Raw genomic sequence first — 56,363 nt, 5'->3', positions numbered from 1 at the left:
CGGCCCAGAGCTTGTCGAACGCGGCCTCCGGGTAGGTTTCCAGCGGTGCGCCCCAGGTCGCGCCAGCGTTGTTGACGAGCACGTCGAGACGGCCGAAGCGCTCACGTACGGCGGCGGCCAGCGCCTCGGCACCGGCGTCGTCGCCGAGATCGGCGGGGATGGCGTCGCACCGGCCCTCGGCGGAGAGTTCCTTGGCGACCGCCTCGCAGACGTCGGCCTTCCGGGACGAGATGATCACGTGTGCGCCGGCCCGCACGAAGCCCTGGGCGATCATCAGACCGATCCCCCGCGACCCGCCGGTGACCAGGACCGTCTTACCTTCGACCGAGAACAGCTGCGTCATGCCCATCCCATCGCGAGTCGGCGGGTCCGCCGACCGGTCTGGCGGCCGGCGGAGCGCCGGGCGGACCGCGGACCGGACGGCACTACCGCCGGGTAACGTAGCCCGGCCGCCGGGACGGCGACAAGCCCCGCGGGCGGCGCCGATTCTCCGACCCACGTCGATTGGGATGCGGTGACCTGCGGTTCGGACTACCGTCGCAGGCGATGGTCTTCACCGGTCCCTCCCCCGCGCCACCGATCGGTTCGGCTCCACCCGTACCCGACGAGATCGCCACGTTCGCGCTGGCCGCCCTTGCCGGTGACCCGGGCTGGCGTCGGCCGGTGATCGTCAAGCAGGAGTTGCTGATCCTCACCACGCGTGGGCACGGCGACGCGGAACTCGACTTCCACCTCCTGCCGTGCCGGCCCGGCACACTGCTGCGGGTCCGCGCCGGCCAGGCGCTGCGCTGCGCCGGCCCGCAGTTCGACGCCACGGTGGTCTCCTGGGACCCCGAGGCGCTGCGCGGCTTCGACGTCGACCCGGACGCGCCGGTCACCTGGCGGCAGCTGGCCGGCGAGGACGAGGACGCGGTGATCACCGAGGTGAGCCAGTTGGCGGTGGACTGCCAGCGGCACCCCGACGACCGCACCGCCCGCGCGCTGCTCCGCCACCAACTGGCCGTGCTGCTGCTGCGACTCACCCTGGCCGGTGCCGACCGCCCGACCCCCCGGCCCGAGGATGAGACGTTCCACCGGTTCCGCCAGGAGGTGGAGCACCGCTACCCGCACACCCGACGGGTGGAGGACTATGCCGCCGATCTCCGCTGCTCGGTGCGTACCCTGACCCGGGCGTGCCTGGCCGTCACCGGCCGCAGCGCCAAGCAGGTCATCGACGAGCGGGTCGCCTTGCAGGCCGGGCGGCTGCTCGCCGCGACCGACCAGCCGATCGCCCAGATCGGCCGGCAGCTCGGCTTCTCCGAGCCGACGAACTTCGGCCGCTTCTTCACCCGGGAGGTCGGGGTCAGCCCCGGCGCGTTCCGGGCCGCCCGCGACCACCGGGCGACCGGCCGGGTGGTCCGGCCTCGACCGCCCGTCGAGCCGACGGGCGCCAACGTTGGTGGCAGATTCCGCGCCGGCGCGCTCGGCGAAGCGGCCAACGGCGGCCACGCCGGGCCGTCCGGGTCGCCCACCGGACCGGCCCGCGGCACCGGCCGGGCATGATGACAGGGTGCAGATCTCCGCGCGCGGCGACTACGCGGTACGGGCGGCACTGAGCCTCGCCACCGCGTACCCCTCGCTGCTGTCCACCCAGGCCATCGCCGGGGAGCAGGACATGCCCCGCAAGTTCCTGGAGGCGGTCCTGGCGGATCTGCGCCGGGCCGGCATCGTCCGCGCCCAGCGCGGTGCCGAGGGCGGCTACACACTGGCCCGTCCGCCGCGCGAGGTGACCGTCGGCGCGGTGCTGCGGGCGGTGGACGGCCCGCTGGCCGGGGTGCGCGGCCTGCGCCCCGAGGAGACCCGGTACGAGGGCGCGGCGGAGAACCTGCCCGGCCTGTGGGTGGCGGTGCGGGCGGCAGTCCGGCGCGTGGTCGACGAGGTGAGCCTCGCCGAGATCGTCAGTGGTCGACTGCCCGCCCACGTGCGCAAGCTCACCGCACTGCCCGACGCGTGGGAGCCACGCTGATCAACCCGCGCCTGGGAGCCACGCTGATCCACTGGCGTGTCAGAGCGTCTGGACCACGTCCTCGGTGGGCAGCCGGGGCAGCCGATCCTGCCAGGAGCCCGAGCCGGGACGGCCCACGTTCATGACCAGCAGCGCCTCGTGCCGCCCGTCGGGAAAGAACTCGCGGGTCACGCCCGCCGCGTCGAACCCGGCCATCGGACCGGCGGCGAGCCCCGCCGCGCGTACGCCCACCAGCAGGTAGCCGATCTGCAGGGTCGCACTGAACCGGGCCTGCTCGACCCGCGTCGCCCGATCGGCGAGCCAGTCGCGGGCCTGTGGGCGGTGCGGGTACAGCTCGGGCAGCCGCTCGTGGAAGTCCACGTCGGCGGCGAGCACCGCCACCAGCGGAGCGCTGGCGGTCTTCGCCCGGTTGCTCGACGACAGGTGGGGCAGCAGTCGCGCCCGGGCCGCCGCGCTGCGCAGTAACAGCACCCGCAGCGGTTGACCGTTGTACGCGGTCGGCCCGTACCGGATCAGGTCGTGGATCGCCGCGACCTGGGCGTCGGTGACCGGCTCGTCGGTGAACGTGTTGGCGGTGCGGGCCGCCCGGAACAGCAGGTCCTGGGCGGCCCGGTCCAACGCGAGCAGGTCCGGTGAGGTCGTTGCCCTCACCGGGGCACCGGCGCGGTGTAGCCGCCGCGGTGGTGCACCAGTGGCGTGCCGTCGCCGCCGTCGCCCAGCGCCAGGGGCTCGGCGATGACGAGCGTGTGGTCGCCGGCGGGCACCCGGTGCACCACCCGGCAGAACAGTCGGGCCAGCACGCCGGTCAGCAGCGGCACCCCGAATGGTCCAGGCGTCCAGTCCGGGTACGCGGCGAACCGGTCGATGCCACTGGTGGCGAAGATCGTCGCGGCGTCCCGCTGCCCCGCGGTCAGCAGGTGTACCGCGACGTGCTCGGCGCGGGCCAGCACCGGCCAGCTCGACGACGCCGTCCCGAGGCAGAACGAGACGAGCGGAGGGTCCAGCGACACCGACGTGAACGAGGTGGCGGTGAAACCGGCCCGGATCGCCGCGCCGATCCCACCCCGGCGGGCGGGGTCGGTGGCGCGGGCGACAGCGGTGACCACTGTGACACTGGTGGCCTGTCGACGCAGCAGGGCACGGAACAGGTCCGAACTCACCGGTCGCAGCTCGGCCGCGTCCACCTGTGGACGCTCCACGGTGGTCATGCCGACACCTGGGCCGGCGCCGGGTTCGCGAGGGTCTGTCGGGGAGCGCCGGAGCAGCGGCGCGCGGCGGTGATCGGGGCGTCGGCGAAACGAGGTGGGGACATGCGCAGTCTCCTGATCTGTCCACGGTGGGAGGCGGGGACGCTCGGAGGGGGTGGGGAGGCACGCTGCTCCGCGTTGAGCGGGCCGGCGGTGTGAGTGTGACGCTGGAGCCGAGCCGGGTGGACCGGTCAGCTCAACAGAGCGCGCTCGCGTGCCGGACCAGGTCGACGTGCACACGAGCGGTGAGGTGAAGCTCATCCCGCTGCGACATGACCTCATGTTGCCGGGACGGGATCGGCCGGTCAACGGTCTTCCAGAAGGTGAGAATTGCACCGTAGCCGATGCAACAAAGCGCCCCTAGCAGTGCCTACCGTGGCAGAACACCTATCTGTTGAATAGAGATTGGCGGTGCACGACCGGCACTGTCCAGGACGGACGGCGAGAGGGTTTCAAAAGTTGTCGGTTCGGGCATGTTCGATCTCGACACGGCAGGGAACGGTGACGAGGGGAGACCTCCGATGGGCCTCATGTTTCGCAAGCGCAAGAAGTACGGTCCGATCATCCTGAACTTCACCGAGAACGGCTTCTCCTCGTGGAGCATCAAGATCGGGCGCTGGTCCTGGAACTCCAAGGCCCGTGCGCACCGGGTCGACCTGCCGGGTCCGCTGTCCTGGAAGCAGGACAAGTCCCGGTCGTAGCCTCCCGGGAGTCGAGCGGGGTGCCGGTGATTCACCGGCACCCCGCTCGGCGTCTGCGGGCTCCCAACTCCCGGCCCGGGGGCGGGGACGGGCCTGGTCAGCTCGGCGTTATCAGCTCGTCACCGGCGAGCTTGCCGGCCTCGCGGTCGCGTCGCACGTCGCCCGCGTCGAGCAGGTCGGCCAGCGCCCGGTTGGCGTCGGCGGCACGGTAGACGGTCGCGGTGAGGGTGTGCCGACGCAGCTCGGTGACCGACCGTGGTCCGCCCCGCCGCAGCTCCGCCAGCAGCTCGCGGGCCAGCGGTTCGAGGTCGGGATCGCCGGCCACGTCGACCGTCGCGCCGGCCGGGTCGCGGTAGCGCACGCCGAGGTCCGCGCCGACCGCCCAGAGCGCGTCGCGGACCGCCTCCAGACTCCGGTCCGAGCGACTGCCGAACGCGATCACGCCGGCGGCCTCGCCATCCGGCAGCACCGGCGCCAACTCGGCGACCAGGGGAAAGCCGACCGCGACGAGCGCGTGACGGGCACTGCTGCCCGCGTGCAGCAGCACCTCCCCGGTACGGCCGTTCGCGGCGGCGGTGAGCAGGTCCCGGCTCACCTCGCCGGGCACGTCCACGAAGGAGAACAGCGGCGAGCCGGCCGCGCCGGCCGCCTTCAGGGCGACCGGCAGCCGGTCCGGGGCGCCGGGCAGCAGGTGCACGGTGACCTCGGCGGGCAACTCCGCCTCGACCGGGCCGAGGCGGGCCGGCAGGTCGGGTGCGCCGTCGGCCAGCACCAGCACCGTCACCTGCCGCCCGCGCAGCTGGTCGGCGTGCGCGGCGACCAGCTGCAGCGCGGCCACCGCGCCGCCCGCGTCGGTGCCGGCGAGCGCCACGGTGGCCCGCCGGGAGCGGTGCAGGGCGGTGGGCAGCCAGGTGGTCAGCTGGCGGACCAGCAGCGCGCGGAGGAAATCGGTGGTCCGGTCGGTCGACATCGGTCCGTTCTACCGTACGGCCTGGTCAGGCCGGCACGGAGATCCCCACCCCGCCCCGGGTCTGCCCGCCGTAGCGCTGCCGCTCGGCGTCCAGGTCGAGCCGACCGATCTGCTTGCGGGCGGTCAGCGCGGCGTCGTCGAGCAGGTTGGCGGGGACCAGCCAGACGATCTCGAACTCCAGGCCGTCCGGGTCCTGCCCGTAGAGGCTCTTGGTCGTGCCGTGGTCGGAGGTGCCGACCAGCGCACCCGCGGCGGCGAGCCGCTCGGCGGTGACGGCCAACTCGTCGAGGGTGTCCACCTCCCAGGCGAGGTGGTAGAGGCCGACGGTGGCCCGGCCTGCGGTCGACCGTCCAGCTCCGGCACCGATCTCGAACAGGCCGAGGTCGTGGTCGTTCGTGGAGTCGGGGGCCTGGAGGAAGGTGGCGCCCCGGAAGCCGTCCGGGGTCATCGCCACCGCACGGAAGCCCAGCACGTCCCGGTAGAACGCGACGCTGCGGGCGAGGTCACTGACGTAGAGGACCGCGTGGTTGAGCCGGTGGATACCCATGCCCCCAGGCTAGCGCGGTTTGGTTGAACGTTCAACCACCTGAGCTATGATGGCCGTCATGACCCGCTGGCTGGACCCCGACGAACAGCGCACGTGGCGCGCGTACCTCGCCGCGTCCCGGATGCTGATGGACACCCTCGACCGCGAGCTGCAGCGCGAGGCGGGCATGCCGCACGCGTACTACGAGATCCTGGTCCGGCTCTCCGAGGCCCCCGGCCGCCAACTACGGATGAGCGACCTGGCCGAGGCCGCGGGGTCGTCGCGCAGCCGGCTCTCGCACGCGGTGGCCCGGCTGGAGGCGGCCGGATGGGTGCGTCGCGAGGACTGCCCCACCGACCGGCGTGGGCAGGTCGCGCTGCTCACCGACGTGGGTTTCGCGACCCTCGCGGCCGCCGCGCCCGGCCACGTCGAGGGGGTACGCCGACACCTGTTCGACGCGTTGAGCCCCGCCCAGGTCGACCAGTTGCGCCGAATCAGCGAAACCCTGGCCGACCACCTGAGGAGATCCTGACCAATCGACACCGGCGCGGGTCTTGTACTTACCGTCGTCGAATGAGCACGATGGGGCGTGTCTTCCGGCTTCGGCGAACTGACTGACCAGGCGCACCACCTCGTGTCGGCCGGCGATCTGGCCGGCGCGCAGCAACTGCTCGCCGACGCGCTCACCGACGCCGACCCCCGCCCGGCCAACGCCACCGGAGAGTTGGCCGAGGCGGCCAGCCTCCAGGCGAGGGTGTTGGTCGCACTCGGTGAGCCGCACTCGGCCCGAGGATGGGCCGCCTTCGCGTACGCGGCCACCACCCGGCTGCACGGCCGTTCCGACCCGCGCACGGTGGCCGCCGCGGCGACCCTGGCCGCGGTGTTGCACCGGGTCGGCAGCCACTCCCGGGCCGCGCGGCTCTACCAGGAAGTGATCATCGAGCTGACCGCGCAGGACGGCCCCGAGTCGCTGCGGGTGCTCGCCGCACACGCCGACCTGGCCACCGTCGAGTACGCCCGGGGTCAGTGCACGCTCGCCCGGGACCGGCTCCAGGACGCCTGGGAGCTGCACCGGGAGATCTACGGCGACGGGCACCCCAGCGGCATCAAGATGCTGGCGCGGCTCGGGGCGATGCAGCGCGACTGCGGGCAGTTCACCGAGGCGCACGACAACCTGGCGCTGGCCCGCGAGCTGTGCCGGCAGCACCTGCCCGCCGACGATCCGCTGGCCGCACAGGTGGCGGCCCTGGCCCGAGCGGCGGCCAATCCCGACCACGCCTGCGCCGACAACCCGCCCACCGCCCGGGACACGCCTGTGGTGCCGGCCGCCCGCGTCCCACCGCACGACGACGACCCGATCGAGCCCGACCACCAGCCACCGGCCCCCCACCAGGGCGGGTCGACGGCCGGCGGCACGGTTCCGAATCCGCGAACACCCGCCGACGAGCCGGTCGGGTCGACGGGCACCAGGTGGCCACCCGAGACGGCGGACGAACCCTCGTCCCACCACGCCGACCCACCGGTGCCCCCGTCGGTGATCGGGCTGGCCGGCGGCGCCGAGGAGCAGCCCGGGGTGTACCGGCTGCACCGCCCCGCCACGCCGTCCGACCCGTACACGCCGTCCGACCCGTACACGCCGTCCGACCCGTACACGCCGTCCGACCCGTACATGCCGTCCGACCCGAACGCTGCGGCCGACCCGTACACGCCGGCTGACCCGTACGCGCCGGTTGAGCCCTACACGCCGTCGCGTCTGCTGCCGGTCCCCGTACACCGGGCACCGGCGGCACAGCGCAACCGGCTGGTGCCGGTGCTGGTGGCCGGCGTGGTCGTGGTGCTGCTCGGCGCGGCCGCGGTGATCGCCGGGGTGGCCGGGGTCGACGGCGACGACGAGCCGACTCCGCCGCCGGCGAGCAGCTCCCCCACCGCCAGCGCGCCCGCCGCCCCCGCGCCCAGCTCGGGCAGTGCCGCGCCCACGCCGGCTGACGCCGGGGCGCCGCCCGGCAGTCCGCCCGGCGCGGTGAGCCTGCGCGACACCCGGGACAGCATCGCGCTGAACTGGACCTACCCGGCCGGCAGCGAGGGTCCGGTGGTCATCGCGGGTGGCCGTACCGGTCAGGACCGCAACGTCTTCGCGACCCTGCCCGCGGGCACCACCAGCTACGTCATCTACGCGCTCAACCGCACCAACGACTACTGCTTCACCGTCGCCGTGGTCTGGTCCACCGACACCGTCGCCAACTCCGAGCAGGTCTGCACCCGCCGCCGCTGACCTGACAGGCTGACGGACCGTGACCGCTGGCCTGGCGATTCAGATGTGACAGCGCGTCACAAAGGCCACGCCGACGGCATGCCGAAGTGGGTGAGCGGGGGCACCAGCGCCATCACGGTGCGTCAACCATGTGCCCCGGAGACGCCTCGGCCGGTGCTGCCGGCAGCAGCAGGCACACCCGGAGCCCGTGCTGCTCCGGGGCGTCGGTGAGGGTGATGCTGCCGCCGGCACGTCGTACCAACTCCCGGACGATGGCCAGCCCCAGGCCGGCGCCGCCGTCGTCGCGGGCGCGGCCGTCGTCCAGGCGGGTGAACCGGTCGAACACCCGCTCCCGATCGGCCGCCGGGATCCCCGGGCCGTCGTCGGTCACCGTCACCAGGTGGTACGCCCCAACGCCGGGCCCGACCGTCGGCCGCGCCGCCGACGCCTCGGCGGCGAGCACCACCTCGCCGGCCGCGTGCCGTACCGCGTTGTCGACCAGGTTGGCCAGCACGCGCCGTAACTCGTCGGCGTTGCCGATCGTCCACAGCGGGCCCGGCGGCATGGCCACCCGCACCGGCGACGCCGGGTAGCGGGCGGCGACCTCGGTCAGCAGCCCGCCCAACTCCACCGCGCCGGTCCCCCGAGCCGGCGGAGCCTCGTCCAGGCGGGCCAGCAGCAGGAGGTCGTCGACCAGCCGGCTCAGCCGGTCGGTGTCGGCCAGCAGGTTGGCGGTCACCGCCGTCCAGTCCGTGCGATCGGCGAGGCGCTGCGCCACCTCCAGCTCGGTCCGGATGTTTGTCAACGGGCTGCGCAGCTCGTGCGCGGCATCGGAGACGAACGCCCGTTGACGTGCTCGGCCGGACTCCAGCCGGTCCAGCATGCCGTTGAGGGTGACCGCCAGCCGGTGGATCTCGTCGGCCGACGCGGGCACCGGCAACCGACCGGTACCGGCCCGCCCGGTGATCTCCTCGGCGCCCCGACGTAACGCCTCGACCGGCCGCAGCGTCGCGCCCACCACCCGCCACGCCACGCCGGCCAGCACGGCCACCAGTAGCGGGAAGGCCACCAGGAGGATGACCCGGACCACGTGGGTGCTCTGCCGCACGTCGGCCATCGAGCGGGCGACCAGGACGGTGAGCGGATCGTCCGCCGTGCCGGCCGGCACGGTCACCACCCGCACCGGGCCGGCGAGCCCGACCCGCTCCGCCGGCACGTCCAACTGCTGCCGACGGTCCCGGTGCAGCCGCTCCGGGCGGACCATCGGGACGAGCCGGTCGGCGTCGATCGAGGCCGCCCTGATCCGTCCCTGCCCGTCGACGACCTGGACGCGGACCTGCCCACCGGCCACCGGCAGCGGGTCGGGCAGCACGTCCTCGGCGGCGAGCAGGGCGACCGCGTCGGCGGTCCGGAATGCCTCGGTGTCGACGTTTCGCTGGAGCACGAAGCGCAGCGCGCCGAGCAGCACCACCCCACCCAGGGCCAGCCCGATGGTGAGGCCGAACACTCCGATCGCCAGGAGCCGCCCCCGCAGCCCCAGCACCGGCAGCCAGCCGCCCCATGCGCGACGGGCCGGCGCTGGCCCGCCCGTGGTCACGTCGCCAGCCGGTAACCGACGCCCCGGACCGTCTCCAACCGGTCCCGGCCGAGCTTGCGGCGCAGGTAGCCGACGTACACCTCGACGATGTTCGGCGCGGTCTCCAGGCTCGCGTTCCAGACGTGGTCCAGCAGTTCGATCTTGGAGATCACCTGACCGGGCCGGCGCATCAGGTAGTTCAGCAGCGCGAACTCCCGTGCGGTGAGCGTCACCTCGGCGTCGGCGCGGGTCACCCGTCGGCGGGCCGGGTCCAGTCGCAGGTCACCGACGGCCAACACCGCCGGGCGTTCCGGCGCGCCCCGACGCAGCAGCGCCCGCAGCCGGGCCAGCAACACCACGTACGAGAAGGGCTTGGTCAGGTAGTCGTCCGCGCCGCAGTCGAGGCCATCGGCCTGGTCGTACTCGCCGTCCTTGGCGGAGAGCATCAGCACCGGCAACCAGTGCTGCTCCGCTCGCAGTGTGCGGACCAGCTCGTAGCCGGAGAGGCCGGGCAGCATCACGTCCAGGATCATCGCGTCGTACCCGCCGTGCCGGGCCGCGTCCAGGCCGGCCGGGCCGGTCCGCGCCACGTCCACCGCGAACCCCTCGGCCCGCAGGCCGCGTTGTAGGGCATCCGCCAACCGGGCCTCGTCCTCCACCACCAGCAACCGCACGGTTCAAGGGTGCCACCCGGGTCAACAGGTGCCGACTCGGCGTCCTCAGCACGTTCTCAGGCCCGAGGGAGGAGGATGGCAGCAGGAGGTGCCACCATGTCCGTCCTGAGAAGCCGTCCCGTCCTTCGTTGGCTGGTTCCGGCCACCGCAGCCGTCGCCGTCATCGGCGGTGGAGCTGCGATCGGCACGTTCGCCGCCGAGGCTGAGCCGAGCCTGCCGCCGCGTACCGCCGCCCAACTCCTGGTCGACCTGCAGACCTCCCGGCTGGAGGGGGTCTCCGGGACCGTCGTGCAGCGCGCCGACCTCGGCCTGCCGTCACTCGTCGGGCTGATTCCCGGCAACGACCTGACCAGCATGTTGACCGGCACGCACACCCTGCGGGTCTGGTACTCCGGCCCGGAGCGGCAGCGGGTCGCGCTGCTGGACACCCTCGGCGAGCAGGACGTGATCCGCAACGGCCGGGACCTGTGGACCTGGGAGAGCCGGACCAACACCGCCCGGCACCGCACGCTTGGCGACGCCGAGACCGGACGGGCGGCGCCCGAGGCGCGCCCGAGCCTGCCGGCCACTCCGCAGCAGGCCGCCGACCTGGCGTTGGCCGCGATCGACCCGAGCACCCAGGTGAGCGTCGGCCGCTCGGCGACCGTCGCCGGTCAGGACGCGTACGAGCTGGTGCTCCAGCCGCGCGACGAGGGCTCCCTGTTGCACCAGCTGCGGATCGCCATCGACGCCAAGCAGCACGTGCCGCTGCGCTTCGAGGTGCTCGCGAAGGGCAGCGACCAGCCGGCGTTCGAGATGGCCTTCACCCAGATCGACTACCGCCGGCCCGCAGCGGACCAGTTCACCTTCAACCCACCGCCCGGCGTGACCGTCACCGAGGAGAAGGCCGAGCGGCCGGGCGCGGGCAGGCCCGACCACGTCGAGCCGGCGGGCGATCCACAGGTACGCGCGGTGGGCACCGGCTGGACGACCGTGCTGGTCGCCCGCCTCGACGAGGCGATGGGCGGTAAGCCGGCCGTGGGCGGTAAGCCGGCCGTGGGCGGTAAGCCGGCCGACGCGAAGCCGGCCGCGCCACCGGCCGGCGCCGCACCCGACATGGACCTGTCGAAGCTGCTCGGCGGGCTCGCGGCGGTCAAGGGCGACTGGGGTAGCGGTCGTCTACTCACCAGCAAGCTGTTCAGTGTGCTGCTCACCGACGACGGCCGGGTCCTCGCCGGCGCGGTCACTCCCGAGCGGCTCTACGAGGCTGCTCGCGGCTGATCCTCCGATGTCCGCGCCGGGTCGACCCTCGTGGTTGGCCCGGCGTCATCGTGTCCGGCCCTCGCGCGCAGGCGGGCGCTCGATCAGCGGCCGGGCGCGCCGGGTGCTGAGTCAGCCGGTGCCGAGGGCGCTGAGACAGGCGTCGGCGAGGACCGCGTGGCCGGGCAGGTACGGGTGCACGCGGTCGTCGGCCCAGCGCGTCGACGGGCTGACCGCGAGCACCCGGTCGAACGCCGCCTGGTTGGGCACGTGCACCGCGTCGAACTCGGCGGCCAGCCTCGCCACCACCGCCGCGTACCGGTCGGTGTCGGCGCGTTGCGGGACGCCACGGTCGGCCTCGATGAGGAACGGGTCACCGAGGATCAGCCGGCAGCCGGTCGCGGTGACCGCTCGCCCCAGCAGGTCGCGCAGGGTGCGCTCGTACTCCTCGATCCCCACGGCCTCCTCCGGCCGGTCGCCGTAGTGCCGCCAGATGTCGTTGATGCCGATCAGCACCGCGAGCCAGTCGGGGCGCTCGGCGATGGCGTCGTCGTCCCAGCGGGCGGCCAGGTCCCGTACCGTGTCGCCGCCCACACCCCGGTTGACCCAGGTCAGCTCCAGCTCCGGGTGCCGGGCGTCGACGAACGCGCGGACGAGGCTGACGTAACCGGAGCCGTAGGGCGCGGCGACGTCGCGCCGACCACAATCGGTGATGCTGTCGCCGATGAAGACGACGCGTTGCCCGGCCCGCAGGATCATCCGACGCCACCTCGCGATCACCGGCGCCGACCCGCCGGGCTTGGTGCGAACCGGCGGAACGCGCTATCTTCAACAGTTCGAGGACACAAAAAAGAACGGCTATAAGCCGTTCCTGCAAAGGATTCTAATCTTTAGGGAGACGGCTTGTCAAGGCACTCCGGCGGTTCCGGCGAATTGCCGCTCGACGACGAGATCGGTCGCGAGCAGGAGTACGTCTCGATGCTCTACGACCGGCTGGACGGGCTACGTGAGCAGGCCGCCCACCGGCTCACGGCCGAACTGCGCAACACCGGCGGGACCCTCCAGGACCGCTCGCAGCGCGACAGCTCGGTAGCGATGTACGCCGATCAGGTCGAGCAGTTCTCCGCCGTGGAGAACGGGCTCTGCTTTGGCCGTCTCGACGGTGACGACGACTCCCGCCACTACATCGGCCGGATCGGCATCTTCGACACCACAGGTGACTACGATCCGCTGCTGATGGACTGGCGGGCCCCCGCCGCCCGCGCCTTCTACCTCGCCACCGCCGCCAACCCCCAGGGTGTACGCCGCCGCCGGCACCTGCGGACCCGGCAGCGCAAGGTGACCGGGCTCAACGACGAGGTGCTCGACATCGACAGCGCCTCCCCCGGCGGCCACGAGGAGCTGACCGGCGAGGCGTCCCTGCTCGCGGCACTCAACGCGGGCCGGACCGGCCGGATGCGCGACATCGTCGAGACCATCCAGGCCGAACAGGACGAGATCATCCGGGCGGAGCTGCCGGGCGTCATGGTGGTGCAGGGCGGCCCCGGCACCGGCAAGACCGCCGTCGCGCTGCACCGGGCGGCGTACCTGCTCTACACCCACCGCCGCGAACTCTCCAGCCGCGGCGTTCTGCTGGTCGGCCCGAACGCGACCTTCCTGCGCTACATCTCCCAGGTGCTGCCGACGCTGGCCGAGACGGGCGTGCTGCTGCGTACCCAGGGTGATCTTTTCCCCGGCGTGAGCGCGCAACGGACCGAACCGGCCGAGACCGCGGCGCTCAAGGGCCGGGGCGTGTTGGCGGAGGTTTTGGCGCTGGCGGTACGGGACCGGCAGTGGGTGCCGGACGAGCCGCTGGAGATCGAGGTCGAGCGGGAGGCGCTGCGCCTCGACCCGGAAACGGTGCGCACCGCCCGGGACCGGGTCCGGCGCGTCGACCGGCCGCACAACCTGGCCCGCACGCTGTTCGCGACGGAGATCGTGCACGCGCTCGCCGACCAGGTGGCCGAACGGATCGGCGCCGACCCGCTGGGCGGGGACAACCTGCTCGACGAGGCCGACCGGGCCGAGATCCGCCGCGAGCTGCGCGAGGAGTCGGAGGTCCAGGCCGCCCTCGACCGGCTGTGGCCGGTGCTCACCCCGCAACGCCTGCTCGCCGACCTGTACGCCGATCCGGACCGGATCGCCGCCGCCGCGCCGATGCTCACCGACGACGAGCGGGCGCTGCTGCACCGCGAGCCGGGTGGCTGGACGCCGGCCGACGTACCGCTGCTGGACGAGGCCGCCGAGCTGCTCGGCGAGGACGAGCGGGCCGCTGCCGCCCGGCGGGACCGGATCCGGATGATGGAACGGGAGTACGCCGAGGGCGTGCTGGAGATCGCCCGGGGTTCCCGCTCGATCGACGTCGAGGACGAGGCCGAGGGCGGTGAGATCCTCGGCGTGACCGACCTGATCGACGCGGACCGGCTGCTGGAGCGGCAGGAGGAGGCCGACCGGTTGACCACCGCGCAGCGGGCCGCCGCCGACCGGACCTGGGCGTTCGGTCACGTGATCGTGGACGAGGCGCAGGAGCTGTCCCCGATGGCCTGGCGGCTGCTGATGCGCCGCTGCCCGAGCCGGTCGATGACGATCGTCGGGGACGTGGCACAGACCGGCGCGCTCAGCGGCACGCCGTCCTGGGCGGACGCCCTCGCCCCGTACGTGGCGCAGCGGTGGCGGCTGACCGAGTTGACGGTCAGCTACCGCACCCCGGCCGAGATCATGGCGGTCGCCGCCGATGTCCTGGCGGAGATCGACCCGACGCTGCGCCCGCCGCGCTCGGTGCGGGAGGGCGGCGTACCCCCGTGGGACCGGACGGTGCCCGCCGAGCGGTTGGCGGCGGAACTCGTCGCGGAGGCCACCCGGGAGGCGACCGCGCTGACCGAGGGTCGGCTCGGGGTGCTCGTGCCGGCCGGCCGGGTGGGCGAGCTGGGCTCCGCGGTGACCGCCGCGCTGCCGGAGGCCGCCGTCGGCGAGCATCCGGAGTTGGAGAGCCGGGTGGTGGTGCTGACCATCGCGCAGGCCAAGGGGTTGGAGTTCGACTCGGTGCTGGTCGTCGACCCGGACCGGATGGTGGCCGAGTCCCCCCGCGGCCGCAGCGACCTGTACGTGGCCCTCACCCGAGCCACCCAACGCCTGGGAGTCCTCCGCCCCACCCACTGAGTCGATCATGAGGTTGACGTGGACGGTGATCTCTCACCGCCACGTCAACCTCATGATCACGCCGCCAGGGGGGCGGTCAGTCGGTGGTGGAGCGGTCTCGGACCGACTTGGCTGGTTCTGGCGCGGACGTGGACTGGTCGCTGGTGTTGCCGCTCAGCGGCGTGCTCAGGCCGCCGGTGGTGGCGTCGCCGGTCGTCGTCGGGGCGACCTTGCCCCGGTGTCGCTCCGGCTGGCGGGCCACCCGTCGCACGCTCGCCGGACCGGCGGTGCCACCGGTGGTGGTCACCGCGCCCTGCCCGCCGACCGGTCCGCCGTCGCGCAGCACCTGCGGGTCGATCCGTTCCTTCGCCGGATCGAACGGGTCGTCGCGCTGGATCTGACTCTGCACATCGGTACGGGGAAGCGTCACCTCGTCGACCGCACCCTTGCCGTACACGCCTCCGGCGATCCGATCCTCGGCCTGGCGGGCGGCGTCCTGCCGCATGTCGTCCTCACGCACGATCATCACCTCGCAGAAGCTGTGGAACTGACTGCGTGCCCGACCTCCGGCCGACCAAACCCGGGGTGACCGGGAGGTCGTCCACGGTGGTTCACCGCCGCGCCGCCCGCTGGCCGCCTGCCCGCCGCCCGAGATGTCCATGCTGTCCGGCGACCGGCGGGAGATGCCCACCGGCAGAGGGGATGACAGCGTGCGCACAGTACGCCGTACCGCCGTCGCGGCCCTGGTGGCCGCGACGGTGACGACCGGGCTCGCGGTGCCCGCCCAGGCGAAGCCGCGACCGGACCGGACATTCGACGTGCAGGCCCACCGCGGCGGCCTCGGGTTGCGGGTGGAGAACACCCTCGCGTCCTTCGGCAACGCCCTCCAACTGGGGGTGACCACCCTCGAACTGGACGTGCAGATCACCGAGGACGGCCAGGCCGTCGTCACCCACGACCGGAAGGTCAGTGGCGCCAAGTGCGTCGACACCGCCCCGGTGACGCCCGGTGACCCGGAGTTCCCGTACGTCGGGAAGTACGTCAACACGCTCAGCCTGGCCCAGGTGCGCTCGCTCGACTGTGGCTCGAAGACGCTGCCGGACAAGCCCGGTCAGCTCGCCGTCCCGGGCGCCCGGATGCCGATGCTGCGCGAGGTCTTCGCCCTGGTGAACCGCTACCGGGCGAAGGACGTGACGCTCAACGTCGAGACCAAGGTGGAGGCCGGGGCACCGACCGAGACCGCGCCCCGCGACCAGTTCGTCCGGGTCACCGCGGCGGAGATCCGTGCCGCCGGGCTGCTCAAGCAGGTCACCATCCAGAGCTTCGACTGGGGCGCGCTGATGCGCATGCGCCAGGTCGAACCGAAGCTGCCGCTCGTCGCCCTGACCAACTACGACTTCCTGCAGACCGGACAGCCGGGCGCCTCGCCGTGGCTGGGCGGGCTGGACATCGACGACTTCGGCGGCGACCCGATCAGGGCGATCCGCAGCTTCGGCGCCAGCGCCTTCTCACCGGTGCACGGCATGCCGCAGAACGGCACGGTCACCGACCCGGGCTACCAGCCGTACGTCACCAAGGAGATGGTCGCCGAGGCGCACCGCTACGGGATCAAGGTGATCCCGTGGACCGTCGACGACGTGCCGACCATGGCCAAGCTGATCGACGACGGCGTGGACGGCATGATCACCGACTACCCGGACCGGCTGCGGGGCCTGCTGGCGCAGCGCGGTTACCGGCTGCCGAAGGCGTACGCCGCGCCGTTCGACATCCAGGCGCACCGGGGCGGCCGGGCCACCCGGCCGGAGAACACCCTGCCGGCCTTCTCCAACGCGCTGTCCAACCGGGCCATCTCCACGCTGGAGTTGGACACCGGCGTGACCGCCGACGGCAAGCTCGTGGTGCTGCACGACCGCACCGTCAACGGGTCACACTGCGTCGACACCAAGCCGGTGCGCCGCGGTGACCCCTCGTTCCCGTACGTGGGCAAGCCGGTGCACGAGCTGACCCTGGCGCAGCTCAAGACCGTGGACTGCGGCACGAAGACGCTGCCCGAGCTGCCCGCGCAGGTGCCCGCGCCGGGTGCCCGGATCCCGACCCTGGACGAGGTCTTCGCCCTGGTGAAGGCCAGTGGCCGCAGCGACATCGGGATGAACATCGAGACGAAGATCAGCCCGGTGGTGAACGACACCGAGCCGTACCGCAGCTTCACCCGCAAGCTGGTCGACGCCATCCAGCGCGCCGGCTTCACCAACCGGGCCACCATCCAGTCGTTCGACTGGCGCACCATCACGTACGCGCGGCAGCTCGACCGGCGGATCGGCACGGTCGCGCTGGTCTGGCAGTACGGCCCGGCCGAGTGCGCGACCGTCGCCGACGAGTGCTCGTTGCAGGCGGCGTACGGCAACCCGTCGGTGAAGAGCCCGTGGACCGGTGGGCTGGACTGGTGGAAGTACCAGGACCTCGGCAAGCTGACCCGGGCCGCCGGTGCCGGCACGGTGTCGGCCAACTGGCAGGTGCACGACCCGAAGCAGGGCACCGTCGCCTCGGACGACTGGTACCTGCGGGAGAACCCGGCATACTTCCACGGACCGGACGTACGCACGCTTCAGGTGCGCGACGGACTGAAGGTGATCCCGTACACCGTCGATGACGCGACGGTGATGCAGCGGGTCATCGACCTCGGCGTCGACGGCATGATCACCGACGACCCGGACCTTCTGGTGAGCGTGGCCAGGCGCAACGGCCTGCGCTGACCCGGTCGTCCACCCGATCGCCGGCCGGATTTTCCGGCCGGCGATCGGTGTTACCTGCTCCCGGGCCTCGGGTAGTCGGGGGTTGTCCCCGCCACGAATGCGAACCGTGCCGTGGCCGAAACGCGGTAGCGGGGCGAGGGAATGCAGGTACGACTCATCGCATCCTGAGGAGGACCAGATGAGCACGCAGGCTGCTTCCACCCGGCCGATGAACCGGCCCATGAACGACCCGCAGAATCCCGCGTCGATGCGGGACATGCAGACCCAGCAGATGCCGGTCATGCATGACGGGCGTCGCAACGACATGCAGGCACCCGGTACGGAGACCAAGCAGGCGTTCAAGACCACCGAGTTCTGGATCTACCTGATCGCGGTGGCCGCCGTACTGGGCGCGTCGCAGGTCGTCGGTCAGAACTCCGCTGGGGTGGACATCTTCCGGGCCGACAACGCCTGGTTCCTGATCACCCTGCTGACGCTTGGCTACCTCGGTAGCCGTGGCCTCTCGAAGGCCGGCAGCAACTGGCGCAGCGGCGAGGAGCGCAAGGCCCGGCACTGACCGGTTCACAGCGCGGTGGCCTCCGGGAGATCCTCCCGGAGGCCACCGTCGTGTTCGGATCGGCTACTCGTCGCCGCCGAAGTCGCCGCCGAAGTCGCCACCGAAGTCGCCCTCGAACGCGTCCTCGATCATCTCGCCGGCGACCATGCCGCCGGCGACGCCGAGCGCCGCGCCGGCCACCATGCCGCCCATGCCGTGCCCGCGGCTGTGACCGTGACCGCGGCCCGAGCCGTACTGGGACCGCAGGCTGCCGTAGCGGGACGTGGTCTCGCGCAACCACCCGTCGACGACCTGCGCCCAGTCCACCCGGTCGACGTCGGTGTGCGACACCTGGAATCGGCCGAACGCGTCGTGCCCGGCGCTGAGGAAGCCGCCGCGCTTGTCGCACTCCAGGATGACCTCGACGCCGCGCTGGCTGGTCACGAAGGTCAGCTCGACCTCGTTGATCGTGCTCGCGTACTGCGGCGCGGCGAAGAACTCGATCTCCTGGTAGAACGGCAGCGTCTGCTGCACGCCCCGGATGTGGCCGCGCTCCAGGTCGGCGTGCTTGAACCGGAAGCCGAGCCGCTGGAACGCCTCGAGGATCCGCTCGTGCACCGGCAGCGGGTGCACCGCCACCTGGTCCAGGTCGCTCTTGTCGACCGCGCGGGCGATCGCCAACTCGGTACGCAGACCCATCGTCATGCCGTGCAGGCGCTGGCCGTACACGTCGGTGATCGGGGTCTCCCACGGCACGGGGAGCTGGAACGGGATCGAGAGCTGCTGCTTCGGGGCGAGCAGGAACGCGCCGCTGACCGCCATCCGGTGAAACTCGAGGGTGCCGGAGTATTCGGCGTCGTGCCCCTCGACCTCCACCCGGGTCACCAGACCGACCACCACCTGCTCGATGGCCGCCTCAGCGTCGCCGCCGACGAGGTTGACCTGCCCGTCGAGGGTCAGGCCGGGCCGGGTGTTGGGGTTGGTCAGCACAGTGTCCACACTGGGACCGCCCACACCGAACGCGCTCAACATCTTCTTGAAGACCATCGGAACTCCTGTGCGACGCCGACCGCTCCTGGTTGGAGTCGGACGTTGACTCGACCGGCACCCTATCCAGCACCCCTGTGAGGTGGCTGTGAAGCGCCCGCCAGGGTGCCGCCGCTTGATCGACTCGCTTTCCTGAAAGTCGCGGCATCACCACGACCGGGACACCCCGACTTCCGTGAAGCCGAGTCGATCAGCGTTCAGGCGGCGAAATCGCCGTCCTTGACCCCGTTGACGAAGGCCATCCAACCGCCGGCCGGGTAGACCAGGGTCGCCGCCGCGCGATCCTTGCTGTCGCGCACCGCCACCCGGCCGGAACCATCCAGGACCGGCCCCGCCTCGACACAGCTACCACCGTTGCTGTTGCTGCGGGTGCTCACATGCCAGGCCACTACGGGCAAGGCTTCACTCATGCAGTCCCTCCTTGATCTCCGCGATCAGCTCGGCCGCCTCGCGCCGATCCAATGCGACAGCACGAAGCCGATCGTACGCAAGCGCGTAACGTTTCGACGTTGGAGATTCCATGAAACGACGCCCGCCCAGCGTCTCGGCATAGGCGACCTCCGGGTAAGGCTTGGGCATCCCGAAGAGTACGAACGAGCCATCGAGACCGGCATGCAGCCCGACCCTTGCCGGCAGCACGCGGACATCAATGTTCGGCTGCCCGATCAGGTCACCCAGGTGGTTCAGTTGGCCGCGCATCACGGCAGAACCACCGACGGGTCGGCGCAGTACGCTCTCATCGATGATCGCCGCCACGCGGACCGACGGGTCCCGCGCGAGCACACGTTGGCGGTCGATCCTGAGTTGTAGCCACTTGCCGACCGAGAAATCTGTCGCACTCTCCCCCTCAGCATTACGGATCACCGCCTCCGCGTATGCCGGCGTTTGCATGAGGCCCGGCATGAGGAAGGCATCCCACGAGTAGATGCGCTCGGCCCTGCTTTCCAGCCAGGGAAAATCGATGAACGAGGCGTCAACCAACTCGTCATAGTCCGCGTCCCACCGATCCGTTCGCCAGGCGTCCTCGGCGAGCTGGATGAAGCGGTTCCGCTCGCGCCCGTCGTGCTCGCCGTAGAGGTCCAGCAGCGACACGACAACGCCACGTCGGAACGGCCACTCGGCGCGCTCCCAGCGGGCGATGGAGGAAAAATCGCGCTCCAGGAACTCGGCGGCCTGCTTCAGGGTGATGCCGCGTTGCTCCCGTAGCTGCCGCATCTGTTGGCCGAGCCATTGAGCGCGCAATGTCTGAACGAACGATTCACGCCTCGGCATAGTGCCCCTCTCCTCGCGGACCCTCAAGACGAATTTTGTTGGTGTCGTTGCACCAATACCGAGACCACTGGAAACGTGGCCTTCGGGTGAGGGTGATCGCCGGCCCCCGGGGAAGCCCGGTGCAAACACGGCAAACGCGGCTGCGCCAACAGCCGAGAAGGTGACGAGAGACGGCCTCGCGAGTGGCAGTCGCATACCGGATCTCGTCGGGTCTCAACTAGAGCGTCGGGAGGTGCGACTCCCGGCTCCGAACCGACTTGACGACATACCTACCACGTCAAGGGGCGCCGTCGCGACCCTGACTCACCCATTCACCGACGACGAGAGGTGACCGATGACCAGAGGCACGCTGTACGACGGCAGCCGGCTGCATCCGCGGCACGTCCGCGACCGTCAGTTCGCCACGGTCGGCTTCGGCCGACGGGGGCTCAACCCCGCCGAGGTACGGCGGTTCCTGCACCGGGTCGCGCTCGACCTGACCGCCTTGCACCACGACCTGGCACAGCTATGTGCGGAGAACGCCCGGATGAAGCGGGCGCTGCGTGCTCGGCAGAATGCCTGGTCCGAAAGGCGTCGGCCGTGATCCCGCCGTACGAGCCTCCCGGCGGGATCTTCGTGCCGCTGCCTCGGGCGGCCGTGCTGGCGTTCACCGAGTCGACGGAACCGCCACCCCGACACGTGATCCACCTGCCGGTGACGGTCCCCGATCTGGCCGGGGCGCTGGATCTGGCCCGTACGCTCGCCCGGTCGCTGACCTCGACGCCACAGGTCGACGTCGCCGGCATCACGGTCTCGGCGGAGGACGCGCAGCACGTACGACACTGGGTCTTCTGCGACCGGATCATGCCCGATCGCCGCCGCTGCGCGCGGCAGGCCGACCACGTCGGCCCTTGTCTCCCCACCGACAGCCCCTAGTGGGGGACCAGACCAACACCCTCCGCGATCTTGCACTTTCTGTCGCGCCCAACGGGTGCATTCCAGGCATTTCGGCGACACAAAGTGCAAGATCGGCGCGGGGTGGGGTGGGGTGGGGGGCGGAGGGAGGGCGGGAGGGGGCTAGGCGGGTTCGACGATCACCAGCTCGCCCACCTGTTCGCCGATCGTGGTGCGTGCCTCCGTCGGCAAGCCCACGTCGGTGATCAGCACGTCGGCGGCCTCCAGGGGAGCGATCGTGGCGATGCCGATGGTCTCCCACTTGGTGTGGTCGGCGAGCACCACGAGCCGGCGGGCGGCACCGATCAGGCACCTGTTGACCCCGGCCTCCAGCAGGTTGGGCGTGGTGAATCCGGTGCGCGGGCTGAGCCCGTGTACGCCGAGGAAGAGCAGGTCGACGTTGAGCGCGCTGATCGCCGCCTCGGCCACCGGCCCGGTCAACGCGTCCGACGGGGTGCGGATGCCGCCGGTCAAGACGACCGTCTGGTCGGCGCGCGGGTCCTGGTAGAGCGCGTCGGCCACCGGGATCGAGTTGGTGACGACGGTCAGCCCTCGCACGTCGGAGAGCAGGGTGGCCAGCGCGGCGGTGGTGGTGCCGGCGGAGAGCGCGATCGCCATCCCCGGCTCCACCATCGTCGCCGCCCGCTCGGCGATGGCACGCTTCTCCGCCTGCTGGCGGATCGACTTCGCGGCGAAGCCGGGCTCCTCGGCCGAACCCGGCCCGGCGAGTGTCGCGCCGCCGTGCACCTTGTCCACCAGGCCGCGCTCGGCCAATGCCTCCAGGTCACGGCGGATCGTCATGTCGGACACGCCGAACCGGCTGACCAGGTGGCTCACCCGTACGCCGCCACGTTGGCGGATCAGATCGAGGATGGCGGTCTGCCGCTGCTGGGCGAGCATGGGGAGAGCTCCTTCGCGCCGTGAACTGTCGTCAGAGTCAGGTCCGATCCTCACGGACGACCGCCACCGCACCGGCCGGCAGCGTCAGCTCACCGGAGCACCGTTCGCCGGTCAACAGCTCGGTGCCGGTCGCCGGGAGCCGGACCTCCGCCTCGGTGTGGTTGAGGACGAACAACCACGTGCGTTCGCCGTCGCGCCGACGTACCACCTCCACGCCGGGCGGCGCCGGCGCCGCCGGGCGCACGCCCGCCTCGTCGACGAGCCGGGCGACCAGCCGGTCGGTGGCCGCGTCGTCCAACCGGGTGCCGACATACCAGGCGGCGCCGTCGCCGACCCGGTGGCGGGTCAGCGCCGGCACACCCGGCAGGGGCCCATCGGTGTACGAGGCGAGCACCTCCGCGCCGTTCGGGTGCAGCCACTCGGTCCACACGTCGGCGGTGCTGCCGTCGTCGAGGCGGACCTGCTCGCCCTCGCGCAGCGGGAAGAACTCCTCGGTCCGTACGCCGAGCAGCTCCCGGAACGCGCCGGGGTAGCCGCCGAGGCGGATGTGGTCGTTCTCGTCGACGATGCCGCTGAAGTAGGTCACCGCCGCCGTGCCGCCGCCCTCGACAAAGCGGTGCAGTGCCGCGACGTCGGCGTCCCGGACCAGGTAGAGGGTCGGCACCAGCACCAGCCGGTAGCCGCTGAGGTCAGCCGACGGGTGGATGATGTCGGCGGTCACGCCGGCCCGCCAGAGGGACCGGTAGAGGGCGGTCAGTCGGTCGTCGTAGGTGACGTCGGCGCTGGGGTGGGAATCCAGCTCGACACCCCACCAGGCCTCCCAGTCGAACAGGATGGCCACGTCGGCGTCCACCCGGCTGCCGCGTACCTCGGCGAGGGCCTTGAGGTCGGCGCCGAGTTGGCAGACCTCGCGGAACACCTTGGTGTCGGGGCCGGCGTGCGGCACCAGCGCGGAGTGGAACTTCTCGGCGCCAACCCGGGAGGCGCGCCACTGGAAGAACAGCACGCCGTCGGCGCCACGGGCGACGTGCGCCAGGCTGTTGCGGCGTAGCTGACCGGGCTGCTTGGCGACGTTGCGCGGCTGCCATTGGACGGCGCTCGTGGAGTGCTCCATCAGCAGCCACGGGTCACCGCCGGCGACACCCCGGGTGTGGTCGGCGGCGAGCGACAGACCGAGGTGCGCCTGCGGGTCGGCGGCGGTCAGGTAGTGGTCGTTGGACACCAGGTCCACATCGTCGGCCCAGGACTGGTAGTCCATGTGCTTGACGCCCATGCCGATCATGAAGTTGGTGGTGATCGGCTGGCGGACCAGAGTCTTGAGCACCTCGCGTTCGGCGCGCAGTTGGGCGCGCAGCTCGTCGGAGGAGAAGCGCAGGAAGTCGAGCTGCTGCGTGGGGTTGGCGAAGGCCGTCACCGTGCGCGGCGGGTTGATCTCGGCCCAGTCGCCGTAGCGCTGACTCCAGAACGCGGTGCCCCAGGCGTCGTTGAGCCGCGCCAGGTCGCCGTAGCGCTCCCGCAGCCAGCCACGGAACGCCTCGGCACTGACGTCGCAGTAGCAATTCGCGTTGTGGCAGCCCAGCTCGTTGGAGACGTGCCACATCACCACGGCGGGGTGCTCGGCGTACCGACCGGCGACCGCCCGCACCAACTCCAGCGATCGTTCGCGGAAGATGGGCGAGCTGGGGCAGTACGCCTGCCGGCCGCCCGGCCAGAGGATCGTGCCGTCGTCGCGGCGGGGCAACGTCTCCGGGTGAGCCCTGGCCAGCCACGGTGGCGGGCTGGCGGTGGCGGTGGCCAGGTCCACCTGGATCCCGCCACTGTGCAGGAGGTCCAGCACCCGGTCCAGCCAACCGAACTCGTATCGGCCCGGAGTGGGCTCCAGCAGTGCCCAGGAGAAGATGCCGACGGAGACCAGGTTGACCCCGGCTCGGCGCATCAACTCGACGTCCTCGGACCAGGTCTGCTCGGGCCACTGCTCAGGGTTGTAGTCGCCGCCGAAAGAGATGCCGTTCCCGTGCCATTGCCGCATGAGAGCTGAGGGTGCACCCCGCACGACGCGGAAGTCAACAGGTTCCAACATCGATTCATTTTCCACCGTTGACCGCGTTACGGCCTTATCACACTGGGTTATCGAAGGTGAACTGCCCTCTTGACAGCGCTCGACTGAGGGGTAACTTGAGGCCCCACTGGTCGTTCGTGTTGACCAATGTGGATTCTCGGTGGATCCCGATGGGTGATCACGGCCGCCTGACCTTGGGAGCCTCAAAGGGATGAGCATCCTGCACCTGCGCCGCGCGCGGACCAGCCTGGTGCTCGACGCGCGCGGCCCGGGACTGCCCCGGATCGTGCACTGGGGCGGCGACGTCGGCGACCTCGACGACGACGGCCTGAACCAGCTCGCCGAGGCGACGGTGCCGCCGGTGGTGCCGAGCAGCTTCGACGAGCCGCCCGTGCTGTCGCTGCTGCCGGAGGCGAGCGCGGGGTGGAGTGGCCGGCCGGGGCTGGCCGGGCACCGCGACGGACGAGACTGGTCCACCTCCTTCCGCCTCGACGGGTGGGACGTGCGGGACATCGGCACCGACCCGGGCCACCCGGCCGGTGGCGGCGAGGCGGTGGGCGTACTCCCGGCCGACGGCGGGCCCGGCGGACCCGGGGCGGCGCTGCTGACCGTGCGGGCGTCGGACCCGGCCGCCGGGCTGACCCTGACCAGCGAGATCACCCTGGACCCGCACGGCCTGCTGACCGTTCGCCATCGGCTGCGCAACGACGGCGACACGGCGTACGAGCTGCGGGAGCTGACGCCGGTGCTGCCGGTGCCGGCGGTCGCCACCGAGTTGCTCGACCTGACCGGCCGGTGGTGCCGGGAACGGTCGCCGCAGCGGCACCCGTGGCCGCACGGCGCCTGGGTCCGCGAGGGTCGGCACGGCCGGACCGGGCACGACGCCACGCTGCTGCTGGTGGCCGGCACCGCCGGGTTCGGCTTCGGCCACGGCGAGGTGTGGGCGGTGCACACCGCGTGGAGCGGCGACCACGTCACCGTCGCCGAACGCCGGCCCACCGGCGAGTCGACCCTCGGCGGCGGTGAGCTGCTGGCCCCCGGCGAGATCCGGCTCGGCCCTGGCGAGTCGTACGACACTCCCCTGCTCTACGCGGTCTGGTCCGACGTCGGGCTGGACGGGCTCAGCGACGTACTCCATTCGCACCTGCGGGCCCGGCCCGGACACCCACGCTCCCCCCGGCCGGTGACCCTCAACGTCTGGGAGGCGGTCTACTTCGACCACGACCTGGACCGGCTGCGGGCGCTCGCCGACCGGGCCGCGCAGATCGGCGTGGAGCGGTTCGTGCTCGACGACGGTTGGTTCCGCGGCCGGCGCGACGACACCGCCGGTCTCGGTGACTGGTACGTCGACGAGCGCGTCTGGCCCGACGGCCTGCAACCGTTGATCGACCACGTGACCGGCCGGGGCCTTCAGTTCGGTCTGTGGGTCGAGCCGGAGATGGTCAACCCGGACTCCGACCTGTTCCGGGCGCACCCGGACTGGCTGCTGGCGGTGCCGGGTCGGCTGCCACCGGCGTGGCGCAACCAGCAGGTGCTCGACCTGGGCCGCCCGGAGACCTACGCCTACCTGCTGGAACGCCTCGACACGCTGCTCGCCGACCATCCCGCCATCAGCTACCTCAAGTGGGACCAGAACCGGGACCTCACCGAGGCCGGGCACCACGGCCGTCCCGGCGTGCACGGGCAGACCCTGGCGGTCTACCGGCTGCTCGACGAGGTGCGCCGCCGGCATCCCGGCGTGGAGATCGAGAGCTGCTCGTCCGGCGGGGCACGGGTGGACCTGGCCATCCTGGCCCGCACCGACCGGGTCTGGGCCAGCGACTGCAACGACGCCCTGGAACGGCTCAGCATCCAGCGCTGGACCGGGCTGCTGCTACCACCGGAGCTGATCGGCACGCACATCGGCCCGCATCGCTCGCACACCACCAACCGCGTGCACGACCTGGGCTTCCGGGCGGCGACCGCGCTCTTCGGCCACCACGGCATCGAGTGGGACATCGCCTCGATCAGCGCCGCCGAGCAGACCGAACTGGCCGCCTGGGTGGCGCTGCACAAGCGGCTGCGGCCGCTGCTGCACGCCGGCCGGGTGGTCCGGGTCGACCACCCGGACCCGGCCGTCTGGGCACACGGCGTGGTCGATCACGACAACACCAAGGCGGTGTACGCGGTGGCGCGCCTGAGCACCTCGGTGACGCAGACCCCGGGCGCGGTCCGACTGCCCGGCCTGGACCCCGGGCGGCGTTACCGGGTGCGACAGGTGGCGGGCGTACCGGCCCCGGCGACGATCGAGCGGTCCGCGCCGGCCTGGCTTGCGAGCGGTGTCACCCTCAGCGGGGCGGCGCTGGCCCGGGTGGGGGTGCAACTGCCCGCCCTGCACCCGGAACAGAGCCTGGTGCTGGAGGTCGACGCCGTCGTCTGAAAAGATTCTGGGAAATCTTCGGTCGGGGTGTCGAGAAGGGCTTTGCCTGTTTCTACCTCAGGGTGAGAGCACCGACGACGACGGTGCCCAGGCGTGAGGAGCCACCAATGAAGTACATGCTGCTGATGCAGTTCAGCGCCGCGGGGACCGACTTCCCGAGCATCGCCACCTGGACGCAGGACGAGGTCCGGGCGCACATCGCGTTCATGGGCGAGGTCAACGACAAGCTCACCGCCGCCGGGGAGTGGGTCGACGCGCAGGGCCTCGGCGGCCCGCAACAGGCCCGGATCGTGCGCGCCGGCGACGGCGGGGCGCCGGTGGTCACCGAGGGGCCGTTCGCCGAGACGAAGGAGTTCCTCGCCGGCTACTGGATCGTCGACTGCGACAGCCCGGAGCGGGCGGTGGAACTGGCCGCGTACATCTCCACCGCACCCGGCCCCGGCGGCCAGCCGCTGAACATGCCGATCGAGGTGCACCCGGTGATGTCCGCCCCACCTCAGGAGCTGTGACGGCTGATCACCGATGCCCGCACCGAGGACCTGCTGCGCGAGTTGGCGCCGCAGGTCCTCGGCGTGCTCGCCCGCCGTTTCGGTGACTTCGCCACCGCCGAGGACGCGGTGCAGGAGGCGTTGCTGGCCGCCGCCACCCAGTGGCCCACCGAGGGGTTGCCGGCGAACCCGCGCGGCTGGCTGATCCAGGTCGGTTACCGCCGGATGATCGAGCTGGTCCGTGGTGAGCAGGCCCGACGCCGCCGGGAGGACCTGGTCGCCCGCCGCGACCCGGACGACCGGCAGTACGCACCGGCCGCGGACGAGGAGTTGACCGCCGAGCGCGACGACACCCTGGTCCTGCTGATGCTCTGCTGCCATCCGGCACTCGCCCCGACGTCGGCCGTGGCGCTGACCCTGCGCGCCGTCGGCGGCCTGAGCACCGCCGAGATCGCCCGCGCGTTCCTGGTGCCCGAGGCGACGATGGCGCAACGGATCAGCCGGGCCAAGCAGCGCATCCGCGCGTCCGGGCTGCCGTTCCGAATGCCGGACGAGGCGGAGCGCGCCGACCGGCTCACCAGCGTCCGGCAGGTGCTCTACCTGGTCTTCACCGAGGGACACACCAGCACTGCCGGCCCCGACCTACGGCGGATCGACCTCGCGGCCGAGGCGATCCGGCTGACCCGCGCACTGCACACGCTGCTGCCCGACGACAGCGAATCGACCGGGCTGCTGGCATTGATGCTGCTCACCGAGGCACGCGGTCCGGCGCGGACCGGACCCTCCGGTGAGCTGATCTCACTGGCCGACCAGGACCGCAGCCGCTGGGACGCGGCGGCGATCGCCGAGGGCGTAGCCCTGGTCACCCATGCGCTGCCGCGTGGGCCGGTCGGCCCGTACCAGGTGCAGGCCGCGATCGCCGCCCTGCACGACGAGGCGCCGAGCACGTCGCAGACCGATTGGCCGCAGATCCTGGCGCTCTACGAGGTGTTGGAACGGCTCGTCGGCAGCCCGGTGGTGGCGCTCAACCGGGCCGTGGCGACCGCCATGGTGCACGGACCGGCGGCCGGACTGGCCGCTCTCGACGCGCTGGCCGACGACCCCCGACTGGCCGGGCACCACCGGCTGCCCGCCGCCCGCGCCCACCTGCACGAGATGGCCGGCGACCGGGAGCGGGCGATGGCGGGCTACCGCGCCGCCGCCGCACGCACGAGCAGCCTGCCCGAACAGCGCTATCTGCAGATGCGGGCAGCCCGACTGGCAGCCGAGCCCGTCGACCTCCCGTGACGACTCGGTCCAACTGCCAATCTTGGACACTTTCCGTCAGCGCGGCGGGCTCAACTGGTGGTTGCAACACCCTTCCGTGATCATCGACGACCAGGGGGACACGTGGCGTACGTGCTGTTGGGGATCGCCATCCTCGCCGAGGTGCTGGCGACCAGCCTGATCAAGAGCACCGCCGGGTTCAGCCGCCTCTGGCCGACGGTGGCGTGCCTCGGCGGGTATGCGCTGGCGTTCCTCCTGCTGGCCCAGGCCGTCAAGGAGATACCTGTCGGTGTCGCGTACGCCCTCTGGTCGGGTCTGGGCACCGCGGCCATCGTGGCGATCGGAGCGGTGTTCCTGGGTGAGTCGGTCGGGCTGGCCAAGCTCACCGGCATCGCGCTGATCATCGCCGGCGTGATCATCGTGAACCTGACCGGGGAACACTGACCGCAGCCGAACGCAGTGGCCGGCCCCCGGTGCGGGACCGGCCACCTGGCGTCGGTCAGCCTGCCGTGCAGCTCACCTCCGGCGTGGGGTTGCTGCCGGTCCAACTGCCGAGGAAGCCGAAGCTGGCGCTGGCACCGGCGGCCAGCCGGCCGTTGTAGTCCGTGTTGCGCGCGGTCACCGTGGATCCGCTGCTGGTCACCGTCGCGTTCCAGGACTGGGTGACGCTCTGACCGTTGGCGAGAGTCCACCGGGTGGTCCAGCCGGTGACCCCGGCGGCACCGGCGGTCACCCGCACCTCGGCCTGGAAGCCACCCTGCCACTGGTTGGTCACCGTGTACGTTGCCGTGCAACCACCGACCGGCGGCGGCGTCGTGGGCGGTGGCGTCGTGGGCGGTGGCGTCGTGGGTGGTGGCGTCGTGGGCGGTGGCGTCGTGGGCGGTGGCGTCGTCGGCGGTGGCGTCGTCGGCGGGGGCGTCGTCGTCGGCGGGGTGCCGCCGAAGACGCTTGCCTCCCGGGCGGTCTGCCGGATGCCGTTCGCGCCGTTGAAGAGCCGCTGGCCCCAGGTGGTCAGGCTGGACGGGTTGAAGTTGGTGGCGAGGTCGAGATATTCCACCCCACCGCCGTTGCCGCTCCACGACCAGCCCAACCAGCCGATCCCGTTGGCCTGGCTGTACGCGAGGATGGTGTCCTCGTCCGGGTCCCCGTCGGAGTGGTTGAAACCGAACTCACCGACCACGATCGGCAGGCCGGCGGCACGGAACCGACCCAGATAGTCGCTGATCTCCGCGGCGGTGTCGAAGACCCCGTACATGTGGACGGAGAAGACGGTGTTGCGGGCCGGGTCGGCGGCGAACACCGACGCGGCGTTGTCCCGCATCGTGAAGGACCAGTCCTGACCCCAGTTCGGCGCGTCCACCATGATCGTGTGGGTCAACCCGCCGGCCCGCAGGCGCTTGATCGCGTTGGCGTTGTCGGTGGCCCAGGAGCCGTAGTTCTGGTTGCCGTACGGCTCGTTGCCGATGTTGACGATGACGTATCTTTCCTGGCCGACGAGGACGTCGGCGAGGCTGAGCCAGTAGTCGACGGCCCGGTCCAGGGTGATGGCCCCGCTCTGCTCGCCGTACCCGGTGGTGTCGTGCACCTCGAGCACGCAGATCAGCCGGTTGGCCTTGCACGTCGAGATGACGGTGGCGACGTCGGCGTTGGTGTTGCGGGTCCACCGGTCCCCGCTGGACAGCACCACCCGCACGGTGTTCGCGCCGAGCGCCTTGACGTCGGCGAAGGAGTTGGTCTGCTGCGGATACCAGGTGTGTGCGTGGTTGACACCCCGCATGACGAATTCGGTTCCGTTGGCGTCGTACAACCTGCCGTTCGCGACGGAAAAACCGGCCGCGGCGTGTGCCGGCTGGCCGAACGCCAGCACGGCGACGAGCAACGCGAGCAGGGCCGCGCCGGCGGCGGTGAGTCGAGTCTTCATGGTCTTCCTCAGGGAGGACCCCCGGTGCCCGACAGGGGTGGGACGTGACAGGGGGAAGGGCGACTGCAGCCCGGCAGCCGCGCCCGACGCCCGGCGCGCACGCATCAGCGTATGGCGATGGATTGGCCCTCGCAACCGGTTCAGTTGAGCGGCCCGCTCCCCGGACAGCCGCAACGGCCCACGCGAGCGCGGGCCGTCGCGGGGCGGTCATCCCCACCACAGGATGTGCGCCACCTCCGGTTCTTAACCGGTTAAGACCGACGGTAGGCAGGTCACCCGTCATCCGTCAAGCACTGCCCATCCCGAACCGGACGGGAGGGTTGACGGCGGCCGAGCGGGGTATCCCGGGAACGATCAGCCAGTGAGAGGGGATACCAGGATGGTCAGCGTCGGCTACACCCTGATGGGCGAACAGGCCGGTCCCAAGCAGTTGGTCGACCACGCGGTCCGGGCCGAGGCGGCCGGCTTCGACCAGTTGGTGATGTCCGACCACTACTACCCCTGGCTGGACTCCCAGGGCCACTCCCCGTACGCCTGGTCGGTGCTCGGCGCGGTCGCCCACGCCACCTCCCGCGCCCAGCTGATGTCGTTCGTGACCTGCCCGATCCGCCGCTACCACCCGGCCGTGGTCGCGCAGAAGGCCAGCACGATCGGGGCGCTCTCGGACGGCCGGTTCACCCTCGGCCTGGGCGCCGGGGAGAACCTGAACGAGCACGTGGTCGGTGGCTGGCCGCACGTGCAGCAGCGGCACGAGATGTTCGAGGAGGCGTTGCAGATCATCCGGCCGCTGCTCAACGGAGAGACGTTGACCTTCTCCGGCAACCACTTCGACGTGCCCGACGCCTACGTCTGGGACCGCCCGGAACGGCCGGTGCCGATGGCCGTGGCCGCGTCCGGCCGGCAGTCCGCGACGTTGGCCGCGGAGTACGGCAACGGCATCATCTCCACCGAACCCGACCGGCACATCATCGAGATGTACGACGACGCCGGCGGCGCCGGCCAGCCCCGGTACGGGCAGGTGGCCATCTGCTACGGCCCCGACGAGGCCGAGTGCCGCAAGATCGTGCACGACCAGTTCCGCTGGTTCGGGATGGGTTGGAAGGTCAACGCCGACCTGCCCGGCCCGGAGTCCTTCGCCGCCGCCACCCAGTTCGTCCGGGAGGAGGACGTCGCCGAGGGCGTCCCCTGCGGGCCGGACATCGACGCGCACGTCGAGGCGTTCCGCAAGTTCGTCGACGCCGGCTTCACCCACGTGGCGATCATCCAGGTCGGCGGAGAGACCCAGCCGATGTTCCTGGACTGGGCGCAGGAGCAGCTCCTGCCCCGGCTGCGGGAGTTGTGACGTCGATGCGCGGCGGCCACTTCGGTCCGACCGAGCTGCGGCTCGCCATGGCCGCGCCCCGGTCGGCCGCCGGGTTGACGAGTGAGTGGCGGCTCGTCGACGGGCTGCGCACCCACACCCGGCGCAGTACGGACCCGGGGATCGGGACGCCGCCCGTGGTGCTGGTGCACGGCCTGGCCGTCTCCCACCGTTACCTCACCCCGCTGGCCGTCGCGCTCGCCACCACCCACCCGGTGTACGTGCCGGACCTGCCCGGCTTCGGGCTTACCGAACACCCCGACGGCGCGTACGACGTCCACCGGCACGCCGCGCACCTGGCCGCCTGGCTGGCCGCGTACCGGCTGCCGCCGGTGTGCCTGCTGGGGCACTCGTTCGGCGCCGAGGTGGCCGCCTCGGTCGCCGCGAACCACCCGGACGCGGTACGCGCGCTGGTGCTGGCCGGACCGACGAGTGACCCGTCCGCCCGGTCCCACGGTGGCCTGTTCGGCAGGTGGCTGGTGGACTGCCTGCGCGAGGCGCCGTTGCAGGCGCCGATCCTGGTCCGCGACGTCTGGAACGCCCGGCCCCGGCGGGTCCTCGCGACCGTGTCGCACTCCGTGCGCAACCCGATCGAGCGGGACCTCGTCCGCGTCACCGCGCCCACCCTCGTCGTGACCGGAGCCCGCGACCCGGTCGTACCGGCGCCCTGGCGCGACGAGGTGACCCGGCTCGTGCCGGACGCGAACCTGCTGGTGGTCCCCGGCGCCGCGCACAACGTGGTCACGACCGCCCCGACGCAGGTCGCGGACGCGGTCCGCCGCCTGCTCGCCCCGCAACCCGCACTCTCGGACAGGTGAACCCCATGCGCTTCGGCAACACGGAGATCCGCCCGCTCGGCGGCGGCCTCGGCTGCCTCCTGATGATCCTCTTCTCGATCGTCGCCTCGGTGGTGCTCACCGTCCTGCTCAACCTGGTGCTGTGAGGACGACGGCGACCGCGATCCGCCCACTCGGCGGCGGCGCGGTCAGCGGCGTAGGCCCAGGGCGCCGAGCACCTCGCGGGAGGCCAGCCGCGCCGGGTCGAGCACCGACCGGCGGGTCCACCGGGCGGCGGGCGCGACGGTGGCCCGCCAGGCCGCCCGGATGCCGTGCGCCACCGGCACGACCGTCACCGACCAGGCCCACCGGGCTCCCCGCAGCAGTGGGTGCACGGCGTGCCGCCACACCCAGCGCAGCCCGTGCCCGAGCGGGCGCAGCAACAGGCGGTAGAACTGCCGCAGCACCCACCCGGCCGCCCGCCACGCACCGACCACCACGGCGACGAGCAACCGGCCGAACCCCATGACGACCCACCAGATCCCCCGGCCCAACCCGGTGAGCGCGGCGCTCACCGCTCCGCCGAGTGCGCGGACGCCACGCCACACCAGCCGTCCGGCGGGGGTCAGCGCCACGCCCAGCCAGCGCAGCGGCCGTCGGACCAGGTACTCGGCCAGCCACACCAGCACGCGCCCCAGCGCGACGAGAGGCGGACGCAGCCCCCGACGGGCAAGCCAGACCAGCGGTGCCCAGAGCAGCGTGCGGGCCACCCAGGCGATGCCGTACGCCAGCCAGGTCAGCGGGTGCCAGATCAGCGTGCGGGCCACCCACGTGAGGCCCCGCCCGAGCCAGAGCAGCGGGAGCCAGACGAGGACCCGGGCCGCCCAGCGCGCCGGAACCCAGAGCAGGTTACGGGCGCACCAGACCAGCGGCAGCCACAGGAGTCGGTGCAGCGCCCAGGACAGCGGAGACAACAACCAGCGGCCCAGGAACCGCCCGACGGGGGTCAGCAGACTCCGGTACGCCAGCCGGCCGGCAGCCGCGACCAGCTCCCAGAGCAGGCGTACCGGTAGCACCACGACCAACGCCACACCCCGCGCGACGGCCGCGACGAGCGGGAGCGCGACGGCGGCCGGTTCGGCCGGGTCCACGGCGGACGGTGCCGGCCGCGCCGCCGTTGGTGCAGCGACGCGACCGCCCGGCAGGTCGGGCAGCGGCGGGCAGGCCGGCAGGGGGTCGGTCACGGTGGGCACGGTAACCGGCCCGCGCCACGGCCTCAGCCGTCGGTTGCGGCCGGATCGAGGTCGAGTGTGGTGAGCAGTGGATAGTGGTCCGAGGCGGTGTCCGCCGTCCCGCCCCGGACGACCCGGCACTCCCGCGTCCGCCGCGCCACCTCGCGGGTGCCGAGCAGGTAGTCCAGTCGCATCCCGGCGAACTCGGCCCCACCGAAGCGGGTGGGGACGGTCCGGCCCTCGGCCTCGGCCGCCCCGGCGTTGACCGACGGCCAGAGGTCGACCAGGTCGGCGGCGAGCAACCGGCCGATCGCCCGGGTGTCCACGTCGCCGCCGCGCCGACGCAGGTGCCGCCGCCGGTAGAGGGTCGGCATCCCGGCCAGCCGCTCGGTGTGGTCCACGCTCGGGTCGAGCGCGTTGAGGTCACCGGTGACGAGCGTCAACGGACCCGGGGCACGTCGCACGGCCCGGACCAGCCAGTCGGCCTCCATCCGCCGCCGTCCACCCGAGTACGGGTAGAGGTGGGCACCGAGCACGGTGAGCGGGCCGGCGGTGGTCGCCACCACGACACGGGCGGCGGCGTGGTGGAACGGCCGGCGCACTGCCCCCGCGTCGATGACCTGGTACGGGGGCCGGACCAGCACGACCACCGGCTGTCCGAGACAGGACCGGGCCAGGTACGGCGTCATCCCCACCCGACCCGCCACGGTGGCCATCAGCCCGTCGCGGTCGAAGCCGCGCAGCTCCTGCAGGGCCAGCACGTCCGGCGCCTGCTCGTCGATGACCCGGACCACCTGATCCAGCCGGTCGCCGCCGCGGTCCCGACCGCCGGTGCGGATGTTCCAGGTCATCAACCGCAGCACGGTGGCGGTCAGTCGGCTCTGCCGGCGCGCGCCAGCTCGTCGTCGAGGGTGCTCACGTCCTCCGACTCGATGGTCGGTTGGTTGCCTTCCTTCAGGTCGGCGTTCGGGCGGACGACGAGGTAGAGCAGCCCGATCCAGAGCGCGGAGAGCAGGATCGCGCCCATGAAGTCGGTCGGGTGGTGCATGCCCCGGTACATCCGGGAGGTGGCGACCCCGACCGGCATGATCACGGCCAGCGCCACGAAGATCCAACGCCACCACCTGTCGGTACGCGGGAACACGATGACCGTGATGGCCAGCCAGACGCAGATGGTGGCCGCGATGTGCCCCGACGGGAACGACGAGGTGGGCATCTGCCCGTCGAGGTTCTCCACCGCCGGGCGCGGTCGGTCGACGGCGCGGGCCGAGGCGAGGAACAGGGTCAGCTCACCGACCATGGCCAGCGCCAGGAAGAGCACCGGACGCCAGCGCCGCCAGACCGCCAGGATCAGCGGGCAGAAGACCAGCGAGATGATCAGGATCGCGTGGGTGTCGCCGAACTTGCTCCACCACCAACTCACGTCGGTCAACACGTCGGTGTGCCGCTCGGCGAACCACCGCGGCACGTCGGTGTCGAGGGTGTCGAAGAGGGTGCCCTTGGCGTGGTAGCTGACGTACGTGCCGAAGCTGTAGAGCGCCCCGAACACGAGCACCCAGCCCACCAGCAGCTCGGCCACCGCCGAGCGGGGGTGCGCCAGCACGTGCTCCTCCGCCGGGGCGGGGGCGATGTCGTGCCCGGCCTCGGGCTCCAGGCCCTCGCTCAGCGGCGGTACCGACCGCCCGCGCTCACGCCGCCACAGCCGGAAGGCGTACGCGGTGACGCCGAGCCAGGCCGCACCGAGCAGCCAGCCGGCCAGCACGTCCGAGACGTAGTGGACGCCCAACGCGATCCGGGTCAGGCCGATCACCGCCACCAGCAGGCTGAAGCCGACGATCGCGGGCTTGCGCCAGCGCGGCGCCATGGCCGGCAGGAACACCAGCAGCAGAGCCCCGTACGCGACGATCGAGCCCAGCGCGTGCCCGCTCGGGAAGCTGTTGCCCGGCGCGCTGGCGATCGGCACGTCCACCACGGGGCGGAGCCGTCCGACAAGCGTCTTCAGCGACGGGTCGAGGATCAGGCCACCGATGCCGGTGACGATCAGGTAGACGGCCAGCCGTGGCTGTTTGCGAATGAGGAGCCCGACCACGGCGACGCTGACCAACCAGATGTAGATCGGTCGGCCACCCAGGTCGGTCACCGCCTGCAGGACGGTGACCAGGGCGTGGTGCGGGGCGACGAGCCCGTTGAACCACTCGGCGACGGCGTGGTCGCCGTCCTGCAACGGGCTCCACCGCACCCGGACGAGCAGCAACAGCAGCCCGAATGCCACCCCGGCGCCGGTGATGGCCGCCAGACCCGCGATGCTCCGCTCGGCGAAGTGACCGATCGGACGTCGCGCCATCTCCTTGACCGCGGTCACCCCGCACCTCCTTGTTCGGCTCTGGCGGGGCCGCTTTACCCGATCCGCGTTCGTCGTACACGCCGCGTTGCTAGAGCGCCGTCATGTCCCCGGTGTCGACCAGTTCGGCACGGTCGGTGTCGGGCTCCCAGAGGTCGGGTTGGGCCGGCTCTCGCGCACCGATGCGCAGCGCCTCCAACTGGGCGGCGAAGGACAGCCCGCCGAAGAGCGCCATCCCGGTCAGGTTGGCCCAGAGCAGCAGCGCCATCATGCCGGTCAACGCGCCGTAGGTCTGCCCGAAGCCGTCACTGAACCGCACGTACGCGGCGAGCAGCAGGCTGGCCAACCACCACAGGACCGTGGCGATGCCGGCACCGAAGAACAGCCAGGACAGGCCCGGCTGGTTGCGTCGTGGCGCGTGCCGGAACAGCACGGCGACGGCGAGGACGGTCAGGCCGAGGCTCAGGGGGAAGCGGACCACGTCCCAGATGCCGTTGGCGACCGCACCCCACTCGTAGTGCTTGCGCACCGAGTCACCCATCGCGCCGCCACCGACCAGGATCAGGAAACCGGCGAGCGCGGGCAGGCCGGCGGTGACGGCAAGTATCGCGGCGCGGAGGTACTTCCGCAGTGCGGGGCGGTCCCGTTCGACGCCGTAGATCCGGTTGGCTCCGCGTTCGATCTGGGCCATCGTGGTGGTCAGCGCGAACAGACCGGTGAGCAGACCGAGGGTGAGTGCGAGCTCTCCCGCGTCCTCGACGCGTTCGCCCTCACCCAGCAGCTCGGCGACCATCTGGGCGCTCTGGCCCGGGGTCAGCGCCAGCACGGTGTCGGCCACCACCTGACCGCCCTCCTCGACGCCCAGCTCGCTGATCAGGCCGGTGAGGGCGATCAGGAACGGCACCACGGCGAGGCAGAGTTGCAGCGCGAAGGCCCGCGAGTGGCTGAACCCGTCGCCGTAGCGGAACCGGATGAAGGCGTCCCGCAGAAGGTGCCAGCCGCCCTGCCGGCTCAGCGTGTGCCAGGCGTCGTCGGCGGACAGCTCCTCGTCGGCCATCAGCCGGGTCTCCGGCACGATCCGGGTGCTACTCACGGCGCGCTTCCTCGATCAGCTGCTCGCCCCGCTCCCCGGCGCCCTGCGCGTCGACGGCCAGGTCGGGGGCGTCCTCGGGTTGGGGGACGCAGAGCCAGAGCGCCTCGGGCCGAACTTCCGCCTGAAGCCGCCGGCCCGGGGAGATGAGGTCGCCGTCCAGTTCCCTGGGCTGGGCACGGTTGCTGCTGACCACCACGCGTTTGCCCCGGAACACCTCCATCCGCGGCACCTGGCCGCTGCGGCGGACCACCGCCCAGCCGAGCGCCAGCCAGTGCCGCAGGCTGCGCGGGGTGAGCACGGCGACGTCGAGCCAGCCGTCGTCCGGCTCGGCCTCGGTGAGCAGGGTCACCCCGCCCTGGAGGCGGCCGACGTTGGCGATCAGGACCGAGCGGGCCCGGCGGCGCACCGGCGGGCGGTCGTCGATGCGGATCTGCACCCGCATCGGCCGGTCCCGCAGGTGGCGGGCGGCGCCCATGACGTACGCCGGCCAGCCGATGCGGGCCTTGGTGGTCTCGTTGGTGGCCTCGAGCATCTGGGCGTCGAAGCCCATGCCGGCCATCACGGTGAAGTATTTGTCCTCGACGGCGCCGACGTCGAGCAGTCGGCGGCCCCGCTCGACGGCGACCTGCAGCCCGGCGGCCAGGTCGGTGGAGAGACCGAGGTTGGCGGCGAGCAGGTTGCCGGTGCCCTGTGGCAGCACGGCGAGGGCCACGTCGGTGCCGACGAGCGCGCTGACGCAGGACATCACGGTGCCGTCGCCACCGCAGGCGAAGACCAGGTCGACGCCTGCCTTGACGGCCTGCTCGGCCTGACCGCGGCCGGGGTCGTCGACGGTGGTTTCGTACCACTGCGGCTCGGGCCAGCCCGCCGCGTTGAGCGCGTCGTTCACGGTACGGCGCAGCTCGTCGAGATCGTCGACCTTCACCGGGTTGACCACCACGGCGGAGCGCAACCCGCCGTCGCCCCCCGAGGGCCGCCTGTCCTGTCCAGCATCCACGGGCGCCAGTGTGCAGCACCGGGGCACCTTCAGCGACCCAGCGGGGGGCTCGCGTCGAAAGTGCCACAGACACGTTTCAACGCGAGCACGCCCGTCAGGCCGCCGCCCGTAGCGCGCTCTCCACCCGGCGGCGCAGATCGTCGAGGTCGATGCCGGACTCGGTGAGCACCAGCGCGCCCAGCCCGTGCCCCTCCCGGAGCACCCCGAGCAGGATGTGCTCGGTGCCGATGTGTTTGTGGCGCAGGCGCAGCGCCTCGCGCAGGGACAGCTCCAGCGCTTTCTTGGACCGGGGCGAGAACGGCCCGCCGAGGTAGCGCTTGCGCCCCCACCGGCGGCGCGGCGCCGGCACGGCCTCGCGCAGCGCGTCCGGGCCGAAGGACTGCTCGATGCGGGCCACGATCGCGGCCAGGTCGATGCCGATCTCCCGCAGGGCCGCCGCGTCCGCGTCGCCGAGGCCGGCGCCCCCGCTGACGGTGTGTCGGCGGACGCGCTCGCGCAGGTCGTCGGCGCGTACGCCCGCGTCGGCCAGCACCCGGCTGGCCAGACCGGCATCGTCGGCGAGCAGGGCGAGCAACAGGTGCTCGGTGCCGACCGGCCGTTGGCCCTCGGCCCGCGCCTCCTCCAGCGCCCGATGCACCACGCCGCGCGCCCGGTCGGTGAACCGTTCGAACATCACGCCTCCCAGGATGAGTTGACCGCCGGTCGCCCGGCGTGCTTCTTGTGCACCGCCTGCCGGCTGACCTCGAGCGCGTCGGCGATCTCCTGCCAGGACCAGCCCTGTCGACGGGCGTTGTCCACCTGGACCACCTCGAGCCGCTCGAGCAGCCGGCGCAGCGCGCGGACAGCGCGCAGCCCGACCCGGGGGTCGGTGCTGCCGGCTGCCGCCGCGAGTTCTGTCGCCTGACTCATGCCGTCAACATACGTTGACAGCACGACTCGTGTCAACCCCAGTTGACGCACCCCTGGTCAGTAATAGTCGTTGATCGGCTCGCGGGCCTGGACCGGGCGCGCTGGTGCCGGCGAACCACTCGACCCCCGACGGTTCGGCCGGATGAGGAACGGGACGCACGCCGCTCCGATGAGACCCATCGCGACTGCGATGTTGGCCATCCACAGCATGGATTCATCGGCGCTGGAGAAGCCGACGAGTATCCCGATGTTGACGCCCCAGTGCAGGACGGTGGACACGAGGACGCGTGCCCACCACGGCCGTCCGGTCGTGACGGCCGCCGCTGCGACGGACAGCCCGATGGCCGATACGACGAAGACGGAGTAGACCGCGAGCCCGGCGCCCGCCATGGGGAAATGGCCGAGCCCGAACAACAGACCGGTGATGGCGGCGGCCGACAGCGTCGCCATGCGTGTTTCGAGGATGGGTTGCACGAAGCCCCGCCAGCCGACTTCCTCGCCGGCCGCGCCGAGGAACTGCGCGAGCAGGATCAGTGCGAGGGGCGCGGGAAGCGTCGAGGTGTGCAGCGACTGCCAGCGGTGCGGTTCGGCGATCGCCAGAAGCCAGAGAACCAGGGTGACCATCAGCGCCAGCCCGGCGGCGGCACAGAGTGGGGCGAGGACGCCCCGCCTCGTCGTACGCGGGTAGGGCAGGCGGCCTCGCCAGACGGCGTACGCGACGAGGGCGCCGACGGTGGTGGAGAACTGGGCGAGCACCAGGATGGTCGGATCGAGCCCGGTTGCCTCCTGCGCCAGCGCGAATACCGGCGAGGCGGCGGCCGACACCGCGAGGAACGTGACGACAACCGTCGTCACGCGGGCCCCACCCGCTCCGGCCGGAGGAGAAGTCTTCGTCATGTGCCCAGCCTCGGACAGGCGGCGGCTGCGGGCACTGGAGCTGGACCTCCGACTGGGGTGCAGCTTCCCCTACCAAGCAGGCTCAGCGTTCGTTGAGATACGCGAGTACCGCCAGGACCCGCCGGTTGTCGTCGAGACTCGGGTGCAGACCGAGCTTCGCGAACACGTTCGAGATGTGTTTGGTCGTCGCGCTCTCGCTGATATGCATCTCGTCGCCGATCGCGGTGTTCGAGCGGCCCTGTGCCATGAGGTCGAGGACCTGCCGCTCGCGTTCCGTGAGTGTGCCGACGGGCCCGCCTCGTTCGACCCGGTTGATGAGCGCACCGATGACCGTGGGGTCGAGTACGGTGCCGCCGGCGGCGACCTGGTCGAGGGCGTCCATGAACTGGCGAGGATGGGACACCCGGTCCTTCAACAGGTAGCCGATCGCACCGGCTTGGTCGGCGAGGAGTTCGCGTACGTACAACTGCTCGACGTACTGCGAGAACAGCAGGACCGGCAGCGCCGGTTGGACCCGTCGCGCCGCCAGCACGGCGCGCAGCCCCTCGTCGGTGTGCGACGGGGGCAGGCGGATGTCGACGATCGCGACGTCGGCGCGCCAGTCGCCGAGCACCCGACTCAGCTCGGGTCCGGTACCCACCTGCTCGACCACCTCGTGACCGACGGCCTCGAGCAGGCTGACCAGGCCCACACGCAGCATTGTCTGGTCTTCTGCGACGACTACGCGCACGGCACCTCCAGGGCGATCTCCGTCGGGCCGCCCACCGGGCTCCGGACGGTGAGAGTGCCGTCGAAGGCGGCCAGCCGTCGGCGTGTGCCGTCGAGCCCGCCGCCGGGGACGACCACCGCGCCCCCCTTGCCGTCATCCCGCACCTCGATGCGCAGGCGGTCCTCGCCGATGTCCGCCGTCACCGCGAGGTGAGCCGCGCCGGAGTGCTTCGCGGCGTTGGTCAGCAGTTCGCGGGTGGCGAAGTACGCCGCGGCCTCGAGCGACGAGTCCAGCCGTACGGGTAGCCGTATCCGCGTGGTCACCGGCAGTGCCGACTCGATGGCCATCGCCTCGATCGCCGCGCCCAGGCCGCGATCGGCGAGGACGGGCGGGTGGATCCCGCGCATGAGGTCGCGCAGCTCACCGAGGGCGTTCGAGGAGTCGTCGCGCGCTTGCCCGATGAGGGCGAGCGCGGCGTTGGTGTCGCTGGCCATGAGGGTCTCGGCGAAGCCCAGCTTCATGCCGATCGCCACGAGTTGGGCCTGGGCACCGTCGTGCACGTCCCGTTCGAGGCGGCGAAGCTGCGCGGCCGCGTCGTCGCGGACCTCTTCGCGGCTGGCCGAGAGGACGGAGACCCGCGCTTGCAGATCGACCAGGTGGCTGCCGATCAGCACGGACGACCAGCGGGCCTGCACCCGTAACCACCAGGATCCGCTGAGCAGGCCGATGACGAACAGGGCGCAGCCGAGGACGGCGGCGTACGGCACCGTGCTGGCCGTCGTGACGGGGATGAACACGTACCATTCGGTTGGTTCCAGCCGGAGGCCGAGGTAGAGGATCGGCATGGCCACGCACCCGTACAGACCCCAGCCGACGAGCCCGAGTGGTGCGATCAGCACGAGCACAGTGCTGGTGAACGGGTCGACAACCGCCCACCGCGTCAGACGCCAGAAGGCGCGGTCGTTGACGAGTCGCCAGCATTGACGCGCCTGGGCGACGAATCCGGATGCGGCGGGGTCCGGCAGGCTCGGCACCGCGACGTCGATGCCGGCGAAACGCTGATCCGTCCGGCGCAGCCGCTCGGCCTGACGATGCAGGACGCGTACGCAGCCGGGAAAGATCAGCACACCGACACCCAGCGGGATGAGGCAGAGGGCCGTGGCGGCGACGAGCGTCATCGCCAGCACCGCGATCAGTTGGCCGGCGAGGACCAGTGACCCACGCAGCGCCGTCCACCGCCCGATGGGCCGGCCCTCCACTCCGTCCGACATCGCCTCACCCCCATGATCAACCTGCACCTCAAACCATGTCTGACTCACCCGGTACGCGGCATCCACTGAGTGGCCATGCCGACGTGCACTTTTCCCCACCGCCGCCAGGCGGCCGCCGTTGCCTTTCGGATCTTCTGACGTCAATCCGGCTGCCGGAGGGAATTCTGAACGAAGTCGCGCGTCCAGATCCGCAGCGCCCGCGGCATGCTGCCCGTCAGGATTCGAAGACGGTCTCAACAAGGTCGGTGATGGGAACTTTCGGGTCGATGTCGCCCCACGGCGTGACTGCTACGGTGAGTTGGCGCCCGCTGCCTTCGGCAGTCCACGACTCGGCGTAGTAACCAAAGATCTCGCCGCGGTGGCCCCACAGCCTGACACCTCCGAGGGTGGACCTGGTCATCAGGCCCAGTCCGTATTGGTAGTCGCGCCTCGTGGCATGGGCGGTCTTCATTTGCTCCTGTTCGGCCGCGCCCAGCAGCCGCCCATTGACCAAGGCGCGGAAGAAGATATTCAGGTCCGCCGCTGTGGAGGTTATCTCGCCGGACGCGCCGGCCACGGAGGGATTGAACACGGTGATGTCGACCGGCTGGTCAACGCCGTCGTGTTCTACGGCGAGGTAGCCATGCGGGTGCACGCCGGCAAGAAAGGGATTGGTGCCCGGAACCTGGGTGTGCCGCAGCCCGAGCGGGCGAAGGATTCGGCGGCGCACTTCGGCTGCGTAGTGGGCGCCGGTGACCCGTTCGACAACCATGCCGAGCAGAACGAAGTTGGTATTCGAGTACTCCCACGAGCTACCGGGCTGGAACTGCAGTGGCAGGTCGTCGACGAAGGTGACGAGTTCTCGTGGTGTCCACGTCCGGTTACGCATCCGGACGATGTCCGCCTCCGACCGGTAGACAGCGCGGAACGACGCGGCGTTCGTGTAGTTGAATACGCCACTGGTGTGCTGCAAGAGGTGACGCAATGTGATGTGTGAGCCGTCGGGAAGGATGCCTGGCAGCCATCGCTGCAGAGTGTCGTCCAGCGTGAGGCGCCCCTCGCCGGCGAGTTGCAGGACGACAGTGGCGATGAAGCACTTGGTGATGCTGCCTGCCCGGAACCGCCCCTCGGCCGGTACAGGTCGACGTGTGCCCAGCCGCGACACGCCGCTGGCGCCTTTCCAGACGTGTGCGCCGTTTTTTACCTCGGCGAGTACGCCGACCGCCGCGGCTGCGGCGATGTCGTCCAGCGCCGCCTGCATCTTGCCGATGCGCAGTGTCCGGCCCGCTGTCGCGCTGCGTGCCGGCGCTGCGGCAGCGGCGCGGGCCGGCGCGGCGAGCACGTCGGTGGCGTCAGTGGCCGCAGCGAACCCCCCGGCCGCGACGATGTGCAACAGACTCCGGCGAGTGACCATTCACGCCTCCTGTATCGCGGGTTACGCCTGCCCGGACGCATCTCTGGTTACGCGGATCGGCATCTTCGGCGGCTGGGTACCGCTGCCGATCGCGCGGTTCGTGTCGCCCGGGCCGGCCGTGCCTTGCCTGTTGTACTACGACCATAGGACAGTAAGGCAGGCATTCAGGGGTGTCAACGAGATGCAGGCGGGGAACGACAACGAATCTGCTGCGATCCGAGCGCGCATGGGCCACGCGGTACGTCGCAATCCCACGTCATAGTTGCGCAGGGCGACTGGCGGGCCGGCTCTCGCGCATTGCCCGACGCGGCGAAGGCTCATGAACGTGCCGAACTCGGACACATTCAGGGCAAGATCGTCCTATCCGTCGTGCAGGAGTAGGACCCGCTTCCACCGAGAACGCTCACGCCGCCGCAAGCACCCGACTACCCTCGGTCAGGGACAGCGTGGTCGTGCCGGGCGCGCCGCCGGGAGGTGATACCGATGGCCGCAGCCACCGACGCGGCGGTGCTGGTCGCCCTCGGCTCGGATCTCGACCTCCCGGTCGTCGAGCAGGCCGCGCAGGAAGCCGCCGGGCACGGCCGTGCCCTGCACCTGCTGCACACCTTCGACTGGCACGCGGCCTTCGCCGCGGACAGCGTCGCCGCGCCCCGCGACCGGGCCGAGGAGCTGCTCACCCGGGCCGCGCAACTCGCCCACCAGACCGAACCCGGACTGACCGTGGGCAGCGAGATCGTCGAGAGCGCCCTGCTGGCCACCCTCATCCGCCGATCGGAGACGGCCTTCCTGCTGGCGGTCGGCGACAGCGGGATGGCCGGCAGCGGCCAGTGCGTCCCGGCCGAGACGCCCGCCGTGCAGTTGGCCGCACGGGCCGGTTGCCCGCTGCTGGTGGTCCGCCGCGAACCGCCACCGCCGGGCCCGGTGCTGGTCGGGGTGGACGGCTCGCCCAGCTCGCACCTCGCGCTTCAGTGGGCGGTGGAGTGCGCGTCCCGCCGGGACGCCCGGCTGCTCGCGCTGCGGGTGGCCGAGCAGGACGAGGACACCGACGCGGTCGCCGAGCAGCTCACCGAGGCGCTGGCCCGGCATGCCGGCCGCAACGCTTCGGTGCCCACCGAGTGCCGTGTCGTCCGCGGCGATCCCGGTCAGGTGCTGATCGACACCTCCCGCACATCCCAACTGGCGCTGGTCGCCGCCCGCGGCGACGAACCGGGACGAGCGATGTTGGGCGCGGTCGCCCAGTCCCTGCTCTACCACTCCCCCGCACCGGTGGTCGTCGTCCGTGGTCTCACCGAGACGCCGCTGGCCGCGCCGGACGCCCGGCCGACCCGGAACCAACGGCCCTGACCCGGGGCGTGCGCGGCGGCGAAGCCGACGCCCCCACTCCTACCCGCGAGAGGCAGCCTGATGGACACCGCTCTCGACGTGCGAAGCGCCCTCACCGACGACGAACTGCGCCGGCTGGACGCCTACTGGCGCGCCGCGAACTACCTCACCGTCGGGCAGATCTACCTGCTGGGCAACCCGCTGCTGCGGGAGCCGCTGACCCCCGACGACATCAAGCCACGCCTGCTCGGGCACTGGGGTACCAGCCCCGGGCTCAACCTCGTCTACGCCCATCTCAACCGGGTGATCGTGGCGCGTGACCTCGACGCCATGCTGGTCACCGGCCCCGGGCACGGTGGCCCGGCCATCGTGGCCAACACCTGGCTGGAGGGCACCTGGTCCGAGCGCTACCACGATGTGGCGCGCGACGAGGTCGGGATGGCCAAGCTGTTCCGCCAGTTCTCCTTCCCCGGCGGCATCCCCAGCCACGTCGCGGCGGACGTGCCGGGCTCCATCCACGAGGGCGGCGAGCTGGGGTACGCGCTCAGCCACGCCTACGGCGCGGCGTTCGACCACCCGGACCTGGTGGTGGCCTGCGTGATCGGCGACGGCGAGGCGGAGACCGGGCCACTGGCCGGCAGTTGGCTCTCCGACGTGTTCCTCAACCCCGCGCGCGACGGCGCGGTGCTGCCCATCCTGCACCTCAACGGCTACAAGATCGCCAACCCGACCGTGTTGGCCCGGATCCCCGAGGCCGATCTGCTCGACCTGATGCGCGGGTCGGGCTACCAGCCGTACGTGGTGGCCGGCGACGACCCGGCCGTGGTGCACCGCACGCTCGCCGCGACGATGGACCGGGTGCTGGACGAGATCGCCGAGATCCAGCGGCGGGCCCGTTCCGGCGGCGTCGTCGAGCGTCCCCGCTGGCCGATGATCATCCTGCGGACGCCGAAGGGTTGGACCGGCCCGCAGGAGGTGGACGGCGTGCAGGTGGAGGGCACGTACCGCGCCCACCAGGTGCCGCTGTCGGGGGTCCGCGACAACCCGGCCCACCTGGCCGAGTTGGAGCGGTGGCTGCGCGGCTACCGCCCCGAGGAGCTGTTCGACGCCACCGGCGCGCCGGTGGAGGAGCTGCGGACACTGCCGCCGCGCGGAGACCGGCGGATGAGCGCCAACCCGGTCACCAACGGTGGCGTGGTGCTGCGCGACCTGGCCCTGCCCGACTTCCGCGACTACGGCGTGGACGTCGAAGAACCGGGCCAGCCGATGGCCGGTGCGACAGGGGTGCTCGGTCCGTGGATCCGCGACGTCATCAGCGCCAACCCGGAGACGTTCCGACTGTTCGGTCCGGACGAGGTCGCCTCCAACCGGCTGGGCGCGGCGTTCGAGGTGACCGGCCGGGCGTGGGTCGCCGCCACCGTTCCCGGCGACGACCACCTCTCCCCCGACGGCCGGGTCATGGAGGTGCTCTCCGAGCACCTGTGCCAGGGCTGGCTGGAGGGTTACCTCCTGACCGGCCGCCATGGCGTCTTCACCAGCTACGAGGCGTTCATCCACATCGTCGACTCGATGCTCAACCAGCACGCCAAGTGGCTGAAGGTGACCCGGGCCATCCCCTGGCGGCAGCCGATCGCCTCGCTGAACTACCTGCTGTCCAGCCACGTCTGGCGTCAGGACCACAACGGCTTCTCCCACCAGGACCCCGGCTTCATCGACCACGTGGTCAACAAGAAGGCCGAGGTGGTCCGGATCTACCTGCCGCCGGACGCCAACACCCTGCTCGCCACGATGGACCACTGCCTGCGCAGCCGGCACTACATAAACGTGGTGGTGGCCGGCAAGCAGCCGGCGCCGAACTGGCTGACCATGACCGAGGCGATCCAGCACACCCGACGCGGCCTGGGGATCTGGGAGTGGGCCAGCAACGACGGAGGCATCGAACCGGACGTGGTGCTGGCCTGCTGCGGGGACGTGCCCACCCTGGAGACGTTGGCCGCCGTCGAGCTGCTCCGCCAGCACCTCCCGGACCTACGGGTGAGACTGGTGAACGTGGTCGACCTGATGCGACTCCAGACGGACACCGAGCATCCGCACGGCCTGACCGACAACGAGTTCGACACCATCTTCACCCAGGACCGGCCGATCATCTTCGCGTACCACGGTTATCCCTGGTTGATCCACCGGCTGACCTACCGCCGCAACAACCACGAGAACCTGCACGTACGCGGCTACAAGGAGGAGGGCACCACCACCACCCCGTTCGACATGGTGATGCTCAACGACCTGGACCGCTTCCACCTGGTCATCGACGTCATCGACCGGGTACCCGGGCTGGCCGCCCGCGCCGCGCACCTGCGCCAGCGGATGGTCGACGCCCGGCAGGCCGCCCGCGACTACACCCGCCGCTACGGCGAGGACGACCCCGAGGTCGCCGAGTGGCGCTGGGTCCGCGAAACCGACCCGACGAACCCCTGAGGAGAACGACGTGCGCGACGCGGAGATCCTGGTCGGCTACGACGGCTCCACCGACGCCACGGTGGCGCTGCGGTGGGCGCTGGAGGAGGCTCGGCACACCGGCCAACCGGTGCGGCTGGCGTACGTCTTCGAGTGGCTGACCGTGGCCGGCTGGGTCGGCCCGGGTGTGACGCCCGGGGTCTGGCCGGACGAGACCGCCCGCCGCCAGGTCGAGGACCTGGTCGGCAAGGCCGCGGCGGACGCCACCGCCACCCACCCCGGGCTGACGATCACCGGCGACGTGTACGACGGACCACCGGCCCTGGTGTTGCAGGAACGCTCGGCCGAGGCCGGCATGCTGGTGCTCGGCAGCCGAGGCCACGGCGGATTCGGTGGCCTGCTGGCCGGGTCCACGGCCGTGTCGGTGGCCGCCCACGCCCACTGCCCGGTGGTGGTGGTTCGCGACGGGACGGGCGGTCAACCGGACGGCCCGGTGGCGGTCGGGGTGGACGGTTCGGGGCCGTCGCTGGTGGCGCTCGGTTTCGCCGCGGAACGGGCGGCCCGCCGGCAGATGCCGTTGCGCGTACTGCACGCCTGGACCCCGGGCCCCACAGCGGCGGCCGGGGTGCCCGACGAGCGGGCTGCGGTGGAGCAGGCGCTGGAGCCGTGGCGGCGAACCTTCCCGCAGCTCAGCGTGACCGTCGACCTGATCTCGGGCAGCCCGGCGGCGATGCTGATCGAGGCGAGCCGGTCCGCGCAGTCGGTGGTGGTCGGCAGCCGGGGTAGGGGTGGGCTGGCCGGGATGCTGCTCGGCTCGGTCAGCCAGCAGGTCATCCAGCACGCCAACTGTCCGGTCGCGGTGGTCCGGGAACGCTGACCGCCCGCCGTCAGGTGAGCAGCCGATCCAGTGGTCGTGGGATGGCGCCCGGGTCGAGGGCGTGGACGAGCGCACGAGCGTAGCGCGCCTTGCGGCCGCTCATCGTGCCCATGAAGCGGCGCAGTTGCCGCTCGATCGTCCGTCCGCGCTGCGCGGGCTGGTTCTGGAAGACCCGGAACTTCGCCAGATCCCGCTCGGCGTCGATGACCCGCTCGACACCGTCGCTGCCGAGCGCGCGGATCAGCTCGTCCTCCAGGTCGGTCACGCAGACCTGGAAGCCGAGCGCCTCCAGGTCCGAGCGGGTCAGGTCGCCACCGAAGCCGGCCTGTTCCAGCCCTCGCCGGAAGAAGCCCTCCTCGGCCTCGTCGCAGAGCCCTCGTACGGTCGGTGTCAGCCCCTGCGCGCCGAAGAGCCGCAGGTAGCGGGCGACACTCATCGCGCCGCCGATCGGCAGGACGCACACGCCCTCGCCGGCCAGGTCGCGGCCCCGCCGCTCGGCCAGCGCCTCCACCGCGCACTGGTCGCTGAAGCCCTCGACGAGCACGACCGTGCTCAGGTCGCCAGCCTGGGCACGGGCCACCGTGGCGGCTGCCGCGGCGCCCGCGCCGCCGGCCGCCCAGACCTGCACGGCACCTCGGAAGCGGTCCGGTTCTCGCACAGGTCGGAGTCTCGCAACCTGCGAAGAAGACCGCTATCGGTTTGTGTACGGGAACGGCTCGCCACCGGGGTTGCGATGACGAGAAGTTTTCTGTGGTGGGCGATACTGGCGTGCCGCAGCCTCTCGAGGCCATCCGAGGCTGGCTCGACGTCGGCACGACCCGGACGGAGAAGGGTATGTCCAGCACCCCGCTGTCCCTGCCGCAGCCATCCGCGCGGGCACCCGAGTTCGGCCACGACGCGCTCATCGTCTGCGAGAACCTGGTGCGGATCTACCAGACCGGTTCGATCGAGGTGCAGGCGCTCCAGGGACTGGACCTGGCCGTGGAGAGCGGTGAGCTGATCGCCGTCGTCGGCGCCTCCGGGTCGGGCAAGTCGACGCTGCTCTCCATCCTGGCCGGCATCGACGCCCCCACCGCCGGGCGGGTCCGCGTCGACAGGTGGAACCTGCTGGCGATGTCCCGGGCGGACCGGGTGGACTACCGGCGGCGCACCGTCGGGTTCGTCCGGCAGCAGACGGCGAGCAACCTGATCCCGTACCTGACCGCACGGGAGATGGTGGACCTGCCGATGACGGCGGCCCGAACCCCGAAGCAGGAGCGCCGGGAGCGCGCGGCCGAGCTGCTGGACAGCCTCGGTGTCGCCGACTGCGCCGATCGGCGACCCGGGCAACTCTCCGGTGGGCAGCAGATGCGGGTCGCGATCGCGGTGGCGTTGGCCAACCAGCCGCGGGTGCTGCTCGCCGACGAGCCGACCGGCGAACTGGACGCCGCCACGTCCGCGGAGGTCTTCGGCGTGCTGCGGGACGTCAACCGCCGGTACGGCGTGACCGTCGTCGTGGTGACCCACGATCCGGAGGTCAGCGGCCAGGTCGAACGTACCGTCGCGATCCGGGACGGGCGCACCAGCAGCGAGGTGCTGCGCCGCACCACCACCGACGCGGAGGGTGACACGCAGATGATCGCCGAGGAGTACGCCGTGATGGACCGGGCCGGGCGGGTCCAGGTGCCCCGCGAGTTCCGCCAGGCGCTGGAGCTGACCCGACGGGTCCGGCTGGCCCTGGAACCCGACCACATCACGATCCGCCCCGACTCGGGTAGCGGCGAGTGAGCGGCGAGCCACTGCTTCGTGTGCGCGGCGTACACCGGCGCTTCCGCACCGGGCCGAGCGTCGTACACGCCCTGCGCGACGTGTCGTTCGACGTGGCCGCCGGTTCGATGGTGGCGCTCGTCGGCCGGTCCGGTTCGGGCAAGACCACCCTGCTGAACGTCATCGGCGGCCTGGACCGCCCGGACGCCGGCACCGTGCACGTCGGCGACACCGACGTCACCGCGCTCGACGAGGACGGGCTGTCCCGGCTGCGGCGCGAGAAGGTGTCGTACGTCTTCCAGAACTTCGGGTTGATCCCGGTGCTGTCGGCCGCGGAGAACGTCGCGGCCCCACTGCGGATGGCCCGCGTCGACCCCAGCGAGCGTGAGCGGCGGGTCGAGTTGCTGCTGGAGCTGATCGGTCTGGCCGACCACGCCCGGCAGCGGCCGGCCGAGCTGTCCGGCGGCCAGCAGCAGCGGGTGGCGATCGCCCGCGCGCTGGCCGCCTCGCCCCAGTTGGTGCTCGCCGACGAGCCCACCGGGCAACTGGACGCCGAGACCGGCCTGTCGGTGATGGCCCTGCTGCGCGGGATCGTGGAATCCGAAGGCGTCACCGTGGTGGTGTCGACGCACGACGCGGTGATGATGGCCCTGGCCGACCGGGTGATCCACATCCAGGACGGACACCTCGACGAACAGGACGCCGGGTGACGCGATGATGAGGCTGGTCAGCCGGCGCGCCCGCGCGCAGTGGCCGTTGCTGGCAGCCCTCCTCGGGGTCGTCACGATCGGCGCGACCCTGCTGGGCACCTGCACCCTGCTGGTCACCCGCACCGCCGAGCGGGCGCTGGAGGTCGCCATGGCCCGCGCCGTCCCCGCCGCCGTCGACGTGACCGTCTACACCGGCACCGTCGAGGGCCCGCACACGTCGTCGGTCGCCGCCGACACCCGTACCGTGGTGGCCTCCACACTCGGGCCGTACCCGGTGACGACGACCGCGCGGGCGTCGACAGTGCTGCGGGCGCTGCCACCCACGCTCGCCGAGGGCACCAGCGTCGGAGCCCAGGCGTACCTGTCGGGGCTCGACGACCTGCCGGCCCGAGCCGAGCTGGTCACCGGCCGCTGGCCGAAGGACCCTGGCGACACGGTGCTGCTGGAGTCCACCGCCCGGCTGCTCGGCCTCGCCCCCGGCCGCCGGGTGCGCCTCGGCGCCGAACTGGCCCACGCGCCCGTCCCGGCCATCGACGTGCTCGTCGTCGGCGTGGTACGCCCGCTGCCGGAGCGCGGCTGGGACCGCGATCCGCTGTCCACCGAGGGCTACCGCACCGGCTACCGGGACGGCCGCTTCCTGCAACCGGTCAACGCCTACGGCCCGTTCCTCGTCGACCTCGACGACCTGCTCACCACCGGTGCCACCATCGACCGGATGGAGCTCACCGCCCATCCGGACCTGTCCCACCCCAACCGCCACGACCTGGAAACCGTGGCCGGGGCCGTCCGTGCTGCCGACAGCCGGCTGGCGGGCACCCTCGGCGACCGCGTCGAGCTCGCCCGTGTCTCCTCCGAACTGCCGCTGACCCTGCGGGCCGCCGACGACCAACGGCACGTCACCGCCGCCGTCGTGCTCGCCATCGCGGTCCTCGGCGGTGTCCTGGCCGCGGCGGCACTCGTCCTCGCCGGCCGGCTGACCACGGGCATCCGCGCCGAGGAGACCGCCCTACGGTCCGCCCTGGGTACCAGTCGTCGCCAGCTCGCCGCCACCGCGACACTCGAGGCCGGGCTCGTCGCCGCCGTCGCCGCCGCGCTCGCGATACCGGCCTCGTCGGCCCTGCACGCCGGCCTGACCCACCTGCCGCCGCTGGACGGCGCCGGCCTGACCGTCCGGCCGGCCATCGCCGGCGCCCAGGTCCTCGCGGTCACCGGCGGCGCGCTGGTGCTCGCCGCCGTCCTCACCATCCTGGCGATCCGGCCCGTCCCGGCGGCCGGCGACCAGCGCACCCGCCGCGAACTGCTGGCCCGATCCGGCGCCGACGTGATGCTCGCGGTGTTCGCCGCCGCCGGATGGTGGCAGCTGTACGCGCAGCCCACCGCCGCCAGCCCACGCGTCGACGCGGTCCGGGTGCTCGCACCCGCGCTGCTGCTCACCGCAGGCGCCGCCCTGGCCCTCCGGGTGGTCCTGCCCGCGCTTCGCGCCGCCGACCGGCTGGCGTACCGCGCCCGTGGGCTGGCCCTTCCGCTGGCCGTCGCGGAGGCCGCCCGCCGGCCACAGGCGGTCGCCGCCGGGCTGCTCGTCGGGCTGGCCTGCGCGGCCGGCACCTTCGGCCTCGCCTTCGACACGACGTGGCACCAGTCGCAGCGCGACCAGGCGGCGCTCTCCGTCGGCACCGACCTGGCACTCACCCTCAGCACGGCGCCGGCGGCCGGCGACGGCGCGGCCGTCAGCGCGGCCACCACGGGGGTGGTGAGTCCGGCCCTCAACCGTGGTGTCACCGTCGGTCAGTGGCTCGGCAGCGCCGGCATCCCGCCGCACCTGGTCGCCGTCGACACCACCCGCGCCGACGCGCTGCTGCGCGGACGGCTGGACAGCGACCGCGAATGGGCGGACGTGGGCACCACGCTGGCACCACGCACCCGGGTCGCCGGCCTCCCCGTCCCGACCGGCGCCCCGCTCGTCCTGAGCGGGACCGCCGCCGGCGACACTCCACTCACCGTGACGCCCCGGCTGCTGCTACAGGACGCCACCGGCCTCCGCACGTCCTGCGGCGGTCCCGCCCTACCCCTCGACGGCCAGGAGCTTCGGCTGCCCAACTGCGCGACGACTGACGGGCTGCGCCTCGTCGCGGTCGCCCTGCCGATCACCACCGACGCGGTCGGGGGACCCGTCGCCATAGCCGTCACGCTCACCATCCCGCGCACCGGATCGGCGGAGAGGCCCACCGACGGATCGGACTGGACCGCCACGTCCGCGCCGCCGATCCCCGGCAAGCTGACCGACCCGGCCGTCACGCTGTCCGCCACGCCGACGGGAACCGCGCTGCGGATGGCCGCGATCGTCAAACTCGACGGCGGCGCCGAGGACGCCGCCCGGACCCTCGTCGCCACCGCCTTCCCCGACCCCGGCCCGGTGCCCGTCGCCGTCTCCGCCGCCTTCGCCAGCGAGGTCGACGCCGACAGCGGCAGTCAGCTCAGCATCACGGTCGGCAGCACGCCCGTCCCGATCGTCATCACGGGGGTGGTGCCGACCGTACCGTCGGCCCCCGGCGCCGTCGCCGTCCTGGCCGACCTGGACACGCTGTCCCGCGCACGCGCCGTCCGAGGCGACCTGACGTTCCCGGTCGACGCCTGGTGGGTCGGCCACCCGGCCGGTCCCGACGCCGCCGAGCGGGCCGGCGCCCTGCACCTGGGCACCGTCGCGACCCGCGAGGCGGAGACCGCCCGCCTCACCGGCGGCCCGCTGCGCGTCGGGCTGCCGGCCGCGCTCCAGCTCACCGTCCCGGCCGCGGCCCTGCTGCTGCTCGCCGGCGTCGTCCTGCACGTGACCTGTGACCTCCATCTCCGCGCCGTCGAGGTGGCGCGGCTGCGCGGCCTGGGGATGTCCCGGCGCGGCATCCGGGCCGTCCTGCTCGGCCAGCACGCAGGCGTCCTGCTGCCCCTGCTCGCGGCCGGTGCGGGCCTCGGCGCGCTCGCCACCCGCTTCGTCGCTCCCCTGCTCGTGCGCTCCGACACCGGTGCCGCGCCCGTCCCGGCCGCCCAACCACAGTGGCCGTGGCCAGCCGAGGCCGCACTGCTCGCCGTCCTGCTGGCCGGATGCCTGCTGGCGGTCGCCGTCGTGGTCACCGTCCAGGTCCGCCGGGCCGACGCCGCGCACCTGCGGGTGGCGCCGTGAAGCGGTGGCTGACCCGCCGGTTGCCGGCGCCGCACTGGCCCAGCATCCGCGGCCGTGGCCGTACCGACGCCGGACCGCTGCTGCTCACCGCCGCCGTCATCGCGGCCGTCACGCTGCTCGCCGGGGCCGTGCCGACGCTGCTCCGCGCCGCCGCCGACGACGCCATCCAGGACGCGGTACGCCGCTCCGGCCAGGACTCGAACGTCCTCGTCCTCGCCCACTGGGAACCCGACGACGGGTCGGCCGGCGGACGGGTCCGGGTGCCCCGCCTCGCCGACGACGTCGACGGCTTCCGCACGCGGGCGACGTACGCGCTCGGACCCGAACTGGACGCCGCGCTGCTCCCGCCCGTCGTCGTCGTCAACGGCCCGGTCCTCAGCATCACCGACGGCAGCGCGCCGCGTACCTTCCAGTTCACCTACCTGGACGGCGAGTCGGGCGCCCCGGACGTCACCTGGATCGCCGGCACCGCGCCCGGCGCCGCCGTCACCGATGAGTACGTCGAGATCCCCTACGACGCCCCACCCTGGCCGGTGCAGGTCGGCCTCTCCGACGCCGACGCCGCCGCACTCGGCCTCGGCCCCGGCGATCGCATCCCGGTCAGCGACAACAAGGGCCGTGACCGGGACGTCCGGATCAGCGGTATCTACCGGCCCGCGGACAGCGCCGACCCCCTCTGGCGACTCGCCCCGGCGCTCCTGCGCCCCGTGCCCGGCGCCGACGGCGTGGGGACCACCCGGATCGGTGGCCTGCTGTCCCGTGCGTCGTTGCCGGACGCCCGGCTCGCCGTGGACGAGGACCAACTGCGGCGCACCGTCCACTTCGCCCCCGACCCCGCCGCGCTCACCTGGGACGCCACCGCGGCCCTCGCCCGGCAGGTGGTCAAGCTCAAGGCGACCTCCGGCTCGTCGGGCGACCGCGACAGGTCCCTGAAGTGGGAATCGCGGCTCGACACCACCCTGCGCGACGCCAGTGCCCGCAACAGCGTCGCCGCCGCACAGGCCGCCGTCCTGCTCGCCGGGGTACTGACCGCCACGGTGCTGGTGCTGCTGCTCGCCGCCGACCTGCTGGTGCGCCGCCGTACCCCGGCGCTGAGCGCCGCCCGTCAGCGTGGGGCGGCACTACCCGACCTCGGTACGGAACTGGTCGTCGAGTCCACAGTGCTGTCCCTGTCGGCCGCCGCCGTCGGGCTCGCGCTCGCCCGCGCGGCCGCTCCGGGCGTCTCCTGGACCTGGGCCGTTCCCCTGGTCCTGGCCGGCGCCGTCGCCGGGCCGGCGTTCGGCATCCTCGCCGCCGCCCGCGCCAGCCGCGACCGGCGCCAACCCGCCAACCGGGCCGCCCGGCGCTGGATCCAGGCCACCGGTCAGCTGCGCCGCGCCGCCGTGGAGGCCGCGGTCCTGATCGCCGCGGTCGCCGCCTTCGTGGCCCTGCACCAGCGCGGACTGCTGCCCGCCGGCCCCGACGGCGACACCGGTGGGCTGACCGGAGACCTGGTCCTGCCGATCAGCGCCCTGACGCTGGGCGCGCTCGTCGGCGCACTCGTCCTGCTCCGGCTGCTGCCCCTCGGGGCGCGGTTCGCGCTCCGACAGGCCCTGCGCTCGCGCCGCCCGCTGGCCGTGTTCGGTGCCGCCCAGGCGGCCACGACGGCCGGGCGCGCACTGCCGCTGCTGGTTGTGGTCAGCACCACGGCGCTCGCGTCGTTCGCGCTCATCCTCGGCCCCACCGTCACCCGGGGTCTGAGCGACGGCGCGTGGAGCACCGTCGGCGCCGACGCCCGGCTCAACGTCGACACCGACGCCGCGACCGCCACACCCGCACTCGCCGAACGCATCGCCGCCGCACCCGGGGTGGAGCAGGTCGTCGTCGCGCAGGTGACCGCCTCGGCGCCCGTCTTCACCGAATCGACACTGCTCACCCCACTCCTGGTCGTCGTGGACGCCAACGCGTTCCAGCGCCTGCTGGCCACCACCCCGCTGCCCGACGCGCCGGCGCTGGCCCGGCTCACGGCACCCGGCCCCGGCGACGTCCCCGCGCTGGTCCGATCGAGCGACGGCGGGCTGCGGACCGGCATGCGGCTGAAGCTCCCCCGGGACGACGCCCCGGCGATCCCCCTTGCCGCGGTCGGTACCGCTCCCTCCGTCGGCGGCACCAACGACGTCGTCATCGTGGACGCCACTGCCCTCGCCGCCGCCGGGCTGCCAACCGCTCCGAACACCGTCTGGGTGACCGGACCCGGCGCGGAGCGGGCCGTGTCGAACACCGGCGTCGCCTCCGAGGCCGTGCTGCGCGCGGACGTCCTGCGGGCGCAGCGGGTGGCTCCGCTGACCGCCGGGCTGCTACGGCTGGCGTGGACGGCCGCCGCGGTGCTGGTGGCGCTGGGGTTGCTCGGCCTCACGCTCGCCGCCGCAGCCGGTGCGTCGGCGCGGTGGCAGACCCTGACCCGGCTGCGGACCCTCGGCCTGCGACCGCGCGACGTCCGCTGGGCGGCCGCCGGAGAGTTGCTGCCGCCGGTCGTGGTCGCCGCGGTGTGCGGTCCGCTCCTCGGGGCCCTGCTCGCACGTCTGACGCTCGGCCCACTCGACCTGCGGCTGCTCACCGGCCAAACCGCCGACCCGGTGCCGGTCCTGCCGTGGTGGCTGCTGGGCCTGGTGGGCGTGACGCTGATCGCGACGGCCGCCACGGTCGTACCTGTCGAGTCGGCGCTGCGGCGACGCGACCGGCTGAGCGAGGTCCTCCGCGCCGGCGAGTAACCAAGCGGTGGCCGGACCGAGCGGGTGGCCGGACCGGGCGGTGGCGACGGCCAGGTGGCGCTCGGCCGAATCGCCTCGGACGCCGTCGAGCCGGGCAGGAACGGCGACCCCCGCGGTCCGGGTTGACGGACCACCTGATCTGCCGGTGTGGATGGTGGGCGATACTGGGTTTGAACCAGTGACCTCTTCCGTGTCAAGGAAGCGCGCTCCCACTGCGCCAATCGCCCGTGGTGACCGCCGGAACCGGCGGTCAGCCCCCGTCGGGGCGAATCACGAGCGGACGACGGGATTCGAACCCGCGACCCTCACCTTGGCAAGGTGATGCGCTACCAGCTGCGCTACGTCCGCACGTCCCCGACAACCGCCGGCGACAGGTGAACTCTACCCGATG

The 56,363-nt window shown here is 72.3% G+C and carries 53 protein-coding genes and 2 tRNA genes (1 of these 55 running past the window's edge); 25 read left to right on the top strand and 30 right to left on the bottom strand.

The window, feature by feature from the left end; all coding sequences use genetic code 11:
- A protein-coding gene (locus tag AB0O48_RS19055; protein WP_357248001.1) for a glucose 1-dehydrogenase crosses the window boundary here: on the bottom strand, nt 1–343 show its 5' portion. The gene continues 434 nt to the left of window position 1, outside the view; only the first 343 of its 777 coding nucleotides appear in the window; the start codon lies at nt 341–343; its stop codon lies off the left edge, out of view.
- Between the two features lie 203 nt (nt 344–546).
- Here AB0O48_RS19055 and AB0O48_RS19050 point away from each other — a divergent pair, with 203 nt between their 5' ends.
- Nucleotides 547–1,542, top strand: coding sequence for an AraC family transcriptional regulator (locus AB0O48_RS19050; RefSeq protein WP_365067135.1), 996 nt, complete (start codon nt 547–549; stop codon nt 1,540–1,542).
- A gap of 7 nt (nt 1,543–1,549) precedes the next feature.
- Entirely contained in the window at nt 1,550–2,005 is a 456-nt protein-coding gene (locus AB0O48_RS19045) for an Rrf2 family transcriptional regulator (protein WP_355032917.1), read from the top strand.
- 39 nt (nt 2,006–2,044) lie between these two features.
- Here AB0O48_RS19045 and AB0O48_RS19040 read toward each other — a convergent pair whose 3' ends face one another.
- The 3 genes from AB0O48_RS19040 to AB0O48_RS19030 all read right to left on the bottom strand — a co-directional run bounded on the left by AB0O48_RS19040 (nt 2,045) and on the right by AB0O48_RS19030 (nt 3,526).
- Nucleotides 2,045–2,656 carry a malonic semialdehyde reductase gene (locus AB0O48_RS19040; protein WP_365067131.1) on the bottom strand — a complete coding sequence of 204 codons (612 nt, stop codon included), beginning with the start codon at nt 2,654–2,656 and terminating at the stop codon, nt 2,045–2,047.
- On the bottom strand, nt 2,653–3,213 hold the full coding sequence (locus AB0O48_RS19035) for a flavin reductase family protein (protein ID WP_357247992.1): 561 nt from the start codon (nt 3,211–3,213) through the stop codon (nt 2,653–2,655). The genes AB0O48_RS19040 and AB0O48_RS19035 overlap by 4 nt, the downstream gene beginning before the upstream one ends.
- 235 nt (nt 3,214–3,448) lie before the next feature.
- Complete coding sequence (locus AB0O48_RS19030; RefSeq protein WP_350938629.1) at nt 3,449–3,526, bottom strand: putative leader peptide; 78 nt, start codon at nt 3,524–3,526, stop codon at nt 3,449–3,451.
- 247 nt (nt 3,527–3,773) lie between these two features.
- On the opposite strand from AB0O48_RS19030, the gene AB0O48_RS19025 reads away from it, so the two are divergent.
- Complete coding sequence (locus AB0O48_RS19025) at nt 3,774–3,953, top strand: DUF4236 domain-containing protein (protein ID WP_030333600.1); 180 nt, start codon at nt 3,774–3,776, stop codon at nt 3,951–3,953.
- Between the two features lie 97 nt (nt 3,954–4,050).
- Here AB0O48_RS19025 and AB0O48_RS19020 read toward each other — a convergent pair whose 3' ends face one another.
- Complete coding sequence (locus AB0O48_RS19020; protein ID WP_365067127.1) at nt 4,051–4,923, bottom strand: hypothetical protein; 873 nt, start codon at nt 4,921–4,923, stop codon at nt 4,051–4,053.
- A gap of 25 nt (nt 4,924–4,948) precedes the next feature.
- Nucleotides 4,949–5,470, bottom strand: a complete 522-nt coding sequence (locus AB0O48_RS19015) for a VOC family protein (RefSeq protein WP_357247987.1) — start codon at nt 5,468–5,470, stop codon at nt 4,949–4,951.
- A 49-nt stretch (nt 5,471–5,519) separates the two neighbouring features.
- Here AB0O48_RS19015 and AB0O48_RS19010 point away from each other — a divergent pair, with 49 nt between their 5' ends.
- Together AB0O48_RS19010 and AB0O48_RS19005 are read left to right on the top strand one after the other, a co-directional pair.
- Entirely contained in the window at nt 5,520–5,981 is a 462-nt protein-coding gene (locus AB0O48_RS19010) for a MarR family transcriptional regulator (protein WP_357248077.1), read from the top strand.
- A gap of 57 nt (nt 5,982–6,038) precedes the next feature.
- Nucleotides 6,039–7,721 carry a tetratricopeptide repeat protein gene (locus AB0O48_RS19005; protein WP_365067123.1) on the top strand — a complete coding sequence of 561 codons (1,683 nt, stop codon included), beginning with the start codon at nt 6,039–6,041 and terminating at the stop codon, nt 7,719–7,721.
- A gap of 112 nt (nt 7,722–7,833) precedes the next feature.
- Here AB0O48_RS19005 and AB0O48_RS19000 read toward each other — a convergent pair whose 3' ends face one another.
- Together AB0O48_RS19000 and AB0O48_RS18995 are read right to left on the bottom strand one after the other, a co-directional pair.
- Nucleotides 7,834–9,219, bottom strand: a complete 1,386-nt coding sequence (locus tag AB0O48_RS19000) for an ATP-binding protein (RefSeq protein ID WP_365067276.1) — start codon at nt 9,217–9,219, stop codon at nt 7,834–7,836.
- A 74-nt stretch (nt 9,220–9,293) separates the two neighbouring features.
- Complete coding sequence (locus tag AB0O48_RS18995; RefSeq protein WP_357247983.1) at nt 9,294–9,950, bottom strand: response regulator transcription factor; 657 nt, start codon at nt 9,948–9,950, stop codon at nt 9,294–9,296.
- A gap of 96 nt (nt 9,951–10,046) precedes the next feature.
- Here AB0O48_RS18995 and AB0O48_RS18990 point away from each other — a divergent pair, with 96 nt between their 5' ends.
- Nucleotides 10,047–11,210, top strand: a complete 1,164-nt coding sequence (locus AB0O48_RS18990; RefSeq protein ID WP_365067120.1) for a sigma-E factor regulatory protein RseB domain-containing protein — start codon at nt 10,047–10,049, stop codon at nt 11,208–11,210.
- A 111-nt stretch (nt 11,211–11,321) separates the two neighbouring features.
- On the opposite strand, the gene AB0O48_RS18985 is transcribed toward AB0O48_RS18990, so the two are convergent.
- The gene (locus AB0O48_RS18985; RefSeq protein WP_365067118.1) at nt 11,322–11,948 is read right to left on the bottom strand and encodes an SGNH/GDSL hydrolase family protein; all 627 of its coding nucleotides are present in this window, start codon (nt 11,946–11,948) and stop codon (nt 11,322–11,324) included.
- 144 nt (nt 11,949–12,092) lie between these two features.
- On the opposite strand from AB0O48_RS18985, the gene AB0O48_RS18980 reads away from it, so the two are divergent.
- The gene (locus tag AB0O48_RS18980; protein ID WP_365067115.1) at nt 12,093–14,387 is read left to right on the top strand and encodes an ATP-binding domain-containing protein; all 2,295 of its coding nucleotides are present in this window, start codon (nt 12,093–12,095) and stop codon (nt 14,385–14,387) included.
- Nucleotides 14,388–14,463: 76 nt separating this feature from the next.
- Here the strand turns inward: AB0O48_RS18980 and AB0O48_RS18975 are convergent, their stop codons facing one another.
- Nucleotides 14,464–14,886, bottom strand: coding sequence for a hypothetical protein (locus AB0O48_RS18975; protein ID WP_357247972.1), 423 nt, complete (start codon nt 14,884–14,886; stop codon nt 14,464–14,466).
- Nucleotides 14,887–15,076: 190 nt separating this feature from the next.
- Here AB0O48_RS18975 and AB0O48_RS18970 point away from each other — a divergent pair, with 190 nt between their 5' ends.
- Nucleotides 15,077–17,119 (top strand): glycerophosphodiester phosphodiesterase family protein, encoded by a 2,043-nt coding sequence (locus AB0O48_RS18970; protein ID WP_365067112.1) that lies wholly within the window; start codon nt 15,077–15,079, stop codon nt 17,117–17,119.
- 178 nt (nt 17,120–17,297) lie between these two features.
- The gene (locus AB0O48_RS18965) at nt 17,298–17,675 is read left to right on the top strand and encodes a hypothetical protein (protein WP_357247966.1); all 378 of its coding nucleotides are present in this window, start codon (nt 17,298–17,300) and stop codon (nt 17,673–17,675) included.
- Between the two features lie 63 nt (nt 17,676–17,738).
- Here AB0O48_RS18965 and AB0O48_RS18960 read toward each other — a convergent pair whose 3' ends face one another.
- The 3 genes from AB0O48_RS18960 to AB0O48_RS18950 form a co-directional block, all read right to left on the bottom strand.
- Nucleotides 17,739–18,701: a sporulation protein gene (locus AB0O48_RS18960; protein ID WP_365067109.1), complete on the bottom strand. Its 963-nt coding sequence runs from the start codon at nt 18,699–18,701 to the stop codon at nt 17,739–17,741.
- A gap of 197 nt (nt 18,702–18,898) precedes the next feature.
- On the bottom strand, nt 18,899–19,111 hold the full coding sequence (locus AB0O48_RS18955; RefSeq protein WP_357570102.1) for a DUF397 domain-containing protein: 213 nt from the start codon (nt 19,109–19,111) through the stop codon (nt 18,899–18,901).
- Entirely contained in the window at nt 19,104–19,973 is an 870-nt protein-coding gene (locus AB0O48_RS18950) for a helix-turn-helix transcriptional regulator (protein ID WP_365067105.1), read from the bottom strand. Before AB0O48_RS18950 ends, AB0O48_RS18955 begins: the two co-directional genes overlap by 8 nt.
- 334 nt (nt 19,974–20,307) lie before the next feature.
- Between AB0O48_RS18950 and AB0O48_RS18945 the strand changes: the two genes are divergently transcribed.
- Both AB0O48_RS18945 and AB0O48_RS18940 read left to right on the top strand, forming a co-directional pair.
- Nucleotides 20,308–20,556 (top strand): DivIVA domain-containing protein, encoded by a 249-nt coding sequence (locus AB0O48_RS18945; RefSeq protein ID WP_357247954.1) that lies wholly within the window; start codon nt 20,308–20,310, stop codon nt 20,554–20,556.
- A 95-nt stretch (nt 20,557–20,651) separates the two neighbouring features.
- The gene (locus AB0O48_RS18940; protein WP_365067273.1) at nt 20,652–20,888 is read left to right on the top strand and encodes a hypothetical protein; all 237 of its coding nucleotides are present in this window, start codon (nt 20,652–20,654) and stop codon (nt 20,886–20,888) included.
- 141 nt (nt 20,889–21,029) lie between these two features.
- Here AB0O48_RS18940 and AB0O48_RS18935 read toward each other — a convergent pair whose 3' ends face one another.
- Both AB0O48_RS18935 and AB0O48_RS18930 read right to left on the bottom strand, forming a co-directional pair.
- Nucleotides 21,030–21,806, bottom strand: a complete 777-nt coding sequence (locus AB0O48_RS18935) for a DeoR/GlpR family DNA-binding transcription regulator (protein ID WP_365067101.1) — start codon at nt 21,804–21,806, stop codon at nt 21,030–21,032.
- A 37-nt stretch (nt 21,807–21,843) separates the two neighbouring features.
- Nucleotides 21,844–23,835, bottom strand: coding sequence for a beta-galactosidase (locus AB0O48_RS18930; protein ID WP_365067098.1), 1,992 nt, complete (start codon nt 23,833–23,835; stop codon nt 21,844–21,846).
- 241 nt (nt 23,836–24,076) lie between these two features.
- Between AB0O48_RS18930 and AB0O48_RS18925 the strand changes: the two genes are divergently transcribed.
- The 4 genes from AB0O48_RS18925 (at nt 24,077) to AB0O48_RS18910 (ending at nt 28,482) form a co-directional block, all read left to right on the top strand.
- Nucleotides 24,077–26,284 carry an alpha-galactosidase gene (locus AB0O48_RS18925; protein ID WP_357247945.1) on the top strand — a complete coding sequence of 736 codons (2,208 nt, stop codon included), beginning with the start codon at nt 24,077–24,079 and terminating at the stop codon, nt 26,282–26,284.
- Between the two features lie 107 nt (nt 26,285–26,391).
- Nucleotides 26,392–26,793, top strand: coding sequence for a YciI family protein (locus AB0O48_RS18920; protein WP_357247942.1), 402 nt, complete (start codon nt 26,392–26,394; stop codon nt 26,791–26,793).
- 6 nt (nt 26,794–26,799) lie between these two features.
- Nucleotides 26,800–28,059: a sigma-70 family RNA polymerase sigma factor gene (locus AB0O48_RS18915; RefSeq protein ID WP_357248068.1), complete on the top strand. Its 1,260-nt coding sequence runs from the start codon at nt 26,800–26,802 to the stop codon at nt 28,057–28,059.
- A 102-nt stretch (nt 28,060–28,161) separates the two neighbouring features.
- On the top strand, nt 28,162–28,482 hold the full coding sequence (locus AB0O48_RS18910) for a multidrug efflux SMR transporter (RefSeq protein WP_357247939.1): 321 nt from the start codon (nt 28,162–28,164) through the stop codon (nt 28,480–28,482).
- Between the two features lie 55 nt (nt 28,483–28,537).
- Here AB0O48_RS18910 and AB0O48_RS18905 read toward each other — a convergent pair whose 3' ends face one another.
- A complete protein-coding gene (locus AB0O48_RS18905) occupies nt 28,538–29,959 on the bottom strand; it encodes a cellulase family glycosylhydrolase (RefSeq protein WP_357247937.1) in 1,422 nt (473 codons plus the stop codon).
- 379 nt (nt 29,960–30,338) lie between these two features.
- Here AB0O48_RS18905 and AB0O48_RS18900 point away from each other — a divergent pair, with 379 nt between their 5' ends.
- The 3 genes from AB0O48_RS18900 to AB0O48_RS18890 are packed head-to-tail and all read left to right on the top strand — an operon-like array spanning nt 30,339 to nt 32,262.
- The gene (locus AB0O48_RS18900; protein WP_357247935.1) at nt 30,339–31,301 is read left to right on the top strand and encodes a TIGR03557 family F420-dependent LLM class oxidoreductase; all 963 of its coding nucleotides are present in this window, start codon (nt 30,339–30,341) and stop codon (nt 31,299–31,301) included.
- 5 nt (nt 31,302–31,306) lie between these two features.
- On the top strand, nt 31,307–32,137 hold the full coding sequence (locus AB0O48_RS18895; RefSeq protein ID WP_365067091.1) for an alpha/beta hydrolase: 831 nt from the start codon (nt 31,307–31,309) through the stop codon (nt 32,135–32,137).
- Nucleotides 32,134–32,262, top strand: coding sequence for a hypothetical protein (locus AB0O48_RS18890; RefSeq protein ID WP_357248085.1), 129 nt, complete (start codon nt 32,134–32,136; stop codon nt 32,260–32,262). Before AB0O48_RS18895 ends, AB0O48_RS18890 begins: the two co-directional genes overlap by 4 nt.
- A gap of 42 nt (nt 32,263–32,304) precedes the next feature.
- Here the strand turns inward: AB0O48_RS18890 and AB0O48_RS18885 are convergent, their stop codons facing one another.
- The 11 genes from AB0O48_RS18885 to AB0O48_RS18835 all read right to left on the bottom strand — a co-directional run bounded on the left by AB0O48_RS18885 (nt 32,305) and on the right by AB0O48_RS18835 (nt 42,937).
- The gene (locus AB0O48_RS18885; RefSeq protein ID WP_365067088.1) at nt 32,305–33,339 is read right to left on the bottom strand and encodes a hypothetical protein; all 1,035 of its coding nucleotides are present in this window, start codon (nt 33,337–33,339) and stop codon (nt 32,305–32,307) included.
- 32 nt (nt 33,340–33,371) lie between these two features.
- The gene (locus AB0O48_RS18880) at nt 33,372–34,190 is read right to left on the bottom strand and encodes an endonuclease/exonuclease/phosphatase family protein (protein WP_365067085.1); all 819 of its coding nucleotides are present in this window, start codon (nt 34,188–34,190) and stop codon (nt 33,372–33,374) included.
- Between the two features lie 8 nt (nt 34,191–34,198).
- On the bottom strand, nt 34,199–35,689 hold the full coding sequence (locus AB0O48_RS18875) for a phosphatase PAP2 family protein (RefSeq protein WP_365067082.1): 1,491 nt from the start codon (nt 35,687–35,689) through the stop codon (nt 34,199–34,201).
- 70 nt (nt 35,690–35,759) lie between these two features.
- A complete protein-coding gene (locus tag AB0O48_RS18870) occupies nt 35,760–36,761 on the bottom strand; it encodes a YihY/virulence factor BrkB family protein (RefSeq protein WP_357247920.1) in 1,002 nt (333 codons plus the stop codon).
- Nucleotides 36,754–37,758 carry a diacylglycerol kinase family protein gene (locus AB0O48_RS18865; protein WP_357247917.1) on the bottom strand — a complete coding sequence of 335 codons (1,005 nt, stop codon included), beginning with the start codon at nt 37,756–37,758 and terminating at the stop codon, nt 36,754–36,756. The genes AB0O48_RS18870 and AB0O48_RS18865 overlap by 8 nt, the downstream gene beginning before the upstream one ends.
- Nucleotides 37,759–37,852: 94 nt before the next feature.
- On the bottom strand, nt 37,853–38,431 hold the full coding sequence (locus AB0O48_RS18860; RefSeq protein WP_357247914.1) for a Clp protease N-terminal domain-containing protein: 579 nt from the start codon (nt 38,429–38,431) through the stop codon (nt 37,853–37,855).
- Complete coding sequence (locus tag AB0O48_RS18855; RefSeq protein WP_007457155.1) at nt 38,431–38,667, bottom strand: HTH domain-containing protein; 237 nt, start codon at nt 38,665–38,667, stop codon at nt 38,431–38,433. The genes AB0O48_RS18860 and AB0O48_RS18855 overlap by 1 nt, the downstream gene beginning before the upstream one ends.
- 57 nt (nt 38,668–38,724) lie before the next feature.
- The gene (locus tag AB0O48_RS18850) at nt 38,725–39,492 is read right to left on the bottom strand and encodes a type II CAAX endopeptidase family protein (protein ID WP_365067076.1); all 768 of its coding nucleotides are present in this window, start codon (nt 39,490–39,492) and stop codon (nt 38,725–38,727) included.
- Between the two features lie 154 nt (nt 39,493–39,646).
- Nucleotides 39,647–40,294 carry a response regulator transcription factor gene (locus tag AB0O48_RS18845; RefSeq protein ID WP_357247908.1) on the bottom strand — a complete coding sequence of 216 codons (648 nt, stop codon included), beginning with the start codon at nt 40,292–40,294 and terminating at the stop codon, nt 39,647–39,649.
- Complete coding sequence (locus tag AB0O48_RS18840) at nt 40,285–41,544, bottom strand: histidine kinase (protein ID WP_365067072.1); 1,260 nt, start codon at nt 41,542–41,544, stop codon at nt 40,285–40,287. The genes AB0O48_RS18845 and AB0O48_RS18840 overlap by 10 nt, the downstream gene beginning before the upstream one ends.
- Before the next feature lie 214 nt (nt 41,545–41,758).
- Nucleotides 41,759–42,937 carry a serine hydrolase domain-containing protein gene (locus AB0O48_RS18835; RefSeq protein ID WP_365067069.1) on the bottom strand — a complete coding sequence of 393 codons (1,179 nt, stop codon included), beginning with the start codon at nt 42,935–42,937 and terminating at the stop codon, nt 41,759–41,761.
- 483 nt (nt 42,938–43,420) lie between these two features.
- Between AB0O48_RS18835 and AB0O48_RS18830 the strand changes: the two genes are divergently transcribed.
- From AB0O48_RS18830 to AB0O48_RS18820, 3 genes are read left to right on the top strand one after another with little or no spacing between them, the layout of a single operon-like run.
- Complete coding sequence (locus AB0O48_RS18830) at nt 43,421–44,281, top strand: universal stress protein (RefSeq protein ID WP_357247899.1); 861 nt, start codon at nt 43,421–43,423, stop codon at nt 44,279–44,281.
- Between the two features lie 60 nt (nt 44,282–44,341).
- Complete coding sequence (locus tag AB0O48_RS18825; RefSeq protein ID WP_357247896.1) at nt 44,342–46,735, top strand: phosphoketolase family protein; 2,394 nt, start codon at nt 44,342–44,344, stop codon at nt 46,733–46,735.
- A 10-nt stretch (nt 46,736–46,745) separates the two neighbouring features.
- Nucleotides 46,746–47,591: a universal stress protein gene (locus tag AB0O48_RS18820; RefSeq protein WP_357570118.1), complete on the top strand. Its 846-nt coding sequence runs from the start codon at nt 46,746–46,748 to the stop codon at nt 47,589–47,591.
- A gap of 10 nt (nt 47,592–47,601) precedes the next feature.
- Here AB0O48_RS18820 and AB0O48_RS18815 read toward each other — a convergent pair whose 3' ends face one another.
- A complete protein-coding gene (locus AB0O48_RS18815; RefSeq protein ID WP_357247890.1) occupies nt 47,602–48,249 on the bottom strand; it encodes a TOPRIM nucleotidyl transferase/hydrolase domain-containing protein in 648 nt (215 codons plus the stop codon).
- 176 nt (nt 48,250–48,425) lie between these two features.
- Here AB0O48_RS18815 and AB0O48_RS18810 point away from each other — a divergent pair, with 176 nt between their 5' ends.
- From AB0O48_RS18810 to AB0O48_RS18795, 4 genes are read left to right on the top strand one after another with little or no spacing between them, the layout of a single operon-like run.
- Nucleotides 48,426–49,358: an ABC transporter ATP-binding protein gene (locus tag AB0O48_RS18810; protein ID WP_357247887.1), complete on the top strand. Its 933-nt coding sequence runs from the start codon at nt 48,426–48,428 to the stop codon at nt 49,356–49,358.
- Entirely contained in the window at nt 49,355–50,047 is a 693-nt protein-coding gene (locus tag AB0O48_RS18805; RefSeq protein ID WP_357247884.1) for an ABC transporter ATP-binding protein, read from the top strand. Before AB0O48_RS18810 ends, AB0O48_RS18805 begins: the two co-directional genes overlap by 4 nt.
- Nucleotides 50,048–50,051: 4 nt before the next feature.
- Entirely contained in the window at nt 50,052–53,222 is a 3,171-nt protein-coding gene (locus AB0O48_RS18800; RefSeq protein WP_365067061.1) for an FtsX-like permease family protein, read from the top strand.
- On the top strand, nt 53,219–55,972 hold the full coding sequence (locus AB0O48_RS18795; protein ID WP_365067059.1) for an ABC transporter permease: 2,754 nt from the start codon (nt 53,219–53,221) through the stop codon (nt 55,970–55,972). Before AB0O48_RS18800 ends, AB0O48_RS18795 begins: the two co-directional genes overlap by 4 nt.
- 152 nt (nt 55,973–56,124) lie before the next feature.
- Here the strand turns inward: AB0O48_RS18795 and AB0O48_RS18790 are convergent.
- Together AB0O48_RS18790 and AB0O48_RS18785 are read right to left on the bottom strand one after the other, a co-directional pair.
- A tRNA-Val gene (locus AB0O48_RS18790) sits at nt 56,125–56,199 on the bottom strand.
- A 48-nt stretch (nt 56,200–56,247) separates the two neighbouring features.
- Nucleotides 56,248–56,320, bottom strand: a tRNA-Gly gene (locus AB0O48_RS18785).
- Between the last annotated feature and the right edge of the window lie 43 nt (nt 56,321–56,363).

The organism is Micromonospora sp. NPDC085948 (assembly GCF_040686315.1).
Classification (GTDB): Bacteria; Actinomycetota; Actinomycetes; order Mycobacteriales; family Micromonosporaceae; genus Micromonospora.
Note: the sequence above shows the minus strand (reverse complement) of the source record. Positions and strands in the feature narration are given on the sequence as shown.

Excerpts from the sequence above, each read along its gene's own strand:
- AB0O48_RS19050 (WP_365067135.1), top strand. The coding sequence starts at position 547 with ATGGTCTTCACCGGTCCCTCCCCCGCGCCACCGATCGGTTCGGCTCCA.
- AB0O48_RS19035 (WP_357247992.1), bottom strand. The coding sequence starts at position 3,213 with ATGACCACCGTGGAGCGTCCACAGGTGGACGCGGCCGAGCTGCGACCG.
- AB0O48_RS19030 (WP_350938629.1), bottom strand. The coding sequence starts at position 3,526 with ATGTCGCAGCGGGATGAGCTTCACCTCACCGCTCGTGTGCACGTCGAC.
- AB0O48_RS19025 (WP_030333600.1), top strand. The coding sequence starts at position 3,774 with ATGGGCCTCATGTTTCGCAAGCGCAAGAAGTACGGTCCGATCATCCTG.
- AB0O48_RS19020 (WP_365067127.1), bottom strand. The coding sequence starts at position 4,923 with ATGTCGACCGACCGGACCACCGATTTCCTCCGCGCGCTGCTGGTCCGC.
- AB0O48_RS19015 (WP_357247987.1), bottom strand. The coding sequence starts at position 5,470 with ATGGGTATCCACCGGCTCAACCACGCGGTCCTCTACGTCAGTGACCTC.
- AB0O48_RS19010 (WP_357248077.1), top strand. The coding sequence starts at position 5,520 with ATGGCCGTCATGACCCGCTGGCTGGACCCCGACGAACAGCGCACGTGG.
- AB0O48_RS18990 (WP_365067120.1), top strand. The coding sequence starts at position 10,047 with ATGTCCGTCCTGAGAAGCCGTCCCGTCCTTCGTTGGCTGGTTCCGGCC.
- AB0O48_RS18985 (WP_365067118.1), bottom strand. The coding sequence starts at position 11,948 with ATGATCCTGCGGGCCGGGCAACGCGTCGTCTTCATCGGCGACAGCATC.
- AB0O48_RS18965 (WP_357247966.1), top strand. The coding sequence starts at position 17,298 with ATGAGCACGCAGGCTGCTTCCACCCGGCCGATGAACCGGCCCATGAAC.
- AB0O48_RS18960 (WP_365067109.1), bottom strand. The coding sequence starts at position 18,701 with ATGGTCTTCAAGAAGATGTTGAGCGCGTTCGGTGTGGGCGGTCCCAGT.
- AB0O48_RS18955 (WP_357570102.1), bottom strand. The coding sequence starts at position 19,111 with ATGAGTGAAGCCTTGCCCGTAGTGGCCTGGCATGTGAGCACCCGCAGC.
- AB0O48_RS18950 (WP_365067105.1), bottom strand. The coding sequence starts at position 19,973 with ATGCCGAGGCGTGAATCGTTCGTTCAGACATTGCGCGCTCAATGGCTC.
- AB0O48_RS18945 (WP_357247954.1), top strand. The coding sequence starts at position 20,308 with ATGACCAGAGGCACGCTGTACGACGGCAGCCGGCTGCATCCGCGGCAC.
- AB0O48_RS18935 (WP_365067101.1), bottom strand. The coding sequence starts at position 21,806 with ATGCTCGCCCAGCAGCGGCAGACCGCCATCCTCGATCTGATCCGCCAA.
- AB0O48_RS18930 (WP_365067098.1), bottom strand. The coding sequence starts at position 23,835 with ATGCGGCAATGGCACGGGAACGGCATCTCTTTCGGCGGCGACTACAAC.
- AB0O48_RS18925 (WP_357247945.1), top strand. The coding sequence starts at position 24,077 with ATGAGCATCCTGCACCTGCGCCGCGCGCGGACCAGCCTGGTGCTCGAC.
- AB0O48_RS18920 (WP_357247942.1), top strand. The coding sequence starts at position 26,392 with ATGAAGTACATGCTGCTGATGCAGTTCAGCGCCGCGGGGACCGACTTC.
- AB0O48_RS18905 (WP_357247937.1), bottom strand. The coding sequence starts at position 29,959 with ATGAAGACTCGACTCACCGCCGCCGGCGCGGCCCTGCTCGCGTTGCTC.
- AB0O48_RS18900 (WP_357247935.1), top strand. The coding sequence starts at position 30,339 with ATGGTCAGCGTCGGCTACACCCTGATGGGCGAACAGGCCGGTCCCAAG.
- AB0O48_RS18895 (WP_365067091.1), top strand. The coding sequence starts at position 31,307 with ATGCGCGGCGGCCACTTCGGTCCGACCGAGCTGCGGCTCGCCATGGCC.
- AB0O48_RS18860 (WP_357247914.1), bottom strand. The coding sequence starts at position 38,431 with ATGTTCGAACGGTTCACCGACCGGGCGCGCGGCGTGGTGCATCGGGCG.
- AB0O48_RS18855 (WP_007457155.1), bottom strand. The coding sequence starts at position 38,667 with ATGAGTCAGGCGACAGAACTCGCGGCGGCAGCCGGCAGCACCGACCCC.
- AB0O48_RS18840 (WP_365067072.1), bottom strand. The coding sequence starts at position 41,544 with ATGTCGGACGGAGTGGAGGGCCGGCCCATCGGGCGGTGGACGGCGCTG.
- AB0O48_RS18835 (WP_365067069.1), bottom strand. The coding sequence starts at position 42,937 with ATGGTCACTCGCCGGAGTCTGTTGCACATCGTCGCGGCCGGGGGGTTC.
- AB0O48_RS18830 (WP_357247899.1), top strand. The coding sequence starts at position 43,421 with ATGGCCGCAGCCACCGACGCGGCGGTGCTGGTCGCCCTCGGCTCGGAT.
- AB0O48_RS18825 (WP_357247896.1), top strand. The coding sequence starts at position 44,342 with ATGGACACCGCTCTCGACGTGCGAAGCGCCCTCACCGACGACGAACTG.
- AB0O48_RS18810 (WP_357247887.1), top strand. The coding sequence starts at position 48,426 with ATGTCCAGCACCCCGCTGTCCCTGCCGCAGCCATCCGCGCGGGCACCC.
- AB0O48_RS18800 (WP_365067061.1), top strand. The coding sequence starts at position 50,052 with ATGATGAGGCTGGTCAGCCGGCGCGCCCGCGCGCAGTGGCCGTTGCTG.